We start from the raw sequence: 57,671 nt of genomic DNA on the forward strand, positions 1-57,671 counted from the left end.
GGCCTGCCTGGAGGTGTCGCTGGCCCGCGCCGACGCCGGGCGCGCGGCCGCCGAGCAGGCGCTCGCGGAGCGGGAGGCCGAGCTCCGGGAGCACCGCGAGCACGGGCGCGGCCTCAAGGAGGAACTGGACAAGCTGGTCGACGCCGGGCACCGGGACGAGGTGCTGCGGGCGGAGAAGCGGCTGCGGATCGAGCAGCTGGAGGCCCGCGCGCTGGAGGAGTTCGGCATCGACGGGGGCGAGCTGCTGGCCTCGTACGGGCCGGACCAGCCCGTCCCGCCGTCAACGCCCGAGGACGGGCAGGCGCCGGGGGAGCCGTACCCGTACGTCCGGGCCGAGCAGGAGAAGCGGTTGAAGGCCGCCGAGAAGGCGTATCAGCAGCTGGGCAAGGTCAACCCGCTGGCGCTGGAGGAGTTCGCCGCGCTGGAGGAGCGCCACCAGTTCCTCGGCGAGCAGCTGGACGACCTCAAGCGCAGCCGGCGTGACCTGCTGGACATCGTCCGGGACGTCGACCGGCGGGTCGAGCAGCTGTTCACCTCGGCGTACCACGACACCGCCGCCCAGTTCGAGGGCGTCTTCGCCCGGCTCTTCCCGGGCGGTGAGGGGCGGCTGGTGCTGACCGACCCGGACAACATGCTCACCACCGGGGTCGAGGTGGAGGCCCGGCCGCCCGGCAAGAAGGTCAAACGGCTGTCGCTGCTGTCCGGCGGCGAGCGCTCGCTGACCGCCGTGGCCCTGCTGGTGGCGATCTTCAAGGCCCGCCCCAGCCCGTTCTACGTGATGGACGAGGTGGAGGCGGCGCTGGACGAGACCAACCTGCGCCGGCTGATCGGGATCATGGAGGAGCTGCGGGAGAGCTCCCAGCTGATCGTGGTCACCCACCAGAAGCTGACCATGGAGTCCGCCGACGCGCTGTACGGCGTGACCATGAAGGGCGACGGCATCTCCCAGGTGATCAGCCAGCGGCTGCGCGACGAGCACCGCGAGCGGCGTCCTTCAGGCGTCCGTAGGGTGACGGTCTAGGCCGGGCTGCGGTCCGGAACGGCTCCGGTCACGGATACTGGGGGCGTTATGGAATACGTGATCCTTGCCGTAGTCATCGCCGTGGTCGCCATCGGCGCGATCGCCGGCCTCGTCGTTTCCGGCAGACGACGCCAGCAGCTGCCCCCGAAGTCGCAGGCGCCGGTCATCACGGCGCCGAAGACCCCCCAGGAGCCCCAGGTCGGCGAGGAGGCCGCGCCTCCGACCGAGGAGCCGCGCCGCACCGTCGAGGAGGTGCCGCTCCCCGAGGCCCCCGAGGCCGTCGAGGTCGAGGCTCCGGCCGAGGCCGAGGTGGCACCCGCCATCGAGGTCCCCGAGCCCACCGCCGGCCGGCTGGTCCGGCTTCGCTCCCGGCTCTCCCGCTCGCAGAACTCGCTCGGCAAGGGTCTGCTCTCGCTGCTCTCCCGCGAGCACCTGGACGAGGACACCTGGGAGGAGATCGAGGAGACCCTGCTCACCGCGGACGTCGGCGTCGCCCCGACCCAGGAGCTCGTCGAGCGGCTGCGCACCCGGGTGAAGGTGCTCGGCACCCGTACCCCGGACGAGCTGCGCGGCCTGCTGCGCGAGGAGCTGGTCGAGCTGGTCGGCAAGGACGCCGACCGCACCGTCCGCTCGACCAAGCACGAGGAGGGCCCGGCCGTGGTCCTGGTCGTCGGCGTCAACGGCGTCGGCAAGACCACCACCACCGGCAAGCTGGCCCGGGTGCTGGTCGCCGACGGCCGCAAGGTGGTGCTCGGCGCGGCCGACACCTTCCGGGCCGCCGCCGCGGACCAGCTGCAGACCTGGGGCGAGCGGGTCGGTGCGCGCACCGTGCGCGGCCCGGAGGGCGGCGACCCGGCCTCGATCGCCTTCGACGCGGTCAAGGAGGGCATCGCCGAGGGTGTGGACACCGTGCTGATCGACACCGCCGGCCGACTGCACACCAAGACCGGCCTGATGGACGAGCTGGGCAAGGTCAAGCGGGTCGTCGAGAAGCACGGCCCGGTGGACGAGGTGCTGCTGGTGCTGGACGCCACCACCGGCCAGAACGGCCTGATCCAGGCCCGGGTGTTCGCCGAGGTGGTGGACATCACCGGCATCGTGCTGACCAAGCTGGACGGCACCGCCAAGGGCGGCATCGTGGTCGCGGTGCAGCGCGAGCTGGGCGTGCCGGTCAAGCTGATCGGTCTGGGCGAGGGCGCGGACGACCTGGCGCCGTTCGAGCCGGGTGCGTTCGTGGACGCGCTGATCGGGGACTGACCGGGGCCTCCCGTCGGTGAGGGTCCGCTCCTTCGGGGGCGGGCCCTTTCGCGTGTGTCGGGCGACCGCCTCGAGCGGAAGGGGCGCGCCGGTGCCGGAAGGGAGGAGCGGCGAGAGCGGGGGGCGAGCGCCGGAGCGACGACCGTCGGCGCCGGATCAGAGCGTCCCGGAGGCGAGCGGGCGAGTCACGAAGCCATCCAGGCCGGCTCGGCGGTGCGCTCGCGGCTGCGGTGGCAGGCGTAGGCGAGGGTGCCGAGCAGCAGCCGGGCCTCGGGCGGGCAGCCGGCGTTGTCGCGGGTGGGGCGACGCAGCCAGCGGACCGGGCCGAGTTCGCCGAGGACGGTGGGCGGGGCGGCGACGTAGCTGCCCTCGCCGTGGCAGGTGAGGTCGAGCGCGGCGTCGTCCCAGCCCATCCGGTAGAGCAGGTCGGGCAGGCGGCGGGCGGTTCCGGCGGCGACCAGGAACTGCAGTCGGCCGGTGGGCGGGGCGAGCACCGGGCCGATCTGGGTGCCCATCCGCTCCAGCCGGACCAGCGCCTGGAGGCCGGCCTGCTCGGGGACGTCCAGCACGTCGAAGGCGCGGCCGGTGGGGAAGAGCACCGAGCCCTCGGCGCCGGTGGCGGCCCGGCTCGCGCTGCCCGGTACGGGGTGCAGGCCGGGGGCGGCGCAGCGGTGGGAGCCGCAGGGACAGCGGGTCGGGGCGGTGGCGCCGGTGCCCGGGGTGCCGGTGGCCGGGTCGCCGGGGGCGACCGTCCAGCCCCAGCGGCCGGTGTACTCCGCGGCGGCCTGGGACGCGGTGACCTTGGTGCGGCGGCGCGCGCCCAGCGGTGCCAGCCGCAGGTGCCCCAGTCGAAGTTCGCCGAACAGGTTGTCCATGCCTCCCCCAACAGGTTGTCGTTGCCGATGGTTACGGGATGGTGACTGTGTGTTGATTGTCCGTTGCGTGGTGCGTGGTGCGGTGGCGGCGCGCAGCGCTTGGCGCGCGCCTGTTGCGACGGTGTGCCTCGGGCGCCGCCTTGTGGGGGCGGCGCCGATGCCGGATCGTCGGGTGCGTGAGGCGGTTGCCGTCCCGAGTGGACGGCGAAATCGCTTGTGGCAGCGGTGGATTGCGAGGTCTGCCGGGGCTTCCGGGGTTGGCCGGGGGACTTGGCGGCCCGCATATGCCGGACCGTCGCGACTACCTAGTGAAGCCTGTGCCCCCGTGCTTCGGTTCACTCCTGGGGGTGGCGAAAGGTGGCGTTTCGCCAGGGCCGCTCCCACGGGTGCCCCGAGGGGCACTACGTTCAGCACACGGACGTCGCCGGGGTTCCTGCTCCGGGCCGTCGGGGAACGGGAGTTGGGGATCTGACGCACCGTCTACGACGATGGCACACCAGTACGACGGGGCGGTACGCAGCACCTCAGGCACGGCACGTCTGGCAAGAGCCCGCACACCGTCGGGCGGTCACGATCGGGGCCCCGCAGGGGCCGGGCGGGATGGGGACGTTCCCATGGCAGAGAAGCAACCCAATGAGAAGCTGACCACGTGGTTCGCCCGCAGCGGCTGGTCCAAGGGCGAGTTGGCCCGCCAGGTCAACCGCCGGGCCCGGCAGATCGGCGCCCACCACGTGTCCACCGACACCTCCCGGGTGCGCCGCTGGCTCGACGGCGAGCAGCCCCGCGAGCCGATCCCCAAGATCATGTCGGAGCTGTTCTCGGAGCGCTTCGGCTCGGTGGTCTCGATCGAGGACCTCGGCCTGCGCGCCGCGATCCCGGTCTCCACCGTCGGCGGCGGCGTGGACCTGCCGTGGAGCGGACCGCAGACCGTCCAGCTGATCAGCGACTACTCCCGCAGCGACCTGATGCTCAACCGCCGGGGATTCCTCGGCACCTCGCTGGCGCTGACCGCCGGCGCCGCGCTGATCGAGCCGATGCAGCGCTGGCTCGCCCCCGGCCCGACCGGCGTGCCCACCCCGATCCTCACCGCGGCCAACGGCGGCGAGGCGTTCACCGGCCGGCTCTCGGAGCCCGAGCTGGAACTGCTGGAGCAGACCACCGTCATGTTCCGCCAGTGGGATGCCCAGAACGGCGGCGGGCTGCGCCGCAAGGCCGTGGTCGGCCAGCTCCACGAGGTCACCGACCTGCTCCAGGAGACGTACAGCGAGGACACCACCAAGCGGCTGTTCCGGCTCACCGCCGAACTCGCCCACCTGGCCGGCTGGATGTCCTACGACGTCGGGATGCACCCGAGCGCGCAGAAGTACTATGTGCTGGCCCTGCACGCGGCCAAGGAGGCCGGCGACCGCCCGTTCGGCGCGCTGATCCTCACCGACATGAGCCGCCAGATGATCCACCTCAACCGGGGCGAGGACGCCCTGGAGCTGATCCACCTGGCCCAGTACGGCAGCCGCGACACCGCCACCCCGCGCCAGCAGTCCCTGCTGTACGCGATGGAGGCGCGCGCCTACGCCACCATCGGCGAGGTCAACCGCTGCGCCCGGGCGATCCGGCTGTCCGAGGACACCTTCACCGACATCCGCGACGGGGACGGCGAGCCGGACTGGCTGAAGTTCTTCTCGCCGGCCGAGCTGAACGCCGAGAACGCCCACTCGTACCGCGACCTGGCGTACCACTCGGACAACGCCCAGCTGTACGCCTCGCTGTCGGCGCCGGTGATGGAGCGCGCGGTCGACCTGTTCCGCCAGGACGAGGACCACGTGCGCTCGTACGCCTTCAACCTGATCGGCATGGCCAGCGTGCACCTGCTGCAGAAGGAGGCCGAGGAGGCCGTCCGGTACGCCGAGCAGGCGGTGGACATCGCGACCAAGGTGCGGTCGGAGCGGCTGAACTCCCGGGTCCGCAAGACCACGGAGGCGGCGTCCGCCCGGTTCCGGGGCGTGGACGCGGTGAGCCGGCTCAAGGAGCGGGTGGTTCAGGACATTCCGGAGTTCGTCTCGGTGGTCTGAACGGTCCCCGGGCGAGGACACCACCGACCGTGACGGCCGCCGCCGTCACGGTCGGTGGCGTTTCCGGCGACGGACCGTGCGGCGCGGCGGCACGGTAACCCGTCCGGCCCAACGACAGGGCCGTGGTTCACGTGCCCGTAACCAGCGCGTCGCATGCGTCACGGCCGTGAAACAACCGGCCGCACTGGCCGAAACCAGCCTTCGGCACTCTCCTGTTCATCGCCGCCACCCCGGGTGGCACGGGACAGGTACCCGGGGAGCGGCCCTCACGCAGAGGAGACGCCGATGCCGGACGGCTTCAGCGCGGGCGACACCGCCTTCGTGCTCATCAGTGCGGCCCTGGTCATGGTGATGACCCCGGGCCTGGCCTTCTTCTACGGGGGCATGGTCAGGGCCAAGAGCACACTGAACATGCTGGCGATGAGCTTCCTCTCGCTCGGCATCGTCAGCGTGCTGTGGGTCCTCTACGGCTACTCGCTCAGCTTCGGGCCCGACGCCTTCGCCGGGCTCATCGGAAACCTGGACTTCCTCGGGATGCGCGGCATCGGGCTGAACGAGCTGAGCGGCTCGATCCCGGTGACGGCTTTCGCGATCTTCCAGCTGATGTTCGCGATCATCACCCCGGCCCTGATCAGCGGCGCCATCGCGGACCGGGCCAAGTTCGGCGCCTGGGGCCTGTTCATCGCGCTCTGGGTGACGGTCGTCTACTTCCCGGTCGCACACTGGGTGTTCTTCGTCGACAACGGCCACGGCGGCTGGCTGGGCGACCGGAACGGCGTGATCGACTTCGCCGGCGGTACGGCCGTGCACATCAACGCCGGTGTGGCGGGCCTCGCGCTCTGCCTGGTGCTGGGCAAGCGGATCGGCTTCAAGAAGGACCCGATGCGCCCGCACAGCCTGCCGCTGGTGATGCTCGGCTCCGGGCTGCTCTGGTTCGGCTGGTTCGGCTTCAACGCGGGCTCGGCGCTGGCCGCCAACGGCGTCGCCGCGATGGCGATGGTCAACACCCAGGTCGCCACCGGCGCGGCGCTGGTCGGCTGGCTGGTCTTCGAGAAGCTCAAGCACGGCGCGTTCACCACGCTGGGTGCCGCCTCCGGCGCGGTGGCCGGGCTGGTCGCGATCACCCCGGCCTGCGGTTCGGTGAGTCCGCTCGGCGCGGTGGCGATCGGCCTGATCGCGGGCGCGGTCTGCGCCGCCGCGGTCTCGCTCAAGTACCGCTGGGGCTTCGACGACTCGCTCGACGTGGTGGGTGTGCACGCGGTGGGCGGGGCGATCGGCTCGCTGCTGATCGGCCTGTTCGCCACCGGCGGGGTCGGCCAGACCGCCAAGGGCCTGTTCTACGGCGGCGGGCCGGCCCAGCTCGGCAAGCAGGCGATGGGCGTGGCGGTGGTCGCGGCGTACTCCTTCGTGCTGTCCTGGCTGCTGGCCAAGGCGGTCGACAAGCTGGTCGGCTTCCGGGTCCCCGAGGAGGTCGAGGTGGCCGGCATCGACCAGGCGGAACACGCCGAGTCCGCCTACGATTTCAGCGCCGTCGGCGCGGGCCTGGCCCGGGCGCTCCCCTCCCTGGGCACCGGTGCCGCGCCCGGCGGGAAGCCTGCCGGGAAGGCCGCCGAGAAGGCTGCTGAGAAGTCCGCCCAGAAGACTGCCGAGAAGACCGAGGTCGACGCCCGATGAAGCTCATCACCGCCGTGATCAAGCCGTACCGCCTGGACGAGGTGAAGGCCGCCCTGCAGGCCTTCGGGATCCACGGCCTGACCGTCACCGAGGCCAGCGGCTACGGCCGCCAGCGCGGCCACACCGAGGTCTACCGGGGCGCCGAGTACACCGTGGACCTGGTGCCGAAGGTCAGGATCGAGGTCCTGGTCGAGGACGAGGACGCCGACGAGCTGATCGACGTCCTGGTGAAGGCCGCCCGGACCGGGAAGATCGGTGACGGCAAGGTGTGGAGCATCCCGGTCGACACCGCCGTCCGGGTCCGCACCGGCGAACGCGGGCCCGACGCCCTGTGAGGCACTGAGCGATCCGGCGGGCCCGCCCTCCCCCACGGGGCGCGGGTCCGCCGGTCGGCGTACCCGCGCCCGGGCCCCGCTACGGCCGTACGGGCGCCCAGGACCAACCCGCACGACGGACGGGACTCCGCGCATGACCATCGAGACCGGCCCCTCCTCCGGCCCCTCGGACCCCTCGGACCCTTCGGCCTACGCCGCGGCCCGGGCCGCGCTGCTCGACCGGCCGGGGCTGACCGGCCGCCCGCGCCGCGCCGCGCTCGCCCGGCTGACCGACGACTGGCTGGCCGGACTGCTCGCCGCGGCCGGCGTCCCGTCGTCGGGTGCCTCGTCGTCCGGCGCCCCCTCGTCCGGCGTCGCGCTGGTCGCCGTCGGCGGCTACGGCCGGGGAGAGCTGTCCCCGCGCAGCGACCTGGACGTGCTGCTGCTGCACGACGGCCCGATCGCCCCCGAACTGCCCGAGCGGATCTGGTACCCGGTCTGGGACGCGGGCGCCAAGCTCGACCACTCGGTGCGCACCCCCGCCGAGGCCCGCGCGGTGGCCGCCGCCGACCTCAAGGCCCAGCTGGGCCTGCTGGACGCCCGCCACCTCGCCGGGGACGGTGCGCTCACCGCCGCACTGCGCTCCGCGGTGCTCACCGACTGGCGCGCGAGCGCCCCCGCGCGACTGCCCGAGCTGCGCGAGCTGGGCCGGGAGCGCGCCGAACGGCACGGTGAGCTGTCCTTCCTGCTGGAGCCCGACCTGAAGGAGGCCCGCGGCGGCCTGCGCGACCTGGTCGCGCTCGACGCCGTCGCCGCCACCTGGCTCGCCGACGCCCCCAGGGACGGGCTGGACGCCGCCGCGCTGCGGCTCGCCGACGTCCGCGACGCGCTGCACCTGGCCACCGGCCGGGCCACCGAGCGGCTCAGCCTCCAGGACCAGGACCAGGTCGCCGAGCGGCTCGGCGTGCTGGACGCCGACACCCTGCTGCGCCAGGTCTACGAGGCCGCCCGGACCGTCGCCTACGCGGGCGACGTCACCTGGCGGGCGGTGGACCGGGTGCTCGCCGCCCGGTCCGGCCGGGGCCGCCGGACGGGCCGCCCGGTCTTCCGGTTCGCCGGCGCCGGGCGCGGCGCGGGTGCGGTGGCCCGGGGCGCCGTCGCCCGCCGCCCGCTCGCCGAGGGAGTGGTCGAGCAGGACGGCGAGGCGGTGCTCGCCCAGGGCGCCCGCCCGGCCGCCGACCCGGTGCTGCCGCTGCGCGCCGCGGCCGCCGCGGCGCAGAACGGGCTGACCGTCTCGTACGCGACGGTGCGCCGGCTGGCCGCCGAGTGCCGGCCGCTGCCGGTGCCCTGGCCGGACGAGGCGCGCGAGCAGCTGGTCACCCTGCTGGGGGCGGGGGAGGCGGCCGTCCCGGTGTGGGAGGCGCTGGAGGCGGAGGGGCTGATCACGAAGCTGCTGCCGGACTGGGAGCGGGTGCGCTGCCGTCCTCAGCGCAACGCGGTGCACCGCTGGACGGTCGACCGGCACCTGGTGGAGACGGCCGTCCGGGCCGCCTCGATGACCCGCCGGGTCGCCCGGCCGGACCTGCTGCTGGTCGCCGCGCTGCTGCACGACATCGGCAAGGGCTGGCCCGGGGACCACAGCGAGGCCGGCGAGGTGATCGTCCGCGACCTCGCCGTCCGGATGGGCTTCCCCGCCGAGGACACCGAGACCCTGGCGGTGCTGGTCCGCCACCACCTGACCCTGGTCGACACCGCGACCCGGCGCGATCCGGACGACCCGGCCACCGTCGAGGCGATCACCAAGGCGGTCGGCACCCCGTCGGAGCTGGAACTGCTGCACGCGCTCACCGAGGCGGACGCGCTGGCCACCGGACCGGCGGCGTGGAGCGGCTGGCGGGCCTCGCTGGTGGACGGCCTGGTGGCCCGGGCCGCCGCGCAGCTGGCCGGGGGAGGGGCCGCGCCGGAAGGGGCCGCGCCCTGGGCCCGTCCGAGCGCCGAGCAGGAGCGGATCGCGGTCGAGGCCGCCCGCACCGGCGGCCCCGCGCTGTCCCTGCTGGCCCGGGCCGAGGGGGCGGACCCGGGCAGCGGGCCGATGGGCGTCGAGCTGACCCTCGCCGTTCCGGACCGGCCCGGACTGCTCGGCACGGTGGCCGGAGTACTGGCGCTGCACCGGCTGACCGTCCGCTCGGCGGGCCTGCGCGAGCTGGACCCGGTCGGCTCCGGCCCGGTACTGCTGCTGTCCTGGCGGGTGGCCGCCGAGTTCGGCGAGCTGCCGGAGGCGGCCCGGCTGCGGGCCGACCTGCGCCGGGCGCTGGACGGCTCGCTGGACGTCTCCCGCCGCCTCGCCGAGCGGGACGCCGCCGCCCCGCGCCGCAGGGGCATCCCCACCCCGCCGCCGCTGGTCGCGGTGGCGCCCGCGGTGGCCTCGGCGACCGCTACCGTGCTGGAGGTCCGCGCGCACGACGCCCCCGGGCTGCTGCACCGGATCGGCCGGGCGCTGGACGGGGCGGGCGTCCGGGTGCGCACCGCGCACGTGTCCACGCTGGGCGCGGAGGCCGTCGACTCCTTCTACCTGACCGATCCGGCGGGCCGTCCGCTCACCGCAGGACGGGCCGGGGAGGTGGCCGCAGCGGTCCGGGCGGCACTGGGCTGAGGGGCTCCGCGGGGGCTGCTCCCCGGGCCGCTCCGGGCATTCCGCCCCGGGGGTGGAGACCGTACCCGGGGTGGCCGGATACCCTGGGGGACGACGACCGTACCGATACCGATGCCGCAGAGGACCCGCGACGACGTGTTCGACACCCTTTCCGATCGCCTCGCAGCGACGTTCAAGAACCTCCGGGGCAAGGGCCGCCTGAGCGAGGCGGACATCGACGCCACCGCCCGCGAGATCCGCATCGCGCTGCTGGAGGCGGACGTCGCGCTGCCGGTCGTCCGGGCCTTCATCAAGCAGGTCAAGGAGCGGGCGCTCGGCGCCGAGGTCTCCGGCGCGCTGAACCCGGCGCAGCAGATCATCAAGATCGTCAACGAGGAGCTCATCGCGATCCTCGGCGGCGAGACCCGCCGGGTGCGGTTCGCCAAGAACGGCCCGACGGTCATCATGCTCGCCGGTCTGCAGGGTGCCGGTAAGACCACCCTGGCGGGCAAGCTCGGCCACTGGCTGCAGAAGCAGAAGCACACCCCGCTGCTGGTCGCCTGTGACCTCCAGCGCCCCAACGCGGTCAACCAGCTCCAGGTGGTGGCCGAGCGGGCCGGCGTGGCCTTCTACGGCCCCCAGCCGGGCAACGGCGTCGGCGACCCGGTGCAGGTGGCCAAGGACTCGATCGAGTACGCCAAGCAGAAGCAGTACGACGTCGTCATCGTCGACACCGCCGGCCGCCTCGGCATCGACGCCGAGCTGATGCAGCAGGCCGCCGACATCCGCGCCGCGGTGGACCCGGACGAGGTCCTGTTCGTCGTCGACGCGATGATCGGTCAGGACGCGGTCACCACCGCGCAGGCCTTCCTCGACGGCGTCGACTTCACCGGTGTGGTGCTCTCCAAGCTCGACGGTGACGCCCGCGGTGGCGCCGCCCTGTCGGTCGCGCACGTCACCGGCCGGCAGATCATGTTCGCCTCCAACGGCGAGAAGGTCGACGACTTCGACGCCTTCCACCCGGACCGGATGGCCTCGCGCATCCTGGGCATGGGTGACGTCCTCTCGCTGATCGAGAGGGCCGAGCAGACCTTCTCGCAGGCCGAGGCCGAGAAGATCGCGGCCAAGCTGCGCGGCGGCCCGAAGGCGTTCACCCTGGACGACTTCCTGTCGCAGCTGGAGCAGGTCCAGAAGATGGGCTCGATCTCCAAGCTGCTCGGCATGCTGCCCGGCATGGGCCAGATCCGCGAGCAGATCAACAACATCGACGACAAGGACGTCAACCGGGTCGGCGCGATCATCAAGTCGATGACCCCGGCCGAGCGCGCCGAGCCGGAGCTGATCAACGGCTCCCGCCGCGCCCGCATCGCCAAGGGTTCGGGCGTCCAGGTCGGCGAGGTCAAGAACCTGGTCGAGCGGTTCTTCGACGCCCGCAAGATGATGTCCGCGATGGCCTCCGGCAAGGGCGTGCCCGGCATGCCGGGGATCCCGGGCATGGGCGGCGGCGCCAAGAAGTCCGCCAAGAAGGCCCCGCAGGCCAAGGGCAAGCGCAAGAGCGGCAACCCGCTGAAGCGCGCGCAGGAGGAGGCCGCGGCCGCCGAGCGCCGCGCGCTCGGCCCGGGCGGCGGCCAGGGTCCGGCCGACGGCGGCGCGTTCGGCCTCGGCGCGGGCAAGGGCCCGGCCGACTTCGAGCTGCCCAAGGAGTTCAAGGACATGCTGTAGTCCTTGGCCCGAGCGTTGGTGACCGGCTCCGTCCGGTCCTGATCGGCCCGTCGTCCGGTGCTCTCCGGACGGCGGGCCGATCGTGCGTCCGAGGCGGGTGCCGTGTCCGGGAACGCCGCCGTGTCCGATGATGTCGGCATGCGAGTGATGATCAGGGCCCCGAGGGCCGAGGACGAGGTTCTGTACGCGGAGGCGGTCCGCCGGTCCGCCGAGCACATCGGGCGGTGGAACCCGGTCGAGCCGGACGGGCTGCCGGAACTGCTGGGCCGCCAGGGCGCCGGCCTGCGCACGTTCCTGATCTTCGACCGGGACACCGGCGGGCTGGTCGGCAAGGTGAACGTCGCCAACATCGTGATGGGCAGGTTCTGCAACGCCACGCTGGGCTACGACTCCTACCTCCCGTACGCCGGCACCGGGCGGATGACCGAGGGCCTGCGGCTGGTCCTGGACCGCTGCTTCGCCCCGCAGTCGGCGGACGGGCTGGGTCTGCACCGGCTGGAGATCAACGTGCAGCCGGAGAACGAGCGCTCGATCGCGCTGGCCAAGCGGCTGGGCTTCCGGCATGAGGGCTTCACGCCGCGGATGCTGTTCCTCCAGGGGGACTGGCGCGACCACGAGCGGTTCGCGCTGACCGCCGAGGAGTGGCCGGGCGCCGCGGGCTGACCGGTGCCGCCGGGGCATATCCGCTGGTCGGGAGCCTAGATGCGGCCGTACGGCCGGGCGGGCGCGGCGTTGCGGTTGGCCCGCCCGAGCGCCTGTCCGTATCGTCCGGTGGGTGACCGAACCCGTGCCGCCGCGCCAGACCCCCGACCAGCCCTGGCGGTCCGAGGGCGCCCCGCCCCCGCCGCCGCCCCGCCGCCGGATGCCCGGCGGCTGGACGGGCCTGGTCCTCACCGCACTCGTGGTGTTCCTGATCTCCGACCTGCTGCTGTCGTTCTTCGGCAACGAGGGCGCCACCACGATCTCCTACACCGAGTTCAACAACCAGCTGAACAAGGGCAACATCACCAAGATCTACTCCAAGGGCGACGCGATCGAGGGCACCCTCAAGAGCGCCCAGCCCAAACCCGACGGCGGCAAGGGCGACTACACGGAGTTCGACACCCAGCGCCCCTCCTTCGCGGGCGACAACCTCTGGACCACCCTGCAGCAGCAGGGCGTCGAGGTCACCGCCACCTCGCCGGTCCAGCAGCGCAGCTTCCTCACCAACCTGCTGCTCTCGCTCGCGCCGATGCTGCTGCTGGTCTTCGTCTGGGTGCTGCTCGCCCGCCGGATGTCCGGCGGCCTCGGCGCCGGACCGCTCGGCCGCAAGGCCCCGCCCAAGCCGGTCACCGCCGAGCAGGGCAAGCGCACCACCTTCGCCGACGTGGCCGGCATCGACGAGGTCGAGGCCGAACTCACCGAAGTGGTCGACTACTTGAAGAACCCCGAGCGGTACCGCAGGCTCGGCGCCAAGATGCCGCGCGGCGTGCTGCTCAGCGGCCCGCCCGGCACGGGCAAGACCCTGCTGGCCCGGGCCGTGGCCGGCGAGGCGGACGTGCCGTTCTTCTCCGCCTCCGCCTCCGAGTTCATCGAGATGATCGTCGGCGTCGGCGCCAGCCGGGTCCGCGAACTGTTCGCCGAGGCCCGCAAGGTCGCCCCGGCGATCATCTTCATCGACGAGATCGACACCATCGGCCGCCAGCGCGGCGCCGGCGGCGGCATGGGCGGGCACGACGAGCGCGAGCAGACGCTCAACCAGATCCTCACCGAGATGGACGGCTTCACCGGCTCCGAGGGCGTCATCGTGATCGCCGCCACCAACCGGGCCGACGTGCTCGACCCGGCGCTGCTGCGCCCCGGCCGCTTCGACCGCCGGATCACCGTCAGCCCGCCCGACCGGGAGGGCCGAGCGGCCATCCTGCGCATCCACACCCGGACCGTCCCGCTGGCCGGCGACACCGACCTGCAGCAGCTGGCCAAGATCACCCCGGGGATGACCGGCGCCGAACTCGCCAACCTGGTCAACGAGGCCGCCCTGCTGGCCGTCAAGCGGGAGCAGGACGCGGTCAGCGAGCGGGACCTCTCGGACGCCCTGGAGAAGGTCCAACTCGGCGCCGTACGGCCCCTGGTGATGCCGCAGGAGGAGCGCGAGCGGACGGCGTACCACGAGAGCGGGCACGCACTGCTGGGCATGCTCCAGCCGGGCGCGGACCCGGTCCGCAAGATCACCATCGTGCCGCGCGGCCGCGCCCTCGGCGTCACCCTCTCCACCCCGGAGAACGACCGCTACTCGTACACCGAGCCCTACCTGCGCGGCCGGATCATCGGCGCGCTGGGCGGGATGGCGGCCGAGCAGGTGGTGTACGGGGTGATCACCACCGGGGCGGAGAGCGACCTGGAGCAGGTCACCAACATCGCCCGCGGGATGGCCGGACGCTGGGGGATGAGCGAGCGCGTCGGCCGACTCACCGCGGTGCCCTCGGACGCGCAGGGCGCGTACGGGCTCTCGGCGGCGCCGACCACGCTGGACGCGGTCGACGAGGAGGCCCGGCGGATCGTCGCCGAGTGCTACGAGGACGCGGTGCGGATCCTGACCGAGCAGCGGCCCCGGCTGGACGCGCTGGCGGCGGCGCTGCTGGAGGCGGAGACGCTGGACGAGGAGGCGGCCTACCGGGCGGCGGGGGTGCCGCGGGAGGCGACCGACCAGGAGGCGTGAGGCATGCGTTCGGGGCCGGGGGCGCTCGCCGTGGTGGCGTGCGCCCCCGGTTTCGGGTTTCCGGCGCGGTGTCCTCCCGGCTCCGTGTCGTCGCCGTCCTCAGCGTGGTCGCTCGGCGACCAGATAGCGGAAGACGTTCTCCATCCGGACCGAGCCGTCCGGGCGCAGGTACGGCTGCAGCGCCTCCTCCAACTCCTTGGCCACCAGCGGGGCGCCGGAGAACTCCTCGGCCGGCTCGAACAGCCCGGTGGAGAGCAGGCCCCGCACCGCGCTGTCCAGGTCCGGGTAGGCGAACGGGCAGCTGACCCGGCCGCTGCCGGCCGGTCGCAGACCGACCGGGGCGAGCAGGTCCTCCAGCGCGCCCGGCACGCTCAGCTCGAACGGGTCGCGTGCGGTGGTCCGCCCCGCCATCCGACGGGCCGCGTCCAGCACCGGCGCGCTCTCGCAGCGCTCCTGCGGGCCCCAGGCGGCCAGCACCACGTGTCCGCCCGGGAGGGTGAGCCGGGCCGCCTCGGCGACCACCCGGCCCGGATCGGCGGCGCCGGGGAGCTGGTCGAAAACCGTCACCAGCGAATGGGCCGAGCGGGGGACGGCGGCGGCCGGCCGGGCCCCCGCGCACACCCGCAGCCGACGGTCCCGGGCCAGCTCGCGCAGCTCCTCCCGCGGCTCCTGCCCGGAGACCTGGGCGCCCCGCCCGGCGGCGAGCAGCAGGGCCAGTCCTGACCGGCAGCCCAGGCCCAGCACGCTGCTCGCCGGGCCGACCTCCAGGCGGTCGTACACCGCCTCGTAGAGCGGCACCAGCATGCGTTCCTGGATCTCCGCCCAGTCACGCGCCCGCGCGGGCCCGGCGGCCCCCTGCTGCGGGTGGTGCGGTCGTGCGCCGGTCGGTCGTGCGTCCGCTGGTCGTGCGGTCGTGCCGGTCGTCCGAGCTGAAGCCATCGCGGCCTCCCATCCGGTCCTTCGGTGTGCTGCTACGGCTCCCCCAAAGTCCCGCCCCACTCCAGCGAACAGCGGGTCGGGCCCGGCGTCCAGAGGGGTGCAGGGTGGTGCGCGCGTGTCGCGGTCGTGCGCCCCCTGCGGGCGGCGTTCCGCGGCCGCGGACGTGTCTCCCTCCGTGCGGGTGTGATGGCGATTCGAAGTGAGGGCGTCGCTCCCCGTACCATTCCGCCCATGGCTAAGGCACCCGTTCTCACCCCTCAGGCGGAAGACTTCCCGCGCTGGTACCAGGACCTCATCAACAAGGCCGAGCTTGCCGACAACGGTCCGGTCCGCGGCACCATGGTCATCCGACCGTACGGCTACGGCCTGTGGGAGCGGATGCAGCAGGAGATGGACGCGCGCATCAAGAAGGCGGGCGCGCAGAACGCCTACTTCCCGATGTTCATCCCGCAGTCCTACCTGACCAAGGAGGCCGAGCACGTCGAGGGCTTCGCCCCCGAACTCGCGGTGGTCACCCACGGTGGCGGCAAGCAGCTGGAGGAGCCGGTCGTCGTCCGGCCCACCTCCGAGACGATCATCAACGAGTACTTCTCGAAGTGGGTGCAGAGCCACCGCGACCTGCCGCTGCTGATCAACCAGTGGGCGAACGTGGTCCGTTGGGAGCTGCGCCCGCGCATCTTCCTGCGCACCACCGAGTTCCTCTGGCAGGAGGGCCACACCGCCCACGCCACCTACGAGGACGCCCGCGACTACGCGTCGATGATCCACACCCAGGTCTACGGCGACTTCATGACCAACGTGCTCGGCATCGACGTCGTGCTCGGCCGCAAGACCGCCAAGGAGCGCTTCGCCGGCGCCATCAACACCCTCACCCTGGAGGGCATGATGGGCGACGGCAAGGCGCTGCAGATGGGCACCAGCCACGAGCTGGGCCAGAACTTCGCCAAGGCGTTCAACACCACCTACCAGCTGCAGGGCGCCGAGCGCGAGTACGTCTGGCAGACCTCCTGGGGCGTCTCGACCCGCATGGTCGGCGGCCTGATCATGTCCCACGGCGACGACAACGGCCTGCGGGTGCCCCCGCGCCTGGCCGCCGTCCAGGCCGTGGTGCTGGCCATCAAGGGCGACGACGCGGTCATCGCCAAGGTCCGCGAGATCGGTGCCCAGCTGGAGGCCGCCGGCATCCGCGTCGTGGTCGACGACCGCACCGACACCCCGTTCGGCCGACGCGCCGTCGACTGGGAGCTCAAGGGCGTTCCGCTGCGCATCGAGGTCGGCCCGCGCGACCTGGAGAACGGCACCGCGATGCTGGCCCGCCGCATCCCGGGCGGCAAGGAGCCGGTCTCCATCGACGCCCTGGCCGCGCTGCTGCCGGGCGTCCTGGAGGAGGACCAGGCGCTGCTGCTGCGCCAGTCCCGCGAGCGCCGCGAGGCCCGCACCGTCGATGTCAAGACCCTGGACGAGGCCGTCGAGGCCGCCGCGACCGGCTGGGGCCGGATCGCCTGGGCCGACCTCGGGGCAGAGGGCGAGGCCAAGCTGGCCGAGCAGGGCGTCACGGTGCGCTGCATCATCGCGGCCGACGGCTCGGTGCCGCAGGCGGACGACCAGGACGGCAATATCGCGATCGTCGCGCGTGCGTACTGATGTCTGACGCCGGCAGGTAATGACCGTTACCGGCGACATTTGCCCGGAATGCGGTTGGGTAAGAATCCGGTAACTCTGACGGGGGAGTCCGGGAAGCGGACATCCCTACTGGCCGGTCAACTGCCGATATTAACGGAATAGCGGTACGGTGTACGGCCCGTGGCCCTGTCAACTTCGGCGGGTCCTCGGGCCGTACGTCCAGGGGGCGACAGCCCGCCCCCGGGCGGAATTCACGAGGCCCGCCGACGTTAGGGCGGGCCGAAACCGGCAGGGGGTTGGTCTTGCGTCAGATCCGGAACGCGCAATTCGCGCACAGTCGCGCATTCCTGGGAGTTCCCTGGGAATTCTCGGAGAACGGGAACATGCGGAACATCGGCTCGCCCTGCATCGTTGGTCTAGCGTGAGCACGACACAGCCCCTCGTCCTCGCGGCCGAACTGGCCGCCGCCTGGAGTGACATCCAGGCCCACCACCAGGACCTCCCCGACCTCGCCTCGCCCGAGGCGCTGATCGGAGAGTCCTCTTCGGCCTGTGGCACGCGGCTCGGTTTCGAGCGGCTCCTCCACGAGGCTGCCCACGGTCTGGCCGCGGCCCGGGACATCCGGGACACCTCGCGGGCCGGCCGCTACCACAACCGGCGCTTCCTGATGCTCGCCTCCGAGCTGGGCCTGGCGCACCCGGTCGAGCCGCACGCCAGCAGCGGCTTTTCCCAGGTGACCATGCTCAAGGAGACGCAGGAGCGCTACGCCGAGACCATCGAGCGCCTGGACCGCGCCCTGGGCGCGCACCAGGAAGCGGTGGCCGGCGACGGCACCAACCGCGCCTTCCGCGGGCCGGCCGCCCGGCACGGCTCCTCCGGGGGCGGCGTACGGGTCAAGGCGGTCTGCGGCTGCGGACGCAACGTCCGGGTCGTGCCGTCGGTGCTCGCGCAGGCGTCCATCGTCTGCGGCGCTTGCCAGCAGCCGTTCAAGATCGCGTAATCCGGGGCCGGGACCGGTCGGCGACTGTGCGGGCAGTCGGCACGGCCGGGGTGGCCGGCGCCGGTGACGTTGGCGCCGGTGACGTTGGTGACATCGGTGACACGGGTGAGTCTGTGGGCTGACCGGGAGCGGGGGCTCCCGGTCGGGCCCTGAGCGGCCCCGTCGCCCGTTCGCGCTCCGCCTCGGGGCTTCCCCGCGCCCTGTCGTGGGGCGCCCCTGCATCGCCCTCGGGCTTCCGTATGCCCTGCTCCGGGCCTTCCTCCGTGACGGCCGGGTGAAGAGCGTCCGCGCCGGTATGGCAGAATGGACAGCTGAGTACTCGGCAGCCGGGCAGGACCCCTCTCTCCTACGGCTGGCGTGTCCCTTGAACGGCCTCCCCCGCAACCCCACGCGGACGGCGAGGCTGCTCACCCACGTCAACACCAGGAGAATCCACTCCCGTGGCAGTCAAGATCAAGCTGAAGCGTCTCGGCAAGATTCGCTCCCCGCACTACCGCATCGTCGTCGCCGACGCCCGCACCAAGCGTGACGGTCGCGCGATCGAGGAGATCGGCATCTACCAGCCGACCTACAACCCCTCGAAGATCGAGGTCGACAGCGACCGCGCCCAGTACTGGCTGTCCGTCGGCGCCCAGCCGACCGAGCCGGTGCTCGCCATCCTCAAGCTGACCGGCGACTGGCAGAAGTTCAAGGGCCTGCCGGCTCCGGAGCCGCTGAAGGTCGCCGAGCCCAAGGTCGAGGACTTCTCGCACCTGTTCGCGAAGGCCGTCGCCGGCTTCGAGGACGCCACCACCGGTGTCGCCATCACCCCGAAGGCCAAGAAGTCGGACAAGGCCGAGGCTGACGCCGACGCCGCCGCCGAGGCCTGATCGTGATCGAGGACGCCCTCGACCATCTGGTGAAGGGCATCGTCGAGCACCCCGACGAGGTGCAGGTGCGCTCGCGCAACCTGCGTCGGGGCAACACCATCGAGGTGCGGGTGCACCCCGATGACCTCGGCAAGGTGATCGGCCGGGGCGGCCGCACGGCGCGCGCACTGCGCACCGTGGTCGGCGCCCTCGGCGGTCGCAACGTCCGGGTCGACCTGGTCGACGTGGACAACATTCGCTGACGCAGCTGCTCGTTCAGCCGTCGGGCTTGAGGCCGACCGGGACGCATGTCGTCCCGGTCGGCCTTTTTTGCTGGCTGTCCCTGCTCGGCCCTCAGCGCGCACCCGTCTCAGCGCATATCCGTCTCAGCGCTTACCCGTCTCAGCCTTCTTCGCCCAGCAACTCCAGGAGAACGATCACCGTGCAGCTCGTCGTCGGCAGGATCGGCCGCGCCCACGGCATCAGGGGTGACGTCAGTGTCGAGGTCCGCACCGACGAGCCGGAACTCCGGCTCGGTCCCGGTGCTGTCCTGCTCACCGACCCCGCCTCGGCCGGACCGCTGACCGTCGAATCCGGCCGGGTGCACAGCGGCCGACTGCTGCTGCGCTTCGCCGGCGTCAAGGACCGCAACGCTGCGGAGGCGCTGCGGGGCACCCTGCTCATCTCCGAGGTCGACCCGGAGGAGCGTCCGGAGGACCCGGAGGAGTACTACGACCACCAGCTGATCGGCCTCGACGTGGTGCTGCTCGACGGCACCCCGGTCGGCGAGCTGACCGAGGTCGTCCACCTGCCGTACCAGGACCTGCTCACGGTGAGGAAGGCCGACGGGACGGAGGTGCTGGTGCCCTTCGTGACCCAGATCGTGCCGACCATCGACCTGGAGAACCAGCGGGCCGTGATCACCCCGCCGGCCGGGCTGATCGACCCCGACCAGGCCGAGGTCGTCGGCACCGCGTCGGAGGAGCCGGAGGAGTCGGAGTGACCGTCGGGCAGACTCCCGGAGAGGCCGCGCAGGACGCTGGTCAGGACGCCGGCGCGGGTGTCCGGTCCGGGATGCGGATCGACGTCGTCTCGATCTTCCCGGAGTACCTGGAACCGCTGAACATCTCGCTGGTCGGCAAGGCCAGGGCCCGCGGCCAGCTGGATGTGCACCTCCACGACCTGCGCGAATGGACCCACGACGTGCACCGCACGGTGGACGACACCCCCTACGGCGGCGGCCCCGGCATGGTGATGAAGCCCGAGCCGTGGGGCGAGGCGCTGGACGCCGTCGTGGCCGGCGGACCCGCGGGCGAGGTGCCGACCCTGGTCGTCCCCACCCCGAGTGGGCGCCCGTTCACCCAGGAGCTCGCCCAGGAGCTGGCCGGCCGGCCCTGGCTGGCGTTCACCCCGGCGCGGTACGAGGGCATCGACCGCCGGGTCATCGAGGAGGCGGCCACCCGCATGCCGGTGGTCGAGGCCTCGATCGGCGACTACGTGCTGGCCGGCGGTGAGGTCGCGGTGCTGGTGATGGTCGAGGCGATCGCCAGGCTGCTGCCCGGCGTGCTCGGCAACGCCGAATCCCACCGGGACGACTCCTTCGCCCCCGGCGCGATGGCCGACCTGCTGGAGGGCCCGGTCTACACCAAGCCCGCCGAATGGCGCGGCCGGACCGTGCCGGACGTGCTGCTCAGCGGCAACCACGGCAAGATCGCACGCTGGCGGCGGGAGCAGGCCTTCGCCCGCACCCTGACCAACCGGCCCGACCTGGTCGGGCGCTGGCAGTACGGCGCCTTCGACAAGAAGGACCGGGCGGCGCTCAGCGTCCTGGGCCTGGTCTGGGACGAGGAGCTCGGCCGATTTCGGTCCGCAGCCGGTGATGTGGAAGAATAGGCCGCTGCTGTCTGTCGCTGGTTCCCTTCCGTAGGGAGCACGTGGACCGGCGCCCCCGCCACGGGGGGATCGCCGCCAGCCGATGCGGCCCGCAGCAGACCCCATTGTGACGAACTTCCGTGGGCGGCCCGTGGCGCCTGCGATGGAGAGCAACATGAGCAACAAGCTCGCTGCTGTCGACGCGGCCTCGCTGCGTACCGACATCCCGGCCTTCCGCGCCGGTGACACCCTGAAGGTTCACGTCCGGGTCATCGAGGGCAACCGCTCCCGTGTCCAGGTCTTCCAGGGCGTCGTCATCCGCCGCCACGGCGCCGGTGTCGGTGAGACCTTCACCGTTCGCAAGGTCAGCTTCAACGTCGGCGTGGAGCGCACCTTCCCGGTGCACACCCCGGTCGTCGAGAAGATCGAGGTCGTGACCCGCGGTGCGGTTCGCCGCGCCAAGCTGTACTACCTGCGTGACCTCCGCGGCAAGGCCGCGAAGATCAAGGAGAAGCGCGACCGCTGATCCACCGGCCCCCGGCCACGCCGGGGGATCGGAGCGCTCGGAAGGGCTGAGCAACCGCAAGGTAAGCTCAGCGCCCGATGAGCACGCACGAACCACCCGCGGACCGCGACGGCAGTCCCGCACCCACCGGTGCGGACTCGCTGTCGCGGTCCGCGGTCGTCTCCGGGCCGGAGCCGTCCCCGGAACGGCAGGCGGCGCCGGACGGCGGCCCGGTGCCCGAACAGTCCGAGGACCAGCCCGAGGCGGCGGAGAAGGACGGCGAGGACGGGGAGTCCGGCGGGGACGGGGAGTCCGAGCCCGGGCGTTCGCGGTCCCGGGACCTGCTGCTGTTGGTCGGGATCTGCCTGGCGGCCCTGCTCCTGGTGAACGCGTTCGTCGCCCGGCCGTTCACGGTGCCCTCCGGCTCGATGGAGGACACGCTGCAGCCTGGCGACCGGTTGATCGCCAACCAGCTCGCCTACGCCTTCGGCGGCCACCCCCGGCGCGGCGACATCGTGGTCTTCGACGGGGTGGGCTCCTTCCTCCCCGAACCGGCCGGTCAGCCGGGGTTCTGGGACAACGTGCGTTCGGTCGGCCGGGACCTCGGGCTGGTCCCGGCGGGGAACACGGTCTACGTCAAGCGAGTGATCGGCGTCGGCGGCGACCGGGTGAGGAGCACCGGCCCGGGCGCGCCGCTCACCGTCAACGGCGTACCGGTGGACGAGACCTCCTACCTGGCCCCGGGGGACCAGCCGTCCGACGTGGCCTTCGACGTCGTGGTGCCGCCTGGCGAGCTGTTCGTGCTGGGCGACCACCGGAGCGCCTCCCGGGACTCGCGCGACCACCTCGGGGAGCCCGGCGGTGGCTTCGTGCCCGCGGACAAGGTGATCGGGCGGGCGGACTGGGTGGTGTACCCGTTCTCGCGCCTGACCGGCCTGGACCGGCCCTCGGCTTTCACCGCGGTCACGGGGACGGGTGGTCATGGGGACCAGGGGTAGGGGTCGGGTCGCCGACCGCTCGGCCCCGAAGCCGGGCGAGGGCGAGGCGGACCGGGACGGGGGCGGTGCCGTGCGTTCCGTCCGTTCGGGCCGTTCCGCCCGTTCGGTAGGACTCGCGGATCCGGCCGAGCCGGCCGCGTCGGCCGCGCCGGTCCGCGGCCGGGCCGAGCGCCGTCGCAGTGCCCGACGCGCGGCCCGCCGGCGCAAGCGCTCGCTGCTGCGTGAGTTCCCGCTGATCGTCCTGGTGGCCCTGCTGGTGGCGCTGGTCTTGAAGACCTTCCTGATCCAGGTGTTCGTGATCCCCTCGGGCTCGATGGAGCAGACCATCCAGGTCGGGGACCGGGTGCTGGTGGACAAGTTGACCCCCTGGTTCGGCAGTGAGCCGCAGCGCGGCGACGTGGTGGTGTTCAAGGACCCGGGCGGCTGGCTGGAGAACGATCGCAAGCCGTCCCACGACGGTCCGGTACTGGGCGGCACCAAGCAGGTGCTGACCTTCGTCGGACTGCTGCCGTCCGACAACGAGCAGGACCTGATCAAGCGCGTGATCGGCGTCGGTGGGGACACCGTCGAGTGCTGCGACCCGCAGGGGCGGCTCACCGTCAACGGCCACGCGGTGGAGGAGCCCTACCTCGCGCCGGGCAACCCGCCCTCCCGGCAGCCGTTCAAGGTGACGGTGCCCAAGGGGCGCCTGTGGGTCATGGGGGACCACCGGGACGTCTCCGCCGACTCGCGCTTCCACATGGGCAATCCGGGGCAGGGCACCGTCCCGCTGAACGACGTGGTCGGTCGCGCGTTCGTGATCGCCTGGCCGCTGGGCCGCTTCCATCAACTCGATGAACCGAGTTCACTCTCCTCTCTCGCCGCGGCGTCTCAGCCCGGCGGAACTGCGCCGGAATCGATGGGCATTGGGCCGGTTCCAACAGAACCTCCGCTCGTTATGGGTGTATTGGGCATCCTTCCGCTTGTCTTTCGCCGGCCGGGGCGGCCTCCGAAGTGAGCCGCTCCGGCCGTTGGACGGCCGGACAGCGCGTGTGGAACTGCGAGCCGGATGCCCTGGAGTGATAGAGAAGTGCAGGTGCGGCCGGGAGTGGTCCCGGCCGTGCGCCGAGGCCGGGTTGGTGTCAGGGCAGTCCGCTGTGGGCAGCCCTGAGGCGTTCATGGTCGTGGCGAGCGTGGTGCCCGCTGTGCGGCACTCTGAGCGCGGGCGCGCGGGCGTCCGCACAGCAGGGAGGAGACGTTGTGGGGGATTTGGTGATCGGTGCCCGCTCAGGCGCCGGGGAACCCGAGGGCCCGGGCGGCCGGGTGAACCGGTCCGCCGAGTCCTCGGCACCGTCGACGGCGGGCGAGGACACGGCCGCCCAGAACGCCGACGCGCACGGCACCGGGGCGGACGGCCCGCCGGAGCCACAGCGGTCGGAGAGCGAGCAGGTGAACGAGTCGGATTCGGAGGCTCCGGCCAAGCCGCGCAAGCAGCGCTCCTTCCTGAAGGAGCTGCCGATCCTGATCGGCATCGCGTTGATCCTCGCGCTGGTGATCAAGACCTTCTTCGTCCAGGCGTTCTCCATTCCGTCGGAGTCGATGCAGAACACGCTGCAGGTCGGCGACCGTGTCCTGGTGGACAAGTTGACCCCCTGGTTCGGATCCGAACCCGAGCGCGGGGACGTCGTGGTGTTCCACGACCCGGGTGGCTGGCTGAACGACGAGCCGACCCAGCAGAGCACCAACTCCTTCGTCCGCGGCGTGCAGGACGTGCTCAGCTTCGTCGGGTTGATGCCCTCCGCCAACGAGAAGGACCTGATCAAGCGGGTCATCGCGGTCGGCGGCGACACCGTCGAGTGCAAGGACGACGGGCCGGTCAAGGTCAATGGAGTCGCCCTCAACGAGCCGTACGTCTACCAGGGCAACACCCCCTGCGGCACGCAGCCCTTCGGCCCGGTGAAGGTGCCGAACGGCCGGATCTGGGTGATGGGCGACCACCGCGCCGACTCGCTGGACTCCCGCTTCCACATGGACCAGCCGGGCGGCGGGACGGTGCCGGTGGACAACGTGATCGGGCGGGCCTTCGTGGTGGCGTGGCCGGTGAGCCACTGGTCCACGCTCCCGGTGCCGGACACCTTCGACCAGACGGGCCTGTCGGCGGTCTTGCCGGCCGCGCCTCCGGTGGGCGGCGCGGTGGGTGCCGTCGCCCTGCTGCCGCTGGTGCGTCGGGTGCGGACCCGGAAGGAGCGCCGGAAGGAGTCCTGAGCTCCACCGAGTCGTCTCCGACTCTTGCGCGGGCCGTGGTACCGACGAGTAATCTGCTCGGACGTGCCACGGCCCGTCGGCGTTCGCGCCCGAGCCACCGGCGTGCCAGTGGTGTTCTCCGGTCGGCCAGAGGTGGACGGTGTCGATGAGCAGTGTCGTGGAACAGTCGGCCGACCACCCGGAGACGCCGGCCCGGTCCGGTCGCCGGGCCGCCGCGGTGCTGCAGGGCATCGCGCTCGCGCTGGGGCTGCTGATGATGATCGGCGGCTTCGTCCTCATCGCGGTCGACTACCGGCCGTACAAGATCCCCACCACCTCGATGCACCCGACGCTCCAGGCCGGCGACACCGTGCTCGCCCGCAAGACCGACGGCGGCACCATCGGCCGGGGCGACGTGGTGGTCTTCCGCGACCAGGCCTGGGGCGGGGAACTCATGGTCAAGCGGGTGGTCGCGGTCGGCGGCGACACCGTCGCCACCACCGCGGACGACCACCGGCTGACGGTCAACGGCAAGCCGGTGGACGAGCCGTACCTCGCGACCCAGGGCCGTCAGGGCGAGTCGTTCAGCGTGACGGTGCCGCAGGGGCGGCTGTTCCTGCTCGGCGACAACCGGGTCGGCTCGCTCGACTCCCGCACCCACCTGGAGGCCGACGGCGGGACCGTCCCGGCCACCGAGGTCGAGGCCAGGGTCGAGGCCACTCTGCTTCCGTTCGGCCGGACCGGCCTGCTGGACCGGACCACGGCCTTCGACGGCTTCGCGGGCCCGAAGGCCGCCGAGCCCGGGCCGCTGGAGCCGGCCGCCTACGCGAGCGTTGCGGGCGCGGCGCTGATCGTCGTGACCTCGGCGGTGGGCGGGGTGGCGGGCCTGGCGCGCCGGATCCGCCGGGGGCGCAGCTCCTGACCGCGGCTGTTGCCGGCCGGGCCGCTGTGCCGAACATCGCCCCGGACGGACGCGCCGGGTGGCAGGATCGGTAGCGCCACCGATGCGAACGGAAGGAGCGTGGAGCGCTGCCATGACTGCACAGCGTCGCAGGGCCGCGCGGATCCTGCTGCTGGACGGGCTGGACCGCATCCTCCTCTTCCTGGGCGCCGATCCGGCGGTGCCCGGCGAGACGTGGTGGTTCACGCCCGGCGGCGGCTTGGAGCCGGGGGAGGACGTGCGCGAGGCGGCCGAGCGGGAGCTCGCGGAGGAGACCGGCTTGCGGGGTGTGGACCTGGGGCCCTTGGTGGCGTACGGCACGGTGTCGTTCTCCTTTCGGGGGCGGCGCTACGAGCAGGAGCAGTGGTTCCATCTGGCCCGGACCGCGGAGACGGGTCTGGACCACGCGGGCATGGGCGAGGACGAGCACGCCCAGCTGCTCGCGGCGCGCTGGTGGACGGTCGAGGAACTGCGGGGGACGGCCGAGACGGTCTACCCGGCCGGACTGGGGGACTTCCTGGGACGACTGCTGGCAGAGGGCCCGCCGGTCGATCCGGTACGGCTCTGAGCGTGGGTGCGGTGGTCCACAATGGGTGGACTGACAAGTTGAGGGGACGCCTGGATGAGTGCCGAAGATCTCGAGAAGTACGAGACCGAGATGGAGCTCAAGCTCTACCGGGAGTACCGGGACGTCGTCGGCCTGTTCAAGTACGTGATCGAGACCGAACGAAGGTTCTACCTCACCAACGACTACGAGCTGCAGGTGCACTCGGTCCAGGGCGAGGTGTTCTTCGAGGTGTCGATGGCGGATGCGTGGGTCTGGGACATGTACCGGCCGGCCCGGTTCGTCCGCAAGGTCCGGGTGCTGACCTTCAAGGACGTGAACATCGAGGAACTCGCGAAGAGCGATCTGGAGCTGCCCTCGGACGAGTCCGGCTTCGGGAACTGACGTTGGACGACTCCGTCCCGCGTTGTCCAGCCGAATTTCGTCAGGCGGGGGCTTCTCACTCCTGCGGGTGACAAGAGTTATCCACAGGTCGGGGTTATCCACAGGGAAACGGAATTTCCCGGCCCCGGTGCGCACGGTGGTGCAGCCTCCTCGGCGGAGGTGGTCACCGTGCAGAACACCATCGTGCAGGACCAGGCCGTACCGAATGCGGCCGCAACCGGGGCGGACGGCGCAGCCGAGCCGGGCCGCAGCACCAGGATCGGGCTCGGCCGCTACGGGGAGCGGGTCGCCGCCCGTCACCTCGCGGAGTCCGGACTCCGCATCCTCGACCGCAACTGGCGCTGCGCCGAGGGCGAGCTGGACATCGTCGCCCTCGACGGCGACACCGTCGCCGTCTGCGAGGTGAAGACCCGCTCCGAGCGGGGCTTCCAACAACCCAGCGAGGCCATCGACCGGGCCAAGGCCGCCCGGCTGCAACGGCTCGCCGAGCGCTGGCTGGCCGAGCGCTGGCCCGGGCACTTCGCCCGCCTGGCCGGGCCCGGGTACGACCCCGGGCCGTCCGATCCGCAGTGGCCGCCCGCCCCACCGGGAGGGGTGCGGATCGATCTGGTGGCCGTGGTCAACCGGGCGCGGGGTGCAGCCGTGGTCGACCACCTGCGGGGGGTGGTCTGAGATGGCCTTCGCCCGCACCTGTTCCGTCGCGCTGGTCGGGGTCGACGGGGTGATCGTCGAGGTCCAGGCCGATCTGGAGCCCGGGGTGGCCGCGTTCACCCTGGTCGGTCTGCCCGACAAGGCGCTCACCGAGGCCCGGGACCGGGTCCGCGCCGCGGTCTGCAACAGCGGCGAGGCCTGGCCGCAGCGCAAGCTGACCGTCGGCCTCAGCCCCGCCTCGGTGCCCAAGAGCGGCAGCGGCTTCGACCTCGCGGTGGCGTGTGCCGTGCTGGCCGCCGCCGAGCGGCTCGACCCCTCCTCCATCGCCGACCTGCTGCTCATCGGCGAGCTGGGGCTGGACGGCCGGGTGCGGCCGGTCCGCGGGGTGCTGCCGTCGGTGCTGGCCGCCGCCGACGCCGGGTACGAACGGGTCGTGGTCGCCGAGCAGACGGCGCCCGAGGCCTCGCTCGTTCCGGGGGTGACGGCGATCGGGGTGCGCAGCCTGCGCCAACTCGTCGCCGTGCTGACCGGGGCGGTGGAACCGGAAGAGCCGTCCGAGCGGATCGGCGGCCGGCCGGATCCGCTGATGGCCGGACTCATGCTCCCCAGCGCGGGGGTCCGGGGCCTGCCCGACGACCGGACGCTGCGGCTCGACATGGCCGACGTGGCCGGTCAGTACGAGGCCCGGCGAGCCCTGGAGATCGCCGCGGCCGGAGGGCACCACCTCTACCTCAAGGGGCCACCGGGGGCGGGCAAGACGATGCTGGCGGAGCGACTGCCCTCGCTGCTCCCGCCGCTGACCCAGAAGGAGGCGTTGGAGGTCACCGCCGTCCATTCGGTGGCGGGCCTGCTCCCGGTCGGACGCCCGCTGATCGACACCGCGCCCTACTGCGCCCCGCACCACTCCACCACGATGCCCGCGATCGTCGGTGGCGGCAGTGGCCTGCCGAGACCGGGGGCGGTGTCCCTCGCCCACCGGGGCGTGCTCTTCCTGGACGAGGCGCCCGAGTTCCCCGTGCGGGTGCTCGACGCGCTTCGCCAGCCGCTGGAGTCGGGCGAGGTGGTGATCGCCCGCTCGGCCGGATCGCTGCGGCTCCCGGCCCGGTTCCTCCTGTGCCTGGCCGCGAACCCCTGTCCGTGCGGCCGGTACTCGCGGCGGGGCGAGGGCTGTGAGTGCACCCCGGCCATGGTCAGCCGGTACCAGGGGCGGCTGTCCGGGCCGCTGCTGGACCGGGTCGACCTCCAGGTCCAGGTCGCCCCGGTGACCAGGATCGAGCTCATGGAGCGGGACGCCACGGCGGAGAGCACCGAGACCGTCGCGGCCCGGGTGCTGGCAGCCCGGGAGCGCGCGGCGGCCCGGCTGGAGCACACCCCCTGGCGGACCAACGCGGAGGTGCCCGGCCACGAACTGCGGACCCGCTGGCAGCTCGGCGCCGGCGCTCTCAACGACGCCGCGCGCCAGTTGGAGCGCGGCCTGCTGACCGCCCGCGGCCTGGACCGGGTGCTGAGGGTCGCCTGGACGGTTGCCGATCTGGCCGGCCGTGACCGGCCGGACCAACAGGACGTGCGCACCGCCCTCGTCCTGCGCACCGGAGTCGAGCAGGGGGTCCCGCTCTCCGGGCGCGTCCACGGGCGGCTCGGGAGCCTCCCGGCCCAGTGTCGGCGCGGCCCGGACGACGACTGGCCCGGAACGCGGACGGAACCCGCGGCGAACGACGAGGAGGCGGTATGAACCAGCTGTTGGGACACACAGCCCAGACGCCCCAGGCACCCCAAACACCTCAGGCATCCCGGGCATCTCAGGCGCCCCGCGCGGCCGCGGCGGGCCCGCCGTTGGCCCCGCAGGAATCGGAGCGCCTCGCCCGGGTCCTGCTCAACCGGCTCAGCGAACCGGGCGACGCGGTGGTCGGCCGCTGGCTCCGCGAACTCCCGGCGGTGGAGGTGGTCCGGGCGATTCGGGACGGAGATGTCCCCGACCACCCAGGGCTGGACTCCGCCCGGCTGGCCGCCTACCAGGCGCGGCTCCCCGGCCTGGCCCCGGCGGACGACCTGAAACGGGTACGGGACGCCGGTGGACGCTTCATCATTCCGGGGGACACCGAATGGCCCAGTCAACTGGACGACCTCGGCGACGGACGCCCGATCGGGCTCTGGACCACCGGCACCGGTTCGCTGCGGCTGCTCGCCCTCCGCTCGGTCGCGCTGGTGGGCTCGCGGGCCTGCACGGCCTACGGCGCCCACGTCGCGGGTGAGCTCTCGGCACAACTGGCCGAGCGCGGCTGGGTCGTGGTGTCCGGAGCCGCGTACGGGATCGACGCGGCGGCCCACCGCGGGGCGCTGGCAGTGGGTGGGATGACCGTCGCCGTGCTCGCCTGTGGGGTCGACGTCGCCTATCCGAAGGGGAACGCCGAACTGATCCGGCGGATCGGCGTCCAGGGGCTGTTGGTCAGCGAACTCCCGCCCGGGGAACACCCGAACCGCTTCCGCTTCGTGCTCCGCAACCGCGTCATCGCGGCGCTGACCCGGGGCACCGTGGTGGTCGAGGCAGCCCTGCGCAGCGGAGCCCTGAGTACGGCCAGACGGGCGCGTGACCTCAACCGTCACACCATGGGTGTGGCCGGCCCCGTCACCTCGGAGCTCTCCGCCGGGGTGCACGCCCTCATCCGCAGCGGCGGCGCCACGCTGGTCACCGACGCCACCGAGATCACCGACCTGGTCGGCGCGATCGGGGACGACCTGGCTCCGCAGCGCAGCGGCCCGGTGCTGCCGCGGGACCTGCTGGAGCCTGCGGTGGCCCGGGTGCTGGAGGCCGTCCCGGCCACGGCGGAGGGCGCTCCGGTCGAGCGACTGGCCCGCCAATCCGGACTTCCGCCGGACGAAGTCCTCCAGCGGCTCTACGAGTTGGTCTCACTCGGCTTCGTGGAGCGACACGGTGCGCACTGGCGCGTGGTACGGAGGAGGAGGTGATCGCCGAAAGGGCGAACATGGGTTCGCCCGGGGAAGGCGACCCGCGACGGTCCTGCTGACCCGCTGATCCGGTTCTCCCGCTCGTACGGCCGGATCCGGTGGGCGAAGGCCACCGGATCGAGGGACGACCGAGCGGTGGTAGCGCTTTGCAGTGAGTCGGTCACGCTACGCTCCACATGCCTTCCCTATCAGCACATGACTCGGCAGAACGGCGCAGACCAACGTATGCCCACACACATTCCCGGACACAGAGTGACCGGTGGCGCCCGGTCCTCGGGAGGGCCGCGGACCGAGCGGCGCCCCGTGACCGAGTACCCGCCCAAATCGGCGGGGACGATGGGAGGCCTGTCGCGCCAGGGCGGCCGGCCGACGGTGGTGCCTGGACAGCCGGCCGACGCGGCCAGGGACGCCGATGCTGTGCCCGACGCAGATGCCGCGCCCGGTACCGACGCCGCTTCCAGCGCCGGCGTGCCCCCGGGAGCGGAGCCGGCGCACGGCACCGGGGCGCGCCACCACGCCGGGGCGGTCGCCGAGGCGGACGCGCCCGATGGTGCGGCCGTCGAACGCGCCCCCGGGCTGCCGTCGAGCGCCCCCGCGCCGGAAGCCACCTCCCCACCCGTGTCCCGGCCCCGCCGGGAACGGGCCGGCGAGGGCGAGCGCAAGGGTGCGGGCTCACCCGCCCGGGACGCCGGCGCCCCGGGGCGCAGCGCGCTCGAAGCGCTCTGGCGCTCGTACAAGGAGACCGGTGACCAGCGGCTGCGGGAGCAGCTGATCCTGCACTACTCACCACTCGTCAAGTACGTGGCCGGTCGGGTCGGGGTCGGTCTGCCCTCCAACGTGGAGCAGGCCGACTTCGTCTCCTCCGGTGTCTTCGGGCTGATCGACGCGATCGAGAAGTTCGATGTCAACCGCGCGATCAAGTTCGAGACCTACGCGATCAGCCGCATCCGCGGCGCGATCATCGACGAACTGCGCGCCCTGGACTGGATCCCCCGTTCGGTGCGGCAGAAGGCGAAGGCCGTCGAACGGACGTACGCGACGCTGGAGGCCCGGCTGCGCCGGACGCCGCACGAGCCCGAGGTCGCGGCCGAGATGGGCATCGCGATCGAGGACCTGCACGCGATCTTCAGTCAGCTGTCGCTCGCCAACGTGGTGGCCCTGGACGAACTGCTCCACCCGGTGGGGGAGGGCGGCGACCGGCTGAGCCTGGTGGACACCCTGGAGGACCACGGCGCGGACGACCCGGTCGAGGTGGCCGAGGACCGAGAGCTGCGCAGACTGCTGGCCCAAGCGGTCAACACCCTCCCCGAGCGGGAGAAGACCGTGGTGACGCTCTACTACTACGAGGGCCTCACCCTTGCCGAGATCGGACAGGTGCTGGGAGTGACGGAGAGCCGGGTGAGCCAGATCCACACCAAGTCCGTCCTCCAGCTGCGCGCCAAGCTCTCGGACATCCGGTAGCCGGTGCCCGGACCGCCCGCCGGTCCCGCCCCTCGCCCGAATACGCGGCGCCGTACCGGTCGCAGGTAGGGCTCCGTACAGTGGGGGCGTGCCGAAGATCCGAGCGGCCACGGTGGCCGAGCATCGCCAGCTGCAGCGGGCAGCCCTCCTCGACGCTGCCCGCACCCTGCTCATCGAGGGCGGCATGGAGGCCCTGACCTTCCCCTCCCTCGCGGCCCGCACCGGGCTGGCGCGCTCCTCGGTCTACGAGTACTTCCGCTCCCGCGCCGCCGTGGTCGAGGCACTGTGCGAGGTGGACTTCCCGCTCTGGGCGGCCGAGATCGAGGCCGGGATGGCGAGCTGCGACACCGCTGCCGGGCGGATCGAGGCGTACGTCCGGGGCCAGCTGGCACTGGCCGGCGACCCGAGGCACCGTGCGGTGATGGCCATCTCGGCGGTGGAACTGGACGAGGCCGCGCGCGAGCGCATCCGGGCGGCGCACGCGGGACTCGCCGGGCTGGTCGTCCAGGCCTTGGAGGACCTCGGCCACGAGCGGCCCCGGCTCGCCGCGGCGCTGCTGCAGGGTGTGGTGGAGGCGGCCGTCCGCCGGGCCGAGCAGTTCGCCGCGGGGGACCGCGCGGGCTGCCCGGTCGAGTCCGCCGAGGCCATCGCCGACGCCGCCGTCTCCCTGGCGCTGCACGGCCTCGACCGCGGCTGAACCGCAGCCCGGACGCTCGATCCGTCCGCCCGTCCGCCCGTCCGCCCGTCCGCCCGTTCGCCTGTCTGCTCCAATCCTCACCCCCTGACTACACCCCTGCGCCACCCCTGCCCAGCGGTAGCAGGCGGGCCCGGCCCGCTCCGAGCAGGGCCAGCGGATCGAGGTAGCGCCCGCCGCGCAGCAGCCCCCAGTGCAGACAGTCGCCCGCGCCGCAGTGGCGCCCGTCCGGGGCCAGTCGGCCGATCACCTGTCCGGCGGCCACCGTGGTACCGACCGGGAGGGTGCCGGTGACGGGCAGATAGGTGGTGCGCAGCGGGGGAGACCCGGACCCCGGATGGGCGACGGTCACCACCGGGCGCCCCGCCACCAGCCCGGAGAACGCGATCACCCCGGCCGCCGCCGCCCGCACCTCCGCCCCGGGCACGGCCGCGAGGTCCACGCCCCGGTGCCCGGCCGCCCAGGGCTTCGCCGGTGGCTCGAAACGCCCCAACAGCCCGCCCGGGCCGCCCACCGGCCAGGCCCGCGCCGCGCCCCGAGGAGAGGCGTCATCCCCAGTCGGAGCGCCCCCGACCGACCCACCCCCGACCGGCCCACCTCCGACCGACCCACCCCCGGCCGGCGCGCCCCCGACCGCCCACCCCACCCCCGGCACCCCAACGACACCCACCAGGGTGAGCGCCACCCCCAGCACCACCCCGGTGCACACCTGTCGGACCCCACTTCGCCCAGTCATGCCCCGAGGCTGACGGCACTCCGCCTCCCACGCCACCCACTTCCGGATACCTGTGGACAAACCGCCCCAGCGCCCGTGCGCCATCCCTCGGACGGGTGTACGGACGCCGCTATCCGGTGTACAAACGGCATACGAGGACCGCTCCAGGGGCAGACCGCCGACCAGTCGGCCGCCGTTCCTCCACCCGCCGCGGCCCCACCCGCCGCAGTCGTTCCCCCAGGCTCCCCCCCCCGGTCATTCGCAGCCCGGCCGCAGACCGGCCGCAGGCCCTCCGGCGCCCGTGAAGTCGCTCGCCGCTCGGCGCTTCCCGTACACTTCACACGCGACCCGGTCCGCCGGGTCGACTTCGCACGCCCCGCCACCGGCGGTCGGACGCGGTTCGTCCGCAGCCCCGCCAGGTGCGAGTGCCGCTCGGTCCGCCGAGCCCGACCGGTCCCCGGACCGAGCGGGTGGAAGCGGCTCGGCACGATCGGGGCGTCAGGCGTGGCTGTCACCTGGCCGCCACGGACAACCGAGACTGACCCGGCCGTAGGCGGCCGCCCGACGGGGAACCCCCGAGGCACCGCCGCAGTCGGGCCGTAACACCTGAGGAGAACGGCCATGGCCGTCGTCACGATGCGGGAGCTGCTGGAGAGCGGCGTCCACTTCGGTCACCAGACCCGCCGCTGGAACCCGAAGATGAAGCGCTTCATCATCACCGAGCGCAACGGCATCTACATCATCGACCTGCTGCAGTCGCTGAACTACATCGACCGCGCCTTCGAGTTCATCAAGGAGACCGTTGCCCACGGCGGCAGCGTCCTCTTCGTCGGCACGAAGAAGCAGGCCCAGGAGGCCATCGCCGAGCAGGCCACCCGCGTGGGCATGCCCTACGTGAACCAGCGCTGGCTCGGCGGCATGCTGACCAACTTCTCGACCGTCTACAAGCGTCTGCAGCGCCTCAAGGAGCTCGGCGAGCTGGACTTCTCGGACGTGGCCGGCTCCGGCCTCACCAAGAAGGAGCTCCTGGTCCTCCAGCGCGAGCACGACAAGCTGGAGAAGACCCTCGGCGGTATCCGCGACATGCAGCGCGTTCCCAGCGCTGTCTGGATCGTGGACACCAAGAAGGAGCACATCGCGGTCGGCGAGGCCCGGAAGCTCAACATCCCGGTCGTCGCCATCCTCGACACCAACTGCGACCCGGACGAGGTCGACTACAAGATCCCGGGCAACGACGACGCGATCCGCTCCGTCACCCTGCTGACCCGCGTGATCGCCGACGCCGTGGCCGAGGGCCTGAAGGCCCGCGCCGGTGTTGCCAAGGGCGACGCCAAGGCCGAGCCGGGCGCCGACCAGCCGCTGGCCGACTGGGAGAAGGACCTCATCGAGGGCGAGAAGAAGGCCGAGGAGGCCGCCCCCGCCGCCGCCGAGGCTCCCGCTGCCGAGGCTCCCGCCGCCGAGGCGCCGGCCGAGCAGGCCTGACGTACCAAGGGTGAGGGGCAGCCGCCGGTACCACGCCGGCGGGTGCCCCTCTCTCCCGCGCCGGGGCCGAACCATCGGTCCCGGCGCATCCCCACGCAGACACGCGAGACGCGAGAAGAGATTCACACCATGGCGAACTTCACCGCCGCGGACGTCAAGAAGCTCCGTGAGCTCACCGGCGCCGGCATGATGGACTGCAAGAAGGCCCTGGACGAGGCCGAGGGCAACGTCGAGAAGGCCGTCGAGCTCCTGCGCATCAAGGGCCAGAAGGGCGTTGCCAAGCGCGAGGGCCGTGACGCCTCCAACGGCGCCGTCGCCGCGCTGATCGCCGAGGACAAGAAGTCCGGCGTCCTGGTCGAGCTGAACTGCGAGACCGACTTCGTCGCCAAGGGTGACAACTTCGTCAAGGTCGCCGACGCGATCGCCGCCCACGTCGCCAAGAGCGCCCCGGCCGACCTGGACGCCGCCCTGGCTTCCGAGATCGAGGCCGGCAAGACCGTCCAGCAGTTCGTGGACGAGGCCAACGCGACCCTGGGCGAGAAGATCGTCTTCCGTCGCTTCGCCCAGTTCGACGGTGACGGCTTCGTCGCGGTCTACCTGCACAAGACCAGCCCCGACCTGCCGCCGGCCGTCGGCGTCCTGGTCGAGCTGGACAAGGAGAACGCCGAGGTCGCCAAGGACGTCGCGCAGCACATCGCCGCCTTCGCGCCGAAGTACCTGTCCCGCGAGGAGATCCCGGCCGAGGAGCTGGAGAACGAGCGCCGCGTCGCCGAGGCCACCGCTCGCGAGGAGGGCAAGCCGGAGGCCGCCCTGCCGAAGATCGTCGAGGGTCGCGTCACCGGCTTCGTGAAGGAGAACTCCGTCCTGGAGCAGGCCTTCGCGAAGGACAACAAGAAGACCGTCGCCAAGGTCCTCGAAGAGGCCGGCGTCAGCCTCAAGCGCTTCGCCCGCTTCCGCGTCGGCGCCTGAGCCACGTTCCACCTGGTCCCCGGCCCCTCTAGGCTGGGAACCGCCCCCGCCCACTGACCGGGGCGGGCGGAACGCCGAACGGGCTCACCCAGCGCCAACCGTCCATGGGCGGGCCGCTTCGGCACCATGAACGACGAGGAGGCCATTGCCGTGCAGGACACCGAACCGGTTCCCGCGGCAGTGGCCTCCTCGCGTGTACGCGCAGGCCGGGTATCCGCACACCCAGGCCTGTGAGCCAGCAGGTGCAAAAAGGAGAAGTCCATGCAGGAGACGCAGGAGACCGCGCAGGACACCGAGGCGGGCTCGCGTCGCCGGGTGCTGCTCAAGCTGTCCGGTGAAGCCTTCGCCGGCGGTGGCGGGCTCGGCGTGGACCCGGACGTCGTGCACGCGATCGCCCGCGAGATCGCCACGGTCGTCCGCGCCGGTACCGAGGTCGCGGTGGTCATCGGCGGGGGCAACTTCTTCCGGGGCGCGGAGCTGCAGGTCCGCGGCATGGACCGGGCCCGCTCGGACTACATGGGCATGCTCGGCACCGTCATGAACTGCCTGGCGCTGCAGGACTTCCTGGTCAAGGAAGGCATCGAGACCCGGGTCCAGACCGCCATCACCATGGGCCAGGTCGCCGAGCCGTACCTGCCGCTGCGCGCCGTCCGGCACCTGGAGAAGGGCCGCGTGGTGATCTTCGGCGCCGGTATGGGCATGCCGTACTTCTCCACCGACACCACGGCCGTCCAGCGCGCCCTGGAGATCCACGCCGACGTCCTGCTGATGGGCAAGAACGGCGTGGACGGCGTCTACGACTCCGACCCCCGGACCAACCCGGACGCGGTGAAGTTCGACGCGCTGGAGTACTCCGAGGTCATCGCGCGCGACCTCAAGGTCGCCGACCTCACCGCGATCACGCTGTGCAAGGACAACAATCTCCCGATGCTGGTCTTCGAGCTGCTGGCGGAGGGCAATATCGCGCGTGCGGTGAAGAGTGAGAAGATCGGCACACTCATCAGCCAGGATTCCGTCCGGGCCTGAGCAGCAGCCAGCCGTACGGGACGGCGTCCGCCGCGACCGGCCCCGATGCCGACACCGGTCGGGACAACAGCAGATGAACCGGACAGGGAGATCACAGTGATCGAAGAGACCCTCCTCGAGGCCGAGGAGAAGATGGAGAAGGCCGTCGTCGTCGCCAAGGACGACCTCGCGGCCATCCGCACCGGCCGTGCCCACCCGGCGATGTTCGCCAAGATCGTCGCCGAGTACTACGGCGCCGTGACGCCGATCAACCAGCTGGCCTCGTTCTCGGTGCCGGAACCCCGGATGGCGGTCGTCTCGCCGTTCGACAAGACCGCTCTGAAGGCCATCGAGCAGGCGATCCGCGACTCGGACCTGGGCGTCAACCCGTCGAACGACGGCTCCATCATCCGGGTCGTGCTGCCCGAGCTGACCGAGGAGCGCCGCCGCGAGTTCATCAAGATCGCCCGCGGCAAGGGCGAGGACGCCAAGGTCTCGATCCGCGCGGTGCGCCGCAAGGCCAAGGACGCCATCGACAAGCTGGTCAAGGACGGCGAGGTCGGCGAGGACGACGGCCGTCGCGCCGAGAAGGAGCTCGACGACACCACGGCCAAGTACGTGGCGATGGTCGACGAGCTGCTGAAGCACAAGGAAGCCGAGCTGCTCGAGGTCTGATGAACGACGCCCCTGACGCCCCTGGCTACTGGGGCCCGTCCGACCAGCAGTTCCAGCCCTACCGCCCGGCGCCGCAGTCGCAGGCACCCCGTACCCCGGCCCACCCGGCGCCGGGGTACGGCGAGCGCCCGGAGCCGGACCAGGGCCTGCCCCTCCCGGGACACCCCGGCCACCCGGGCGGCCGGACGGCCGCCCAGCAGGGTGCGCCGGGTGCCGCCCCGGGGGACCGGGGCCTCCGTTCGGATCACTCGCAGCAGCCTCCGGTGTACTGGGGCGGCGACGCGGAGGAGACTCAGGTCATGCCTCCCGTACCGGCCGATCCCGGCCCGCACTCCGGTGCGCCCGGTCAGTATTCGGGCCCGGGGCGGCCGCCGGGTCCGGGTCGGCCGCCGATCCCCGGTCGGCACGCGGCGCCCGGACGGCCGCCGGCCACCGGTGGGCCGGTCGACCCCGCCGCGGACCGGTCCCGGGAGGCCGGCCGACCCGGTGGCCCGATGTTCCGGGACGAGCAGCCCGAGCCGGCGCCGCCCGGCTTGACGGAGACGGTCGTGCTGCGCGCGATAACCGACGACGTCCCCTCCGCCCCCGGCCGCGGCGCCCCGCCGCACCCGGGGGCTCCGGTGCATCCCGCGCCGCCGCAGAGCCACCGGGCGGCCGGGCAGCCCCCCTTCGTGCCGTCGTTCCATCCAGGGCAGGAGACACCAGTGGCCGCCCAGCCCGCCCCGCAGCCGGAGCCTCGCAAGCAGCGCGGCGGCCGTAACCTCCAGGCCGCCATAGGCGTGGGGGTGGGCCTCGGCGCGGTGATCGTCGCCTCGCTGTTCGTGGTGAAGGCGCTGTTCCTGTTCGTCGTGATGGCTGCGGTGGCGGTCGGCAGCTGGGAGCTGACCACCCGGCTCGCCGAGCGCAAGCAGATCAAGGCCCCGCTGGTCCCGCTGGTGGTGGGCGGCGTCGCGATGGTCGCCTGCGGCTACTGGGCGGGCGTCCAGTGGGCCGCGGCCGCGCTGGCGCTGACCGGGCTGGCGGTGATGGTCTGGCGGATGGCCCAGCCGCCGGAGAACTACCTCCGGGACATAACGGCGGGTGTGTTCACCGCCTTCTACGTGCCGTTCCTGGCGACCTTCGTGGCGATGATGCTGGCGGCCGACGACGGGCCCCAACGGATCGTGCTCTTCCTGATCGTCACGATCTGCAGCGACACCGGCGCCTACGCGGTGGGCTACAAGTTCGGCAGGACCAAGCTGGCCCCGACGATCAGCCCCGGCAAGACCCGTGAGGGCCTGGCCGGCGGCATCGGCCTGTCGATGCTGGCGGGCGCCGTACTGATGCAGCTGATCATCGACGGCGGCAGCTGGTGGCAGGGCCTGATCCTGGGCGGCTGCGCGGCGGTCACCGCGACCCTCGGCGACCTGGGCGAGTCGATGATCAAGCGGGACCTCGGGATCAAGGACATGGGCACCCTGCTGCCCGGTCACGGCGGCATCATGGACCGGCTGGACTCGCTGCTGCCGACCGCCCCGGTGGTCTGGCTGCTGCTGGCCGCCTTCGTCGGAAGCTGACCGGAGCGCGGTGAGACGGGGCCCCGGACGCCTGGCGTCCGGGGCCTCCGCGCGTCTGCGACACTGGAACAACCATGCCTAAGCCCGGAGAACTCACCTTTGTCGCGCCGCGCGGCGCAAAGCCCCCGCGACACCTCGCCGACCTGAGCCCCGCCGAGCGCAAGGAGGCCGTCGCCGAGCTGGGCGAGCAGCCGTTCCGCGCCAAGCAGCTCTCCAACCACTACTTCGGCCGGATGTCGAACGACCCGGCGAGCTGGACGGACATCCCCGCCGCCAGCCGGGAGAAGCTCACCGAGAGCCTGCTGCCCGAGCTGATGTCGGTGGTGCGGCACGTCTCCTGCGACGACGACACCACCCGCAAGACGCTGTGGAAGCTGTTCGACGGCACGCTCGTCGAGTCGGTGCTGATGCGCTACCCCGACCGCGTCACCATGTGCATCAGCTCGCAGGCCGGCTGCGGCATGAACTGCCCGTTCTGTGCCACCGGTCAGGCCGGGCTGACCCGGAACCTGTCCACCGGCGAGATCGTCGAGCAGATCGCCGCCGGGATGCGCGCGCTCAAGGCCGGGGAGATCCCGGGCGGCGAGGCGCGGCTGTCCAACGTGGTCTTCATGGGCATGGGCGAGCCGCTGGCCAACTACAACCGGGTGCTGGCCGCGATCCGCCGGCTGACCGACCCGGCGCCGGACGGCTTCGGCCTGTCGCAGCGCGGCATCACCGTCTCCACCGTCGGTCTCGTCCCGGCGATGAACCGGCTGGCCGACGAGGGCCTCAGCTGCCGCCTGGCGCTGTCGCTGCACGCCCCGGACGACGAGCTGCGCGACGAGCTGGTCCCGGTGAACACCCGGTGGAAGGTCGCCGAGGTGCTGGACGCGGCCTGGAACTACGCGGAGAAGTCCGGCCGCCGGATCTCCATCGAGTACGCGCTGATCAAGGACATCAACGACCAGGCGTGGCGCGCGGACCTGCTCGGCCGGCTGATCAAGAACCACCGGGTGCACGTCAACCTGATCCCGCTGAACCCGACCCCGGGCTCCAAGTGGACGGCCTCCCGTCCGGAGGACGAGCGGGAGTTCGTTCGCCGGCTCCAGTCGCACGGCGTGCCGACGACCGTCCGCGACACCCGCGGCCAGGAGATCGACGGCGCCTGCGGCCAGCTCGCCGCAGCGGGCTGAGCAGGCGGGCTGAGCAGGTGGGCCGAGCCGGCGGGCTGATCAGGCACGCGGGCTCGGCAAGCTGACCGGGCGGGCTGACGGGCTGCCCTACCGCAGTCCTGCGGCCGCCAGCGCGGCGGTCGCCCCGCCGGTCAGCAGCAGCGTGGTGCCCACCGCGAGGGTGCGCAGCGCGACCGCGCCGAACAGCAGCCGGGGCGAGGTGCCGAGACGCAGCAGCGCTTCGGTGACCTCGCGGCGGTCGGTGCGGACCTCCGCGAGCCTGGCGAGCACCGCGGCGGCCGCGCAGCCGAGCACCAGACAGGCCTCGACGGCGGGCAGTGCGTCGGCGCGGTTCGGTGTGCCGATCCAGTACCGGACGGTGGTCAGCACCAGGGCGAGGACCAGGGTGAGCACGGCCAGCGGCGGGCCGAGCCGAGGGGCCTGGGCGGTGAGGCCGCGTCCGGCCAGCAGCCGCAGCGGGGTGGGCCGGCCGACGGCGAGCAGCCGCCCGGTCCAGGCGAGCAGCGGGCCGGTGAGCAGGGCGAGGCCGAGCGCGCCGGCGGCCCAGCCGCCGAGGGCGGCGGTGCTGGTGGTGCCGAGCCCGGCGGGCAGGTGGATCGGGCGACCGTCGGCGGGGGCGCCGGGTCGCAGCGCGATGAGTTCGAGTGCGGCGCCGATCACCACCAGCCCGATGGGCACGGCGATCCGCAGCGGGCCGAAGCCGGTGCGGCCGCGGGTGCGGCCGCCGGGCAGGGTCTCGGCGACGGGCACCGAGCAGGCGGCGGCGATGCCGGCGGTGAGCGGGACCAGGGCGAGCAGGGTGACCGGCGCGGCAGCCGGCAGCGGCACGCCCATGCCGAGGTCGGGAGCGAGCGAGGGCCCGGCGATGTCGTTGCGCAGCACCAGGAAGAGCAGCAGGGTGAGCACGCTGCCGAGGGTGCAGGCGAGGGCGACCTCGCCGGCGATCAGGGTGCGGATCCGCCGGGAGCCGGCCCCGGCGGCGGTGAGCCCGGCGAGTCGTTCGGGCCGCCGGGCGGGCACCGAACGGGCGGCGACGGCCGCGAACCAGGCGACGGCGGCGAGCGGGGGCAGGCACCAGAGCAGTCGCACCAGCGCGTCGGCGCCGCCGATCGGCTCGCTCAGCGCCCGGCCGAGGGAGCGCAGCAGGAAGGCGGCGACGACGGCGGCCGCCAGTGCGGTGAGCAGCCAGCGGCCGAGGTCGGGCACCCGGTAGCCCCGGGCCAGGCGGAGGTAGAACACGTCGACTCTTTCAGCGGCTCGGCCGCGTCAGCGGCGGGTGGCCGTGACGACGGAGGCACCGGCCGGGGCGACGGTGCCGCGCGGGACGGGGGCGGCGGGGGCGGTGATCCGTCCGTCGACGAGGCCGACGGCGCGGTCCGCGAACCGGATGAGCTCGGGGTCGTGGGTGGCCAGGACGAGGGTGAGCTGGTGCGAGCGGGCCGCGCTGGTCAGTATCCGCAGGACCTGCTCGGCTGCCTCGCGGTGCAGCGGGGCGGTGGGGTCGTCGGCGAAGACGACGGGCGGCAGCGGGGCGAGGGCGCGGGCCACGGCGATCCGCTGGCACTGGCTCTGGACCAGCCGGTCGGGGCGGTGCCGGGCGATGTCGCCGACGTCGAGGCGTTCCAGCCACTCGGTGGCGGCGGTGTAGGCGGCCTTGTGGCCGGCGCCGGCGAGCAGCAGCGGCAGGGCGACGTTCTCGCGGGCGGTCAGCTCGGGCACCAGGTGCGGTTCGGAGCCGACGAAGCCGAAGCGGTCGCGGCGCAGCCGTTCTCGGCCGGCCCGGCCGAGGGTGTGCACGGGGGAGCTGTTGAACCAGACCTCGCCCTCGTCGACCGGGAGCTGGGCGGAGAGGCAGCCGAGGAGGGTGCTCTTGCCGGAGCCGCGCGGGCCGGTGACGGCGAGCACCTCCCCCTCGCGGACGCCGATGGAGATGCCGCGCAGGGCGGGGGTGCCGTAGTGGGACTTGACGATCCCTCGGGCCCACAGCACGTCGTTGTCAGGCGGTGCCGCTGACATGAGGTTCCATCCTGGGTGGCCGCAGGGATATGACAGTCGTCAGATTAGAACGACCGGGGCCGGTCGCGGTTGCGGCGCTCTGGGCCATCACGGGCAAATCACCCGCATTCAGGCATGTTTGGTCGTACGACTGTGATGTTCGGCAGTGGTGGCGCGAACGCCGAAGGGCGGCCCCGCGGGAGCGGGACCGCCCTTCGGCGGAGGGTGGGGAAGGGGCTCAGGGGATCAGAGCTTCGCCCACGCGTCGGTGAGGCTGGTCCGCAGGATCTGCTCGATCTCGTCGAAGGTCGACTGGTCGGAGATCAGCGGCGGGGCCAGCTGGACGACCGGGTCGCCACGGTCGTCGGCGCGGCAGTACAGGCCGTTGTCGAAGAGCGCCTTCGAGAGGAAGCCGTAGAGCACGCGCTCGGTCTCCTCGTCGTTGAAGGTCTCCTTGGTGACCTTGTCCTTCACGAGCTCGATGCCGTAGAAGTAGCCGTTGCCGCGGACGTCGCCGACGATCGGCAGGTCGCGCAGCTTGCTCAGGGTGCCCAGGAACGCCGACTCGTTGTCGAGCACGTGCTGGTTCAGGCCCTCGCGCTCGAAGATGTCGAGGTTGGCGAGCGCCACGGCCGAGGAGACCGGGTGGCCGGCGAAGGTGTAGCCGTGCAGGAAGGTGTTGTCACCCTTGTAGAACGGCTCGGCGATGCGGTCGGAGATGATCGTGGCGCCGATCGGGGAGTAGCCCGAGGTCATGCCCTTGGCGCAGGTGATCATGTCCGGCACGTAGCCGAACTTGTCGGCGCCGAACATGGTGCCGAGGCGGCCGAAGGCGCAGATGACCTCGTCCGAGACCAGCAGCACGTCGTGGCGGTCGCAGATCTCGCGCAGGCGCTGGAAGTACCCGGGCGGCGGCGGGAAGCAGCCGCCGGCGTTCTGCACCGGCTCGACGAAGACGGCGGCGACGGTCTCGGGGCCCTCGAAGAGGATGGCCTCCTCGACCTGGTCGGCGCACCAGCGGCCGTACGCCTCGGGGTCGACGGTGCCGTCGGGGCCCTCCAGGTAGTGCGGGGCGCGGTAGATGTTGGTGTTCGGGGCCTTGTGGGTGCCCGGCACCAGCGGCTCGAACGGGGCCTTGAGGCCCGGCAGGCCGGTGATGGACAGCGCGCCCTGGGGGGTGCCGTGGTACGCGATGGCGCGGGAGATGACCTTGTACTTGGTCGGCTTGCCGATCAGCTTGAAGTACTGCTTGGCCAGCTTCCAGGCGGTCTCGACGGCCTCGCCGCCACCGGTGGAGAAGAAGACCTTGTTCAGGTCGCCCGGGGCGTAGTTGGCCAGGCGCTCGGCCAGCTCGACGGCCTTGGGGTGCGCGTAGCTCCAGATCGGGAAGAACGCGAGTTCCTTGGCCTGCTTGGCGGCGACCTCGGCGAGCTCGGTGCGGCCGTGACCGGCCTGCACGACGAACAGGCCGGCCAGCCCGTCGATGTACTTCCGGCCCTTGTCGTCCCAGATGTACGTGCCCTCGCCCTTGACGATGGTGGGCACGGGGGAGTTCTCGTACGACGACATGCGGGTGAAGTGCATCCACAGGTGGTCGTAGGCGGTCTTGGAAAGGTCCTTCTGCGCCGGGTCGGCTGTCATCGGGTGCCCCAGGTGTAGGTCTGTTTCCGGAGCTTCAGGTAAACGAAGCTCTCGGTGCTCCGCACGCCGGGAAGCGCGCGGATGCGCTTGTTGATCAGTTCGAGCAGGTGCTCGTCGTCCTCGCAGACCAGTTCGGCCAGGAGGTCGAACGAGCCTGCGGTGCAGACGACGTAGTCGACCTCGTCGAGGGCGGCCAGCGCGTCGGCGACGGGTTCGATGTCGCCCTCGACCCGGATGCCGACCATCGCCTGGCGGGTGAAGCCGACGGTGAGCGGGTCCGTGACGGCGACGATCTGCATCACGCCTTGGTCGAGCAGCTTCTGGACGCGTTGCCGTACGGCCGCCTCGGACAGGCCGACGGCCTTGCCGATGGCGGCGTACGGGCGGCGCCCGTCCTCCTGGAGCTGCTCGATGATCGCCTTGGAGGCGGCGTCGAGGGGAACGCTCGCGTTCCGGTCGCGGTTGGCCACGCGGCCACTGTGCCTGATCGTTCTTCTGTTCGCAAGCGTGGAAGCTGCTGATTTCGTCGTGATCTTGGAAATCGCATACGGATTTCATCGCCCATGAGCGATGTACCTGTCGATACCGGCAGTGTTGCGGCTACCCTGGCACGGTACGCGCGCGCCTCCGCAGGGTGTCGCGCATTCCGCCACCAGTGGACCGCGCCGTTTCGGGGCCGGCCACTCGGCGCCCTTCGTAGGCCGCAACCGCCGACGTACCATGGCGCCGGAATCTGCAACGCCGCAGGCCCAGACCGAGGAGAGACCCGTGAGCGACCTTCGTACGCTGCGCAACTACATCAATGGTGAGTTCGTCGACGCGGCAGACGGCCGCACGCTCGACATCGTCGATCCGACCACCGGCGAGGTGTACGCGACGTCGCCGCTGTCCGGTGCCGCTGACGTGGACGCGGCCATGGCCTCGGCCGCCGCCGCGTTCCCGGTCTGGCGCGACGCCACGCCGAGCACCCGGCAGAAGCTGCTGCTGAAGATCGCCGACGCGATCGAGGCCCGGGCCGACGAGATCGTCGACGCCGAGGTGCGCAACACCGGCAAGCCCCGCGCGCTGACCCTCTCCGAGGAGATCGGCCCGATGGTCGACCAGATCCGCTTCTTCGCCGGTGCCGCCCGCCTGCTGGAGGGCAAGGCCGCCGGTGAGTACATGGACGGGATGACCTCGATCATCCGCCGCGAGCCGGTCGGCGTCTGCGCCCAGGTCGCGCCGTGGAACTACCCGATGATGATGGCGGTGTGGAAGTTCGCCCCGGCCATCGCCGCGGGCAACACCGTGGTGCTCAAGCCCTCCGACACCACCCCGGCCTCCACCGTGCTGCTGGCCGAGATCATCGGCGGCATCCTGAAGGACCTGGAGCTGCCGGTCGGCGTCTTCAACGTCATCTGCGGCGACCGCGAGACCGGCCGGCTGATGGTCGAGCACAGGACCCCGGCGATGGCCTCCATCACCGGTTCCGTCCGGGCCGGCATCCAGGTCGCCGAGTCCGCCTCCAAGGACGTCAAGCGCGTCCACCTGGAGCTGGGCGGCAAGGCCCCGGTCGTGGTCTTCGAGGACGCCGACATCGCCGAGGCCGTCGAGGGCATCTCGGTGGCGGGCTACTTCAACGCCGGCCAGGACTGCACCGCCGCCACCCGCGTGCTGGTGCACGAGTCGATCCACGACGCCTTCGTCGAGGCGCTGGCCAAGGCCGCGGCCGAGACCAAGACCGGCGGCGTGGACGACGAGGACGTGCTGTACGGCCCGCTGAACAACGCCAACCAGCTGAAGCAGGTCGCCGGCTTCATCGAGCGCCTTCCCGCCCACGCCAAGGTCGAGGCCGGTGGCCACCGGGTCGGCGACAAGGGCTACTTCTACGCTCCGACCGTCGTCTCCGGGCTGAACCAGGACGACGAGATCATCCAGAACGAGGTCTTCGGCCCGGTCATCACCGTGCAGAAGTTCACCGACGAGGACCAGGCCGTCGAGTACGCCAACGGCGTCGAGTTCGCGCTGGCCTCATCGGTGTGGACCAAGGACCACGCCCGCGCCATGCGGATGTCGCGCCGCCTGGACTTCGGCTGCGTCTGGATCAACACCCACATCCCGCTGGTCGCCGAGATGCCGCACGGCGGCTTCAAGAAGTCCGGCTACGGCAAGGACCTGTCGTCGTACGGCTTCGAGGACTACACCCGGGTGAAGCACGTCATGACCGCGATCTAGCGGGTCGCGACCACCGAGCGCAGAACGACGGCCGTCCGAGCCGTCCAGGTTCGTACGAACCGACCACGGGCCCGGGGCTCTTCCGCCCCGGGCCCTGTCGCTTTGCATCCTGTCGGCGCGCCGTGCGACCGGCTGACAAGATGAACCTGCACTTCCCGGTCGGCCCGTCCTAGCCTTACCGGCATGAGCATCCCCACCGCTGACTCAGCCGCCGGCCAGGCCGTCAAGGCCGCCGACCGCGCGCACGTCTTCCACTCGTGGTCCGCCCAGGCGCTGATCGACCCCCTCGCGGTGGCCGGCGCCGAGGGCTCGTACTTCTGGGACTACGACGGCAACCGCTACCTCGACTTCTCCTCGCAGCTGGTCAACACCAACATCGGCCACCAGCACCCGAAGGTGGTCGCCGCGATCCAGGAGCAGGCGGCGAAGCTCTGCACCATCGCCCCCGGCTTCGCGGTCGAGTCGCGCAGCGAGGCGGCCCGGCTGATCGCCGAGCGCACCCCCGGCGACCTGGACAAGATCTTCTTCACCAACGGCGGCGCCGAGGCCGTGGAGAACGCCATCCGGCTGGCCCGGCTGCACACCGGCCGGCAGAAGGTGCTGTCCACGTACCGCTCGTACCACGGCGCCACCGCCAACGCGATCGCCCTCACCGGCGACCCGCGGCGCTGGGCCAACGAGACCGGCGTCTCCGGGGTGGTGCACTTCTGGGGCCCGTACGCCTACCGCTCCAACTTCCACGCCGAGAACGAGGCGCAGGAGTGCGAGCGGGCGCTGGAGCACCTGGAGCAGGTGATCGCCTTCGAGGGGCCGGGCACCGTCGCGGCGGTCATCCTGGAGACGGTGGTCGGCACCGCGGGCGTTCTGGTCCCGCCGCCGGGATACCTGGCCGGGGTGCGGGAGATCTGCGACCGCTACGGGATCGTGTTCATCCTGGACGAGGTGATGGCCGGCTTCGGCCGCACCGGTGAGTGGTTCGCCGCCGACCACTGGGGCGTCGTGCCGGACCTCATGACCTTCGCCAAGGGCGTCAACTCGGGCTACGTCCCGCTGGGCGGGGTGGCGATCAGCGCCGAGATCGCCGCCACCTTCGCCGAGCGGCCGTTCCCCGGCGGGCTCACCTACTCCGGGCACCCGCTGGCCTGCGCCTCGGCGGTGGCCACCATCAACGCGATGGCGGAGGAGGGCATCGTCGAGAACGCCAAGCACATCGGCGAGACGGTGCTCGGCCCCGGCCTGCGCGAGCTGGCCGAGCGGCACCCCTCGATCGGCGAGGTGCGCGGCCTCGGCGTGTTCTGGGCGCTCGACCTGGTCAAGGACCGGGAGACCCGCGAGCCGCTGGTGCCGTACAACGCCGCGGGCGCCGACAACGCACCGATGGCCGAGCTGGCCGCGGCCTGCAAGCAGCGCGGGCTCTGGCCGTTCGTCAACATGAACCGCTTCCACGTCGTCCCGCCGTGCACCGTCACCGAGGAGGAGGCCAAGGCCGGCCTCGCGGTGCTGGACGAGGTGCTGTCGCTCACCGACGCGCACACTGTCTGACGTACCTCCCAGGACGGCCCCGGGCACGGCGTGTCCGGGGCCCTCCCACGTTCCGGAAGGCCCCCATGTCCAGCAGCACCACTCTGACCCGACGCCCGACCGACTCCCGTACGCTGCACCGACGTTCGCTGCTCGGCGGCGCCGCGCTGCTCGGCGCCGGCACCCTGGCCGGCTGCGGCATCCCGTCCGCGTACGTCGCCGAGGACCGCCGCTCGGCGCCGGACCGCTCGGAGCGCGACAAGCGGCTGAACTTCTCCAACTGGACCCAGTACATCGACACCGACGACCAGGGCGGGCGCCCGACCCTGGACGCCTTCACCGAGAAGACCGGGATCGCGGTCACCTACACCGAGGACATCAACGACAACGACGAGTTCTTCGGCAAGATCAGCCCGGTGCTCACCCAGGGCGCCGACCCGGGCCGGGACCTGATGGTGATCAGCGACTGGATGGCCGGCCGGTACGTCTCGCTCGGCTGGGTGCAGGCGATGGACCGGGACAACCTGCCCAACGTCACCGCCAACCTGGACCCGCAGCTGGCGAACCCGGTCTTCGACCCGGGCCGCCGGCGCAGCGTGCCCTGGCAGTCCGGGATCACCGGCATCGCGTACAACCGCAAGGCGCTCGGCCGGGAACTCCAGTCCACCGCCGACCTGTGGGCACCCGACCTCAAGGGCCGGATCACCCTGTTCGCCGGGCTGGACGAGGCGCTCGGGCTGCTGATGCTCTCCCAGGGCGCGGACATCGCGCGGTTCAGCGACGACGACGCGCACCGGGCGATGGACCTGGTGCAGAAGATGGTCGACACCGGCCACGTCCGCCGCTTCACCGGCAACGACTACACCGGCGACCTCGCCTCCGGCGCCGCGGTCGCCTGCCAGGCCTACTCGGGCGACGCCGTCCAGCTCACCGCCGAGAACCCGGACATCGCCTTCGTCGTACCGGAGGAGGGCGGCGAACTGTGGGCGGAGAGCCTGATGATCCCCAACCGGGCCGTCCACAAGCGCAATGCCGAGCTGCTGGTCGACTACTACTACCAGCCCGAGGTCGCCGCCGAACTCGCCGCGGCCGTCCAGTACATCTGCCCGGTGCCGGCCGCCCGTGAGGTGCTGGCGGACAGCGGGGACAAGGACAAGGCCGAACTCGCCGAGAACCCGCTGGTGTTCCCGACCGCGGAGATGCGCGCCCGGCTGCACGGCATGCGCGACGTCACCTCGGCCGAGCGGCCGGAGCTGCACAAGGTCTGGGGGCGCATCACCGGGGTGTGACGCTCACCTGCGGACGGCGTCCAGCGCGAGCAGCGCCACGTGCAGGGACAGGCAGGACTCCACCTGGTCGAGGTCGACGCCCAGGATCCGTTCGACCTTGTGCAGCCGGTCGTAGAAGGAAGGCCGGGACAGGTGGGCGGCGTCGGCCGCCGCCGACTTGTTCCGGCCGTGCTCCAGGTAGATCCGCAGCATCTGCACCAACTGGCCGTTGTGCTCGGCGTCGTGGGCCAGCAGCGGTCCCAACTCGCGCTCCACGTACGTCTGCAGGCGGGCGTCGTCGCGCAGCAGGTGGAGCAGGCCGCGCAACCGCACGTCCGGCAGCCGGTAGTAGGAGGCGGTGCGGCCGCCACCGGGCGCGTCGTGCAGGGCCGCGTCGGCGACCTGGGCGGCCTCCAGCAGGGTGCGCCGGGCGTCGCGGACCGAGCCGACCGAGGAGCCGACCGCGACCACCGGGCCCGGGGCGTCGGCGCCCTCCCGGCCGGCCTCGGCGGACATCCGGCGCAGGGTGGCCGAGAAGGCGTCCAGCGCGACGTGCTCGTCCTGCTGGGCGCCGAGCGCGATCAGCAGGCCGACGCCCTCGTCGTCCAGCGCGCCGACCAGGGCGGAGAGCCGGCAGGCCCGCACAGCGCCGGCCGCCAGCTCGGTGAAGTCGCGCAGCCGGGCCTGGGCCTCCAGCGCGGCCGGGATCGGCCCGCGGCGCTGGCGCAGCACCACGCCGACCAGCCGTCGGCCGTCCAGCGGGACACCGAGGGCCTGGGCGCGCAGGGCCACCTCGGAGACGGTCAGCGCGTGGGTCAGGATGCCGGAGAGCAGGGTGCGGTGGGTCTGCCGCTCCAGGCTCTCCCGGTCGCGCACCACCAGCCGGTTGAGCGCCAGCGCGGAGGCGCCGCGCTCCAGCAGCATGGCGTGGGGGTGCGGCTCGCCCTCCGGCAGCGGGCCCGGCTCCTGGACCAGCACCAGCCGACCCCAGTCCTGGCCGCGGGCGCCGACGGTGGTGACCAGCCAGCCGCTGCGCGGGTCGTGGCCGGTGCGGCCGGGCGGGCGGACCCCGCGCGAGCGGCGCTCCCAGTCCTCCAGCAGCTCGGCCTCCGGGCGTCCGGCGGTGTCGTGGGCGAGCACCTGGTGGGCGAGGTTCTCCAGGACCACCGGCGCGCCGGCCATCCGGGCCACCTGGCGGATCACCTCGGGCGGTTCGGCGCCCTCCACCACCAGCTCGTTGAAGACCTGGTGGACCGACTCGGAGATCCGCAGCTGCTCCAGCTGGGCGTTGACCACCAGGGCGTGGACGGCCTCGGTGACGGCGACGAAGCGCACCTCGCGGCGGAGCGTGACCAGCGGCAGCCCGCGCTGCTCGGCGGCGTGCACCAGGGCGCGCGGCAGCGAGTCGAAGTAGCGCCGCCCGAACTCGACCACCAGCCCGGCCACGCCGACCTCGTCCAGGTCGCGGACGTAGCGGGCCAGGCCCTCGCGGTCCTCGGGCAGCGCGATGCCCGTGGTCAGCACCAGCTCGCCGCCCTGGAGCATCCCGGCGACGTCGGGAAGTTCGCTGACGTGGACCCAGCGGACCGGTCGTTCCAGGTGGTCGGCGCCGGCCACCACCTGGGGCAGACCGCGCCGCATCACCTCCAGGTCGAGCACTCGGGCGACGGTGGGGAGCATCGCGGGCCTCCGGGGCGGAAGGAGGGGGCGGGATTCAGGGGCGTCGGGGACCCAGGGGTACACAGGGTGTCAGGTGAATCATGCACCGTCCCGACGACTTGTCGCCCTGCGAGAACCCTTGCACTCTGTAAGGCCCTTCGCGCCGAGGCTGGCGAAGTGACCCTTGTCACGTCAACCCCGCAATTGGCAAGGTCAGCGGGACCGCAGACCCCCACTGCGGAAGCGTTTCGCCGCGGCGCGCGGTCGAACCGCCGGCACTTGGAGGAACCCCAGATGGACCTGACCGACTTCGGCGCGGGCGCGCAGTACATCGCGGGCCGCCAGACCCGCGGCAGCGGCGAGCCCTTCCAGGTCGTCAACCCCGCCGACGGCAGCGTGGTCGAGCAGGTCGCGCTGGCCACCGCCGCCGACGTGGACACCGCCGTCGCCGCCGCGAGGGCCGCCCTGCCCGGCTGGTCCTCCGCCACCCCGGGCGCACGGTCGGAGGCGCTGACCCGGTTGGCCGCCGTACTGGCCGACGCGGCGGACGACCTCGCCCGGGTGGAGACCGCGCAGACCGGCAAGCCGGTGAAGCTGGCCACCGAGTTCGACGTCCCCGGCACCGTCGACAACGCCGCCTTCTTCGCCGGCGCCGCCCGCAACCTGGAGGGCAAAGCGGCCGGGGAGTACTCCGGCGACCACACCTCCTACGTGCGGCGCGAGGCGATCGGCGTGGTGGGCTCGATCTCGCCGTGGAACTACCCGCTGCAGATGGCCGCCTGGAAGATCCTCCCGGCGATCGCGGCGGGCAACACCATCGTGCTCAAGCCGGCCGAGCTGACCCCGCTGACCTCCCTGATGTTCGCCCGGGCCTGCACCGAGGCGGGCATCCCGGACGGCGTGGTCAACGTGGTCACCGGCGCCGGGCGCACGGCCGGCGAGCACCTGGTCTCCCACCCCGGCGTCGCGATGGTCTCCTTCACCGGCTCCACCGCCGTCGGGAAGCGGGTCGCCGAACTCGCCACCGCGAGCGTCAAGCGCACCCACCTGGAGCTCGGTGGCAAGGCGCCGTTCGTGGTCTTCGACGACGCCGACCTGGACGCCGCGGTGCACGGCGCCGTCGCCGCCTCGCTGATCAACGGCGGCCAGGACTGCACCGCCGCCACCCGCGCCTACGTCCAACGCCCGCTCTACGACGCCTTCGTGGCCGGGGTCGCCGAGCTGTACGCGGCGATCCGGATCGGCGACCCGCGCGACCCCCGCACCGACCTCGGCCCGCTGGTCTCGTACGCCCACCGGGACCGGGTGGCCGGCTTCGTGGAGCGCGCCCGCTCCTACGCCACCGTGGTCACCGGCGGCCCCGCGCCCGCCAAGGGCCACGACGGCAGCGACCTCACCCGGGGCGCCTACTTCGCGCCCACCCTGATCACCGGCGCGGCCCAGGACAGCGAGGTGGTCCAGGGCGAGGTCTTCGGCCCGGTGCTGGTGGTGCTGCCCTTCGACGGCGACGACGAGGGCCTGCGGCTGGCCAACGACACCCCGTACGGCCTGGCCGCCTCCGCCTGGACGGGCAACGTCCACCGTTCGCTGCGCGCCACCCGGGAGATCGCCGCCGGGTGCGTCTGGGTCAACGACCACATCCCGATCATCAGCGAGATGCCGCACGGCGGCTACAAGGCGTCCGGCTACGGCAAGGACATGTCCCAGTACTCGCTGGACGAGTACACCCAGGTCAAGCACGTCATGTTCGACACCACCGCGGTCGCCCGCAAGGACTGGCACCGCACCGTCTTCGGAGACCGATAACCCCTACGGCCGGGTGCTCCCCCCACGCACCCCGTCTTCCCCAGGAGGCCCGCATGGCGTTCAAGGCGTTCAACGAGCTCACCGACGGTCTGCCCGAACCGGTCCGCAGGGCCTGGGAACGCAGTCTGACCAGTGGTCGGGCAGCGGTCGGCCGCCGCACCCTGCTGCGCGCCGCCGCGCTGACCGCCGGAGCGGGCACCCTGGCCGCCTGCGGCATCCCCGCGGCACCCCGGGCGACCGGCGACTCGACCGCCAACGCCGCCAAGGACCTCTCGGACAGCGAGAAGGAGGTCGACTTCTCCAACTGGCCGCTGTACGTGGACACCGACGAGAAGGACAAGGAGAAGCACGGCACCCTGGACGCCTTCACCGCGGCCACCGGTATCAAGGTCAAGTACAACGAGGACGTCAACGACAACGTCGAGTTCTTCGGCAAGGTCAAGCCGCAGCTGGCGGCCGGCGAGGACACCGGCCGCGACCTGGTGGTGCTCACCGACTGGATGGCCGCCCGGCTGATCCGGCTCGGCTGGGCGCAGAAGCTGAACCCGGCGAACGTCACCACCGCGATCACCAACGTCGAGGCCCGCTTCCGCGCCCCCGACTGGGACCCCGGCCGGCTCTACACCTACCCCTGGGCCGGCATCCAGACCGTCGTCGCCTACAACCGGAAGGCGACCAGGGGCAAGGAGGTCACCAGCGTCTCCCAGCTGCTGGACGACCCGGACCTCAAGGGCCGGGTCACCTTCCTCTCCGAGATGCGCGACAGCATCGGGATGGTCCTGCTGGACATGGGCAAGGACCCGGCGAAGTTCACCGCCGACGACTACGACGCCGCGATCGCCCGCCTGCAGAAGGCCGTCGACGGCAAGCAGATCCGCCGCTTCACCGGCAACGACTACGGCCAGGAGCTGTCCTCCGGGGACATCGCCGCCTGCGTCGCCTGGGGCGGCGACCTGATCCAACTGCGCGCCGACAACCCGGACATCGAGTTCGCCATCCCCGAGAAGGGCTACCTCGCCTCGACCGACAACATGCTGGTCCCGGCCAAGGCACGGCACAAGACGAACGCGGAAAAGCTGATCGACTTCTACTATCAGCCGAAGATCGCGGCGCAGCTGGTCGCGGGCATCGGCTTCGTCTCCGCCGTCACCGGGATGAAGGACGAGCTCGCCGCCCTCGCCCCGGACAGCGCGGCCAACCCGCTGGTCGTACCCACCCCCGAGATGGCGGCCAAGGCGCACGTGTTCCGAACCCTCACCGAGGGCGAGGAGAGCGAGTTCGAGCAGAAGTTCTCCAAGCTCATCGGCGCCTGACCCCCTCGGTAAACAAACACTGCCGGCAGAAAGACCCAGGAAGACACCCATGACAGACCAGCTGCGCGACGCGACCGGCGGCGACGTACGCCTCACCGGCATCGGCAAGACGTACGGCTCGTTCACCGCCGTCCACCCGCTCGACCTGACCGTCCCCCAGGGCTCCTTCTTCGCCCTGCTCGGCGCCTCCGGCTGCGGCAAGACCACCACCCTGCGCATGATCGCCGGCCTGGAGGAGCCCACCAGCGGCACCGTCCTGATCGGCGGCCAGGACGTCACCGCCCTGCCCCCGTACAAGCGGCCGGTGAACACCGTCTTCCAGAGCTACGCGCTCTTCCCGCACCTGGACATCTTCGAGAACGTCGCCTTCGGCCTGCGCCGGCGCGGGAAGAAGGACGTCAAGAAGCAGGTCGACGAGATGCTGGAGCTGGTCGAACTCGGCCAGTACGCCCGGCGCAAGCCGCACCAGCTCTCCGGCGGCCAGCAGCAGCGCGTCGCGGTCGCCCGCGCGCTGATCAACCACCCCCAGGTGCTGCTGCTGGACGAGCCGCTCGGCGCCCTCGACCTCAAGCTGCGCCGCCAGATGCAGCTGGAACTCAAGCGGATCCAGACCGAGGTCGGCATCACCTTCGTGCACGTCACCCACGACCAGGAGGAGGCCATGACCATGGCCGACACCATCGCGGTGATGAACGGCGGCCGGGTCGAGCAACTGGGGGCGCCCGCCGAACTGTACGAGAACCCCGCCACCACCTTCGTGGCCAACTTCCTCGGCCAGTCCAACCTGCTGCCCGCCGAGGTCACCGGCGGCGCGGGCGAGGACCTGCTGGTCTCCGTGGCCGGCACCCGCCTCGCGGTGCCGAGGGCGCGCTGCGCCACCGGGGCCGAGCGGGTCCACCTGGGCGTGCGTCCGGAGAAGATCACCATCACCCATGCCACCGAGCAGGTCGCCGAGGGCCGCAACAAGCTGGCCGGCACCGTCCTCGACTCCAGCTTCATCGGAGTCTCCACCCAGTACGTGGTGCGCACCGACGGCGGCCAGGAGGTCACCGTCTTCGAGCAGAACATGGAGCGCGACGCCCGCATCGTCCCCGGCGCAGCCGTGCAGCTGCACTGGAACCCGGCGCACTCCTTCGCCCTGGACGCCGCGCAGGCGATCGACGCGGGCACCGCGGAGGAGGCCGCGTGACCACCACCGCCCCGGCCGCGCCGTCGCAGGCCGTCCCGCTGGAGCCGGCCGAACGGAAGCCGAAGCGCAAGCTCACCCCGTACTGGCTGCTGCTGCCCGGCATCGTCTGGCTGGTCGTCTTCTTCGCCGTGCCGATGCTGTACCAGGGGTCCACCTCGCTGCAGACCGGCTCGCTCGAAGAGGGCTTCAAGGTCACCTGGCACTTCTCGACCTACTGGGACGCCGTGGTCGAGTACAAGTGGCACTTCGTCCGCTCGTTCTCCTACGCGGCCGTCGCCACCGTGCTCTGCCTGGTCATCGGCTACCCGCTGGCGTACACCATCGCCTTCAAGGCGAACCGGCGCTGGCGCAACGTCATCCTGATCCTGGTCATCGCGCCGTTCTTCACCAGCTTCCTGATCCGCACGCTGGCCTGGAAGACCATCCTGTCCGACGGCGGCCCGGTGGTCGGCGCGCTCAACGCCCTGCACGTCCTGGACGTCACCAACGCGCTCGGGCTCACCTCCGGCGACCGGGTGCTCGCCACCCCGCTCGCCGTGGTCTGCGGCCTGACCTACAACTTCCTGCCGTTCATGATCCTGCCGCTGTACACCTCGCTGGAGCGGATCGACCCCCGGCTGCACGAGGCGGCCGGCGACCTCTACGCCCGGCCGTTCACCACCTTCCGCAAGGTCACCTTCCCGATCTCGCTGCCGGGGGTGGTCGCGGGCACCCTGCTGACCTTCATCCCGGCCTCCGGCGACTACATCAACGCCCAGCTGCTGGGCTCGCCGAGCGAGCAGATGGTCGGCAACGGCATCCAGAAGCAGTTCCTGAACGTGCTCGACTACCCCACGGCGGCCGCGCTGAGCTTCGTCCTGATGGCCCTGATCCTGGGCATGGTGACGGTCTACATGCGCAAGGCCGGGACGGAGGAACTGGTCTGATGTCCCGCATCCTGAAGTGGGTCCGCGCCCACCTGGTCGTCCTGGCCGGCCTGCTGGCCCTCGCCTACCTGGTGCTGCCCAACCTGGTCGTGCTGGCCTTCTCGTTCAACAAGCCGGTCGGCAAGTTCAACTACGAGTGGAACGAGTTCTCCACCGACGCCTGGACCAACCCCTGCGGCGTCGCCGACATGTGCCAGTCGCTCTCGCTCAGCCTGCGGATCGCGGTGCTCGCCACCGTCGGCGCCACCGTGCTCGGCACCATGGTCGCCTTCGCGCTGGCCCGCTACCGCTTCCGCGGCCGCTCGGCCACCACCGCGATGATCTTCCTGCCGATGGCCATGCCCGAGGTGGTCATGGCCGCCTCGCTGGGAACACTGTTCCTCAACATGCGCATCCCCTTCGGCTTCACCACCATCCTCATCGCGCACATCATGTTCTGCCTCAGCTTCGTGGTGACGGCGGTCAAGGCGCGCGTGATGAGCATGGACCCGAGGCTCGAACAGGCCGCCCAGGACCTCTACGCGACCCCCACCCAGACCTTCCTGCGGGTCACCCTGCCGCTGGCCGCCCCCGGCATCGCCGCCGGAGCGCTGCTCAGCTTCGCGCTCTCCTTCGACGACTTCATCATCACCCAGTTCAACTCGGGCCCGACCACGGTCACCTTCCCGATGTTCGTCTGGGGCGCCTCGCAGCGTGGCATCCCGGTGCAGGTGAACGTCATCGGCACCGCGATGTTCGTCGCCGCGGTCGCACTGACCGTCGCGGGCCAGTGGCTGGGAAACCGCCGGAAGGCCACCGCCTGACGCACGGTCGGTCAGCGGTGGCCCCCACCTCCATCTATCCGTAGAAAGTGGCTGATAATGCATGGACTCCGCCCGCGCACTCAGTGACGCCAGGCCCACCCCGTTCTGGCTGGAGGACCCCGGCCGGCCGCAGGCGCTGCCCGCCCTGGTCGGCGACGCCACCTGCGACCTGCTGGTCGTCGGCGGCGGCTACTCCGGCCTGTGGACCGCCCTCATCGCCAAGGAACGCGACCCGTCACTGGACGTCGTGCTGGTCGAGGGCAACGAGGTCGGGTGGGCCGCGTCCGGGCGCAACGGCGGATTCTGCGCGGCCAGCCTCACCCACGGCTTCGGCAACGGCCTGGAGCGCTGGCCCGCCGAACTGGCCCAGCTGGAGCGCCTCGGCGCCGCCAACCTGGATGCCATCGAGGCCACCCTCAAGCGCTACGGCATCGACGCCGAATGGGAGCGCACCGGCGAGATCGACGTCGCCACCCAGCCCCACCAGGTCGAGGAACTGCACGAGATCGCCGAAGCCGTCGCCCGCTACGGCCTCGACATCACCGTCCTGGACGCCGACCAGCTGCGCGCCGAGGTGAACTCGCCGACCTTCCTCGGCGGTCTCTGGGACAAGGATGGCGTGGCGATGGTCCACCCCGCCAAGCTCGCCTGGGGCCTCAAGGAGGCCTGCCTGGGCCAGGGCGTCCGGATCTTCGAGCACACCCGGGCCACCGAGCTGCGCGAGCACGGCAGCGGCATGGCCGCCCGCACCCCGTACGGCCGGGTCTTCGCCCGCCGGGTCGCGCTCGGCACCAACGTGTTCCCGTCCCTGCTCAAGCGCGTCCGCCCGTACGTCGTGCCGGTGTACGACTACGCCCTGATGACCGAGCCGCTCAGCGACGAGCAGCTCGCCGCGATCGGCTGGCGCGGCCGGCAGGGGCTCGGCGACAGCGCCAACAAGTTCCACTACTTCCGGCTCTCCGCCGACAACCGGATCCTCTGGGGCGGCTACGACGCGGTCTACCACTACGGCGGCCACGTCCGGCACGAGTACGACCAGCGGCCGGAGACCTTCCGCACCCTGGCCACCCACTTCTTCCGCTGCTTCCCGCAGCTGGAGGGGCTGCGCTTCACCAACGCCTGGGGCGGCGCCATCGACACCTGCAGCCGGTTCTCGGCGTTCTTCGACACCGCCCACCGGGGCAAGGTCGCCTACGCCGTCGGCTACACCGGGCTCGGCGTCGGGGCCACCCGCTTCGGCGCCGAGGTGATGCTCGACCTGCTCGCCGGCGAGCGCACCGAGCGCACCTCCCTGGACATGGTGCGCTCCAAGCCGCTGCCGTTCCCGCCCGAACCGGTGCGCTGGGCCGGGATCGAGATCACCACCCGCTCGCTGGAGCGCGCCGACCGCAACGGCGGCCACCGCAACCTCTGGCTGCGCACCCTCGACCGGCTGGGGCTCGGCTTCGACAGCTGACCCCGCCGGTTCGGTCCCGCGACCCGTGTAAGAGGGACCCGCCGTCCGCCTCTCCTCGGTGACGGCGGGTCCCGGTATCCCGCCGAGCCCGACCAGTACGCCGGCGAGAAACGGGGACACGACATGGAGCGCACCGGACTGAACTGGCTCACCCAGGCGGCACCGGACCCGGAGGACCTCCGGGCGCAGTGGGAACGCACCGGGCTGGGCCTGACCCTGCTACCGGCCGGACGCCGCTGGGACGTCCTCGCCGTCCCCGGTCGGCTCGGTCGCCCGGCCCTGGACGTCCTGGACACCGCCCCCTGCGGCCCGGTCCTCACCGACTCCGGGGAGGACCACGTCAGCTTCCTGGTGCCGGTCGGCACCGCTGC

51 protein-coding genes (1 of these 51 running past the window's edge) are annotated in these 57,671 nt (G+C 72.2%); 43 read left to right on the forward strand and 8 right to left on the reverse strand.

Annotation, left to right across the window (positions count from 1 at the left end):
- Together HS99_RS25710 and ftsY are read left to right on the forward strand one after the other, a co-directional pair.
- The coding region (locus HS99_RS25710; protein WP_170066677.1) for an AAA family ATPase at positions 1 to 1,021 on the forward strand (1,021 nt) is incomplete at its 5' end.
- Positions 1,022 to 1,069: 48 nt separating this feature from the next.
- On the forward strand, positions 1,070 to 2,278 hold the full coding sequence (gene ftsY, locus HS99_RS25715; protein WP_030288004.1) for a signal recognition particle-docking protein FtsY: 1,209 nt from the start codon (positions 1,070 to 1,072) through the stop codon (positions 2,276 to 2,278).
- A gap of 185 nt (positions 2,279 to 2,463) precedes the next feature.
- On the opposite strand, the gene HS99_RS25720 is transcribed toward ftsY, so the two are convergent.
- Positions 2,464 to 3,153, reverse strand: coding sequence for a bifunctional DNA primase/polymerase (locus HS99_RS25720; RefSeq protein ID WP_030554869.1), 690 nt, complete (start codon positions 3,151 to 3,153; stop codon positions 2,464 to 2,466).
- Between the two features lie 614 nt (positions 3,154 to 3,767).
- On the opposite strand from HS99_RS25720, the gene nsdA reads away from it, so the two are divergent.
- From nsdA to ftsH, 7 genes are all read left to right on the forward strand, one after another.
- On the forward strand, positions 3,768 to 5,222 hold the full coding sequence (gene nsdA, locus HS99_RS25725; protein WP_030288000.1) for a transcriptional repressor NsdA: 1,455 nt from the start codon (positions 3,768 to 3,770) through the stop codon (positions 5,220 to 5,222).
- 285 nt (positions 5,223 to 5,507) lie between these two features.
- A complete protein-coding gene (locus tag HS99_RS25730) occupies positions 5,508 to 6,896 on the forward strand; it encodes an ammonium transporter (RefSeq protein WP_030287998.1) in 1,389 nt (462 codons plus the stop codon).
- Positions 6,893 to 7,231: a P-II family nitrogen regulator gene (locus tag HS99_RS25735; RefSeq protein ID WP_030287996.1), complete on the forward strand. Its 339-nt coding sequence runs from the start codon at positions 6,893 to 6,895 to the stop codon at positions 7,229 to 7,231. The genes HS99_RS25730 and HS99_RS25735 overlap by 4 nt, the downstream gene beginning before the upstream one ends.
- Positions 7,232 to 7,364: 133 nt before the next feature.
- On the forward strand, positions 7,365 to 9,863 hold the full coding sequence (locus HS99_RS25740) for a [protein-PII] uridylyltransferase (protein WP_030554867.1): 2,499 nt from the start codon (positions 7,365 to 7,367) through the stop codon (positions 9,861 to 9,863).
- Positions 9,864 to 9,998: 135 nt separating this feature from the next.
- Complete coding sequence (gene ffh / locus HS99_RS25745; RefSeq protein ID WP_030287992.1) at positions 9,999 to 11,564, forward strand: signal recognition particle protein; 1,566 nt, start codon at positions 9,999 to 10,001, stop codon at positions 11,562 to 11,564.
- Between the two features lie 138 nt (positions 11,565 to 11,702).
- Positions 11,703 to 12,227: a GNAT family N-acetyltransferase gene (locus HS99_RS25750; RefSeq protein WP_030287989.1), complete on the forward strand. Its 525-nt coding sequence runs from the start codon at positions 11,703 to 11,705 to the stop codon at positions 12,225 to 12,227.
- A gap of 112 nt (positions 12,228 to 12,339) precedes the next feature.
- The gene (gene ftsH, locus HS99_RS25755) at positions 12,340 to 14,262 is read left to right on the forward strand and encodes an ATP-dependent zinc metalloprotease FtsH (RefSeq protein ID WP_030554865.1); all 1,923 of its coding nucleotides are present in this window, start codon (positions 12,340 to 12,342) and stop codon (positions 14,260 to 14,262) included.
- A gap of 99 nt (positions 14,263 to 14,361) precedes the next feature.
- On the opposite strand, the gene HS99_RS25760 is transcribed toward ftsH, so the two are convergent.
- Positions 14,362 to 15,066: a class I SAM-dependent methyltransferase gene (locus tag HS99_RS25760; RefSeq protein WP_037830700.1), complete on the reverse strand. Its 705-nt coding sequence runs from the start codon at positions 15,064 to 15,066 to the stop codon at positions 14,362 to 14,364.
- A 366-nt stretch (positions 15,067 to 15,432) separates the two neighbouring features.
- Between HS99_RS25760 and proS the strand changes: the two genes are divergently transcribed.
- The 18 genes from proS to HS99_RS25850 all read left to right on the forward strand — a co-directional run bounded on the left by proS (position 15,433) and on the right by HS99_RS25850 (position 31,935).
- The gene (proS, locus tag HS99_RS25765) at positions 15,433 to 16,845 is read left to right on the forward strand and encodes a proline--tRNA ligase (RefSeq protein ID WP_030554864.1); all 1,413 of its coding nucleotides are present in this window, start codon (positions 15,433 to 15,435) and stop codon (positions 16,843 to 16,845) included.
- Between the two features lie 400 nt (positions 16,846 to 17,245).
- On the forward strand, positions 17,246 to 17,824 hold the full coding sequence (locus HS99_RS25770; RefSeq protein WP_030287984.1) for a hypothetical protein: 579 nt from the start codon (positions 17,246 to 17,248) through the stop codon (positions 17,822 to 17,824).
- Between the two features lie 440 nt (positions 17,825 to 18,264).
- Positions 18,265 to 18,693, forward strand: a complete 429-nt coding sequence (rpsP, locus tag HS99_RS25775) for a 30S ribosomal protein S16 (protein WP_030287982.1) — start codon at positions 18,265 to 18,267, stop codon at positions 18,691 to 18,693.
- 2 nt (positions 18,694 to 18,695) lie between these two features.
- Positions 18,696 to 18,935, forward strand: a complete 240-nt coding sequence (locus tag HS99_RS25780; RefSeq protein ID WP_030056773.1) for an RNA-binding protein — start codon at positions 18,696 to 18,698, stop codon at positions 18,933 to 18,935.
- 179 nt (positions 18,936 to 19,114) lie between these two features.
- Positions 19,115 to 19,675: a ribosome maturation factor RimM gene (gene rimM / locus HS99_RS25785; protein WP_030287979.1), complete on the forward strand. Its 561-nt coding sequence runs from the start codon at positions 19,115 to 19,117 to the stop codon at positions 19,673 to 19,675.
- A 71-nt stretch (positions 19,676 to 19,746) separates the two neighbouring features.
- Positions 19,747 to 20,565 (forward strand): tRNA (guanosine(37)-N1)-methyltransferase TrmD, encoded by an 819-nt coding sequence (gene trmD / locus HS99_RS25790; RefSeq protein ID WP_030287976.1) that lies wholly within the window; start codon positions 19,747 to 19,749, stop codon positions 20,563 to 20,565.
- A 154-nt stretch (positions 20,566 to 20,719) separates the two neighbouring features.
- Positions 20,720 to 21,070, forward strand: a complete 351-nt coding sequence (gene rplS, locus HS99_RS25795) for a 50S ribosomal protein L19 (RefSeq protein ID WP_030243502.1) — start codon at positions 20,720 to 20,722, stop codon at positions 21,068 to 21,070.
- 77 nt (positions 21,071 to 21,147) lie between these two features.
- Positions 21,148 to 22,047 (forward strand): signal peptidase I, encoded by a 900-nt coding sequence (gene lepB, locus HS99_RS25800; protein ID WP_043388843.1) that lies wholly within the window; start codon positions 21,148 to 21,150, stop codon positions 22,045 to 22,047.
- A gap of 244 nt (positions 22,048 to 22,291) precedes the next feature.
- Positions 22,292 to 23,044 (forward strand): signal peptidase I, encoded by a 753-nt coding sequence (gene lepB, locus HS99_RS25805; RefSeq protein ID WP_370863299.1) that lies wholly within the window; start codon positions 22,292 to 22,294, stop codon positions 23,042 to 23,044.
- A gap of 242 nt (positions 23,045 to 23,286) precedes the next feature.
- A complete protein-coding gene (gene lepB, locus HS99_RS25810; protein WP_030554859.1) occupies positions 23,287 to 24,291 on the forward strand; it encodes a signal peptidase I in 1,005 nt (334 codons plus the stop codon).
- A gap of 145 nt (positions 24,292 to 24,436) precedes the next feature.
- Positions 24,437 to 25,192, forward strand: coding sequence for a signal peptidase I (gene lepB, locus HS99_RS25815; protein WP_078938977.1), 756 nt, complete (start codon positions 24,437 to 24,439; stop codon positions 25,190 to 25,192).
- 112 nt (positions 25,193 to 25,304) lie between these two features.
- Positions 25,305 to 25,778: an NUDIX hydrolase gene (locus HS99_RS25820; RefSeq protein WP_030287965.1), complete on the forward strand. Its 474-nt coding sequence runs from the start codon at positions 25,305 to 25,307 to the stop codon at positions 25,776 to 25,778.
- Between the two features lie 54 nt (positions 25,779 to 25,832).
- A complete protein-coding gene (locus HS99_RS25825) occupies positions 25,833 to 26,159 on the forward strand; it encodes a DUF2469 domain-containing protein (RefSeq protein ID WP_030056781.1) in 327 nt (108 codons plus the stop codon).
- 168 nt (positions 26,160 to 26,327) lie between these two features.
- The gene (locus tag HS99_RS25830) at positions 26,328 to 26,831 is read left to right on the forward strand and encodes a YraN family protein (RefSeq protein ID WP_370863300.1); all 504 of its coding nucleotides are present in this window, start codon (positions 26,328 to 26,330) and stop codon (positions 26,829 to 26,831) included.
- A gap of 1 nt (position 26,832) precedes the next feature.
- Positions 26,833 to 28,542, forward strand: a complete 1,710-nt coding sequence (locus tag HS99_RS25835) for a YifB family Mg chelatase-like AAA ATPase (RefSeq protein WP_078938976.1) — start codon at positions 26,833 to 26,835, stop codon at positions 28,540 to 28,542.
- Positions 28,543 to 28,643: 101 nt separating this feature from the next.
- Complete coding sequence (gene dprA / locus HS99_RS25840; protein ID WP_030554853.1) at positions 28,644 to 29,777, forward strand: DNA-processing protein DprA; 1,134 nt, start codon at positions 28,644 to 28,646, stop codon at positions 29,775 to 29,777.
- Positions 29,778 to 30,395: 618 nt separating this feature from the next.
- Positions 30,396 to 31,238: an RNA polymerase sigma factor WhiG gene (gene whiG, locus HS99_RS25845; RefSeq protein WP_046386902.1), complete on the forward strand. Its 843-nt coding sequence runs from the start codon at positions 30,396 to 30,398 to the stop codon at positions 31,236 to 31,238.
- A 112-nt stretch (positions 31,239 to 31,350) separates the two neighbouring features.
- Complete coding sequence (locus HS99_RS25850) at positions 31,351 to 31,935, forward strand: TetR/AcrR family transcriptional regulator (RefSeq protein ID WP_030287958.1); 585 nt, start codon at positions 31,351 to 31,353, stop codon at positions 31,933 to 31,935.
- Positions 31,936 to 32,023: 88 nt separating this feature from the next.
- Here the strand turns inward: HS99_RS25850 and HS99_RS46965 are convergent, their stop codons facing one another.
- A complete protein-coding gene (locus HS99_RS46965) occupies positions 32,024 to 32,425 on the reverse strand; it encodes a M23 family metallopeptidase (protein WP_232543256.1) in 402 nt (133 codons plus the stop codon).
- An 843-nt stretch (positions 32,426 to 33,268) separates the two neighbouring features.
- Here HS99_RS46965 and rpsB point away from each other — a divergent pair.
- The 6 genes from rpsB to rlmN all read left to right on the forward strand — a co-directional run bounded on the left by rpsB (position 33,269) and on the right by rlmN (position 39,509).
- Positions 33,269 to 34,129 (forward strand): 30S ribosomal protein S2, encoded by an 861-nt coding sequence (rpsB, locus tag HS99_RS25860; protein WP_030557940.1) that lies wholly within the window; start codon positions 33,269 to 33,271, stop codon positions 34,127 to 34,129.
- A gap of 129 nt (positions 34,130 to 34,258) precedes the next feature.
- A complete protein-coding gene (gene tsf, locus HS99_RS25865) occupies positions 34,259 to 35,098 on the forward strand; it encodes a translation elongation factor Ts (protein ID WP_030290412.1) in 840 nt (279 codons plus the stop codon).
- Between the two features lie 261 nt (positions 35,099 to 35,359).
- Positions 35,360 to 36,124: a UMP kinase gene (gene pyrH, locus HS99_RS25870; RefSeq protein WP_030290413.1), complete on the forward strand. Its 765-nt coding sequence runs from the start codon at positions 35,360 to 35,362 to the stop codon at positions 36,122 to 36,124.
- Between the two features lie 96 nt (positions 36,125 to 36,220).
- The gene (gene frr / locus HS99_RS25875; protein ID WP_030290414.1) at positions 36,221 to 36,778 is read left to right on the forward strand and encodes a ribosome recycling factor; all 558 of its coding nucleotides are present in this window, start codon (positions 36,221 to 36,223) and stop codon (positions 36,776 to 36,778) included.
- 299 nt (positions 36,779 to 37,077) lie between these two features.
- Positions 37,078 to 38,334, forward strand: coding sequence for a phosphatidate cytidylyltransferase (locus tag HS99_RS25880; RefSeq protein WP_078938894.1), 1,257 nt, complete (start codon positions 37,078 to 37,080; stop codon positions 38,332 to 38,334).
- A 74-nt stretch (positions 38,335 to 38,408) separates the two neighbouring features.
- Positions 38,409 to 39,509, forward strand: coding sequence for a dual-specificity RNA methyltransferase RlmN (gene rlmN, locus HS99_RS25885; RefSeq protein ID WP_030290416.1), 1,101 nt, complete (start codon positions 38,409 to 38,411; stop codon positions 39,507 to 39,509).
- Positions 39,510 to 39,596: 87 nt separating this feature from the next.
- On the opposite strand, the gene HS99_RS25890 is transcribed toward rlmN, so the two are convergent.
- The 4 genes from HS99_RS25890 to HS99_RS25905 form a co-directional block, all read right to left on the reverse strand.
- On the reverse strand, positions 39,597 to 40,748 hold the full coding sequence (locus HS99_RS25890) for a hypothetical protein (protein WP_050366560.1): 1,152 nt from the start codon (positions 40,746 to 40,748) through the stop codon (positions 39,597 to 39,599).
- A gap of 27 nt (positions 40,749 to 40,775) precedes the next feature.
- A complete protein-coding gene (locus HS99_RS25895; RefSeq protein ID WP_030598989.1) occupies positions 40,776 to 41,525 on the reverse strand; it encodes an ABC transporter ATP-binding protein in 750 nt (249 codons plus the stop codon).
- A gap of 225 nt (positions 41,526 to 41,750) precedes the next feature.
- A complete protein-coding gene (locus HS99_RS25900; RefSeq protein ID WP_030290419.1) occupies positions 41,751 to 43,145 on the reverse strand; it encodes an aspartate aminotransferase family protein in 1,395 nt (464 codons plus the stop codon).
- The gene (locus tag HS99_RS25905; protein ID WP_063736546.1) at positions 43,142 to 43,678 is read right to left on the reverse strand and encodes an Lrp/AsnC family transcriptional regulator; all 537 of its coding nucleotides are present in this window, start codon (positions 43,676 to 43,678) and stop codon (positions 43,142 to 43,144) included. Before HS99_RS25905 ends, HS99_RS25900 begins: the two co-directional genes overlap by 4 nt.
- Positions 43,679 to 43,865: 187 nt before the next feature.
- Here HS99_RS25905 and HS99_RS25910 point away from each other — a divergent pair, with 187 nt between their 5' ends.
- The 3 genes from HS99_RS25910 to HS99_RS25920 all read left to right on the forward strand — a co-directional run bounded on the left by HS99_RS25910 (position 43,866) and on the right by HS99_RS25920 (position 48,169).
- Positions 43,866 to 45,359, forward strand: coding sequence for a gamma-aminobutyraldehyde dehydrogenase (locus tag HS99_RS25910; protein ID WP_046386607.1), 1,494 nt, complete (start codon positions 43,866 to 43,868; stop codon positions 45,357 to 45,359).
- A 183-nt stretch (positions 45,360 to 45,542) separates the two neighbouring features.
- Entirely contained in the window at positions 45,543 to 46,901 is a 1,359-nt protein-coding gene (locus tag HS99_RS25915; protein WP_030290421.1) for an aspartate aminotransferase family protein, read from the forward strand.
- Between the two features lie 65 nt (positions 46,902 to 46,966).
- Entirely contained in the window at positions 46,967 to 48,169 is a 1,203-nt protein-coding gene (locus HS99_RS25920; protein WP_046386608.1) for a polyamine ABC transporter substrate-binding protein, read from the forward strand.
- A gap of 3 nt (positions 48,170 to 48,172) precedes the next feature.
- On the opposite strand, the gene HS99_RS25925 is transcribed toward HS99_RS25920, so the two are convergent.
- Positions 48,173 to 49,828: a PucR family transcriptional regulator gene (locus HS99_RS25925; RefSeq protein WP_030290423.1), complete on the reverse strand. Its 1,656-nt coding sequence runs from the start codon at positions 49,826 to 49,828 to the stop codon at positions 48,173 to 48,175.
- 273 nt (positions 49,829 to 50,101) lie between these two features.
- Between HS99_RS25925 and HS99_RS25930 the strand changes: the two genes are divergently transcribed.
- The 7 genes from HS99_RS25930 to HS99_RS25960 form a co-directional block, all read left to right on the forward strand.
- A complete protein-coding gene (locus HS99_RS25930) occupies positions 50,102 to 51,613 on the forward strand; it encodes a gamma-aminobutyraldehyde dehydrogenase (RefSeq protein ID WP_030290424.1) in 1,512 nt (503 codons plus the stop codon).
- 53 nt (positions 51,614 to 51,666) lie between these two features.
- Complete coding sequence (locus HS99_RS25935; RefSeq protein WP_078867725.1) at positions 51,667 to 52,926, forward strand: polyamine ABC transporter substrate-binding protein; 1,260 nt, start codon at positions 51,667 to 51,669, stop codon at positions 52,924 to 52,926.
- A 49-nt stretch (positions 52,927 to 52,975) separates the two neighbouring features.
- The gene (locus tag HS99_RS25940; protein WP_030290426.1) at positions 52,976 to 54,115 is read left to right on the forward strand and encodes an ABC transporter ATP-binding protein; all 1,140 of its coding nucleotides are present in this window, start codon (positions 52,976 to 52,978) and stop codon (positions 54,113 to 54,115) included.
- Complete coding sequence (locus HS99_RS25945; protein WP_030290427.1) at positions 54,112 to 55,041, forward strand: ABC transporter permease; 930 nt, start codon at positions 54,112 to 54,114, stop codon at positions 55,039 to 55,041. Before HS99_RS25940 ends, HS99_RS25945 begins: the two co-directional genes overlap by 4 nt.
- Entirely contained in the window at positions 55,041 to 55,844 is an 804-nt protein-coding gene (locus HS99_RS25950) for an ABC transporter permease (protein ID WP_030290428.1), read from the forward strand. Before HS99_RS25945 ends, HS99_RS25950 begins: the two co-directional genes overlap by 1 nt.
- A 61-nt stretch (positions 55,845 to 55,905) precedes the next feature.
- Positions 55,906 to 57,300 (forward strand): NAD(P)/FAD-dependent oxidoreductase, encoded by a 1,395-nt coding sequence (locus HS99_RS25955; RefSeq protein ID WP_030557934.1) that lies wholly within the window; start codon positions 55,906 to 55,908, stop codon positions 57,298 to 57,300.
- A gap of 123 nt (positions 57,301 to 57,423) precedes the next feature.
- Positions 57,424 to 57,671, forward strand: partial view of a bifunctional DNA primase/polymerase gene (locus HS99_RS25960; protein ID WP_030557933.1) — the 5' portion only. It continues 184 nt past the right edge of the window; the window shows 248 of its 432 coding nt (coding positions 1-248); it begins with the start codon at positions 57,424 to 57,426; its stop codon lies off the right edge, out of view.

It is taken from the genome of Kitasatospora aureofaciens, from assembly GCF_001188955.3.
In the GTDB taxonomy this organism is placed as follows: Bacteria; Actinomycetota; Actinomycetes; order Streptomycetales; family Streptomycetaceae; genus Kitasatospora; species Kitasatospora aureofaciens.

Excerpts from the sequence above, each read along its gene's own strand:
- pyrH (WP_030290413.1), top strand. The coding sequence starts at position 35,360 with ATGCAGGAGACGCAGGAGACCGCGCAGGACACCGAGGCGGGCTCGCGT.
- nsdA (WP_030288000.1), top strand. The coding sequence starts at position 3,768 with ATGGCAGAGAAGCAACCCAATGAGAAGCTGACCACGTGGTTCGCCCGC.
- HS99_RS25955 (WP_030557934.1), top strand. The coding sequence starts at position 55,906 with ATGGACTCCGCCCGCGCACTCAGTGACGCCAGGCCCACCCCGTTCTGG.
- HS99_RS25730 (WP_030287998.1), top strand. The coding sequence starts at position 5,508 with ATGCCGGACGGCTTCAGCGCGGGCGACACCGCCTTCGTGCTCATCAGT.
- HS99_RS25930 (WP_030290424.1), top strand. The coding sequence starts at position 50,102 with ATGGACCTGACCGACTTCGGCGCGGGCGCGCAGTACATCGCGGGCCGC.
- HS99_RS25925 (WP_030290423.1), bottom strand. The coding sequence starts at position 49,828 with ATGCTCCCCACCGTCGCCCGAGTGCTCGACCTGGAGGTGATGCGGCGC.
- HS99_RS25950 (WP_030290428.1), top strand. The coding sequence starts at position 55,041 with ATGTCCCGCATCCTGAAGTGGGTCCGCGCCCACCTGGTCGTCCTGGCC.
- HS99_RS25940 (WP_030290426.1), top strand. The coding sequence starts at position 52,976 with ATGACAGACCAGCTGCGCGACGCGACCGGCGGCGACGTACGCCTCACC.
- rpsB (WP_030557940.1), top strand. The coding sequence starts at position 33,269 with ATGGCCGTCGTCACGATGCGGGAGCTGCTGGAGAGCGGCGTCCACTTC.
- rplS (WP_030243502.1), top strand. The coding sequence starts at position 20,720 with ATGAGCAACAAGCTCGCTGCTGTCGACGCGGCCTCGCTGCGTACCGAC.
- proS (WP_030554864.1), top strand. The coding sequence starts at position 15,433 with ATGGCTAAGGCACCCGTTCTCACCCCTCAGGCGGAAGACTTCCCGCGC.
- HS99_RS25900 (WP_030290419.1), bottom strand. The coding sequence starts at position 43,145 with ATGACAGCCGACCCGGCGCAGAAGGACCTTTCCAAGACCGCCTACGAC.
- lepB (WP_078938977.1), top strand. The coding sequence starts at position 24,437 with ATGAGCAGTGTCGTGGAACAGTCGGCCGACCACCCGGAGACGCCGGCC.
- HS99_RS25735 (WP_030287996.1), top strand. The coding sequence starts at position 6,893 with ATGAAGCTCATCACCGCCGTGATCAAGCCGTACCGCCTGGACGAGGTG.
- HS99_RS25825 (WP_030056781.1), top strand. The coding sequence starts at position 25,833 with ATGAGTGCCGAAGATCTCGAGAAGTACGAGACCGAGATGGAGCTCAAG.
- HS99_RS25915 (WP_030290421.1), top strand. The coding sequence starts at position 45,543 with ATGAGCATCCCCACCGCTGACTCAGCCGCCGGCCAGGCCGTCAAGGCC.
- HS99_RS25920 (WP_046386608.1), top strand. The coding sequence starts at position 46,967 with ATGTCCAGCAGCACCACTCTGACCCGACGCCCGACCGACTCCCGTACG.
- HS99_RS25835 (WP_078938976.1), top strand. The coding sequence starts at position 26,833 with ATGGCCTTCGCCCGCACCTGTTCCGTCGCGCTGGTCGGGGTCGACGGG.
- HS99_RS25760 (WP_037830700.1), bottom strand. The coding sequence starts at position 15,066 with ATGCTGGTGCCGCTCTACGAGGCGGTGTACGACCGCCTGGAGGTCGGC.
- HS99_RS25880 (WP_078938894.1), top strand. The coding sequence starts at position 37,078 with ATGCCTCCCGTACCGGCCGATCCCGGCCCGCACTCCGGTGCGCCCGGT.
- trmD (WP_030287976.1), top strand. The coding sequence starts at position 19,747 with ATGCGGATCGACGTCGTCTCGATCTTCCCGGAGTACCTGGAACCGCTG.
- lepB (WP_043388843.1), top strand. The coding sequence starts at position 21,148 with ATGAGCACGCACGAACCACCCGCGGACCGCGACGGCAGTCCCGCACCC.
- HS99_RS25935 (WP_078867725.1), top strand. The coding sequence starts at position 51,667 with ATGGCGTTCAAGGCGTTCAACGAGCTCACCGACGGTCTGCCCGAACCG.
- HS99_RS25895 (WP_030598989.1), bottom strand. The coding sequence starts at position 41,525 with ATGTCAGCGGCACCGCCTGACAACGACGTGCTGTGGGCCCGAGGGATC.
- HS99_RS25820 (WP_030287965.1), top strand. The coding sequence starts at position 25,305 with ATGACTGCACAGCGTCGCAGGGCCGCGCGGATCCTGCTGCTGGACGGG.
- HS99_RS25750 (WP_030287989.1), top strand. The coding sequence starts at position 11,703 with ATGCGAGTGATGATCAGGGCCCCGAGGGCCGAGGACGAGGTTCTGTAC.
- rlmN (WP_030290416.1), top strand. The coding sequence starts at position 38,409 with ATGCCTAAGCCCGGAGAACTCACCTTTGTCGCGCCGCGCGGCGCAAAG.
- ftsY (WP_030288004.1), top strand. The coding sequence starts at position 1,070 with ATGGAATACGTGATCCTTGCCGTAGTCATCGCCGTGGTCGCCATCGGC.
- tsf (WP_030290412.1), top strand. The coding sequence starts at position 34,259 with ATGGCGAACTTCACCGCCGCGGACGTCAAGAAGCTCCGTGAGCTCACC.
- HS99_RS25740 (WP_030554867.1), top strand. The coding sequence starts at position 7,365 with ATGACCATCGAGACCGGCCCCTCCTCCGGCCCCTCGGACCCCTCGGAC.
- HS99_RS25910 (WP_046386607.1), top strand. The coding sequence starts at position 43,866 with ATGGCGCCGGAATCTGCAACGCCGCAGGCCCAGACCGAGGAGAGACCC.
- HS99_RS25720 (WP_030554869.1), bottom strand. The coding sequence starts at position 3,153 with ATGGACAACCTGTTCGGCGAACTTCGACTGGGGCACCTGCGGCTGGCA.